The organism is Paracoccus litorisediminis (assembly GCF_009711205.1).
Taxonomy (GTDB): Bacteria; Pseudomonadota; Alphaproteobacteria; order Rhodobacterales; family Rhodobacteraceae; genus Paracoccus; species Paracoccus litorisediminis.
This window is the reverse complement of record NZ_WMIG01000020.1, coordinates 1-55,863: the sequence shown is the minus strand read 5'-3', so window position 1 is coordinate 55,863 and position 55,863 is coordinate 1. Positions and strand designations below refer to the sequence as shown.

Sequence of the window (55,863 nt, the reverse complement as noted above, 5' to 3'; positions counted from 1 at the left end):
CAGCAGGTCTTGCGTCACGTCGCCCATCACAACGATGCCTGGGCGATCAGTCAGTCCGTCGCCGAATTCATGCGGCTGGAAGCCCTTCTTGCCACGCATTTTCTTCCGGATGAGGACGTCCCGCTGGATGAAGTACGGCTGCGGCTGGATATCATCGTCAGCCGCCTGAGCTCTTTCAAGGAAGGCACGCTCAAGACATTCCTCGAGGCAACTCCGACCCGCCGCGAGATCATCGGCAACGTGACCTCGGTCATTGCCGATCTTGATGCCAATCTGGAAACTCTGGACCAGACCGAAGTCGTCGCGATCCTTGATCGCATGCGTGAGCTGAACGGCCCCTTGACGCAGCTTTCCTCGCAAAGCGTCCAGCAGGGCTGGGACGATATCGAGGTCAATATCAATGCGTTGGAAGAACTGCACCTGATCTACAGCGTGGTGGTGGCCTTCCTGATTGTGGCCTGGTGCATCCTGATCCTGCTGCAGCTTCGGCAGAACCGTCTGCTGATGCAGTCGCAAAAGCAGGCTGAATTGCTGAACATCGACCTGATCGCCGCAAGCCGCGAGCTGCAGGAAACGAACGTCAGCCTGCAATATGTCGCGCATCACGATTCCCTGACCCAGCTTCCCAACCGCATCCTGTTCTGGAGCGAGTTGGAAAAGGCGCTGCAAGAGGGGGCCGGTACGGTCAATCTGCTGCTGATCGACCTGAACGACTTCAAGACCGTCAACGACACGTTGGGTCATGATTTTGGCGACATGCTGCTGAATCAGGTCAGCAAGCGCATGCATGAATTCGACACGAAGGTGCGCATCTTCTGCCGTCTGGGCGGCGATGAATTCGCCTGTCTTCTTGTCGGCGCAAGCGGTGCCGAATCCGAAGCGATTGCCCGCGAGCTTTCCGCCCGGATCGCCGATCCCTTCCTGCTGGCCAATCGCGAGATCAAGATCGGCTGCTCCATCGGCATCTGCTCGACCTCTCAGCCGCAGTCCATCGACGCACAGGCGATGTTCAAGCAGGCTGATATCGCGCTCTACCGGGCCAAGACTGCCACGACCGAGAAGATCTGCCTGTTCGAAGAGTTCATGCAGGTCGAATTCGACGACCGGAAAGCGCTGGAAAACGACCTGCGCCTTGCCGTCGAGCGCGGCGAGTTCGAGCTGCTGTATCAGGCACAGGTCGATGTGATGTCGCTGGACCTGCGCGGCCTTGAGGCGCTGGCCCGCTGGAACCACCCGACCCGCGGTCAGATTACGCCCAACATCTTCATTCCGCTGGCCGAGGAGATGGGGCTGATTACCGAACTCGGGCAGCAGATCCTGACGATTGCCTGCACCGAGGCCGCCAGCTGGAAGCGTCCGCTGAAAATCGCGGTCAACCTCTCGCCGCTGCAATTGCAGGCCCCCGATTTCGTGCAATCCGTCGTCAGCGTGCTGGATAAAACCGGTCTTCCTCCGACGCGGCTAGAGCTGGAAGTGACGGAAACCGTGCTGCTGGATGACCGCGACGGGGTGGTCGAAATCCTCAACGAATTGCGCGCCCTTGGCCTGACCATTGCTATGGACGATTTCGGCACCGGCTATTCCTCGCTGGCGATCCTGCGCGACATCCCGTTTGACACGATCAAGCTGGACAAGTCCTTCGTCCGGGACATTGCCGAAAACCCCAAGGCCGCCTCTCTGGTCAAGCTGGTCGTCGATGTCGGCACCAGCCTCAGCAAGACGGTGATCATCGAAGGGGTCGAGACCAAGGCCCAGCACGAAAGCATCCGCGCCATCGGCGGGCTTCTCAGCCAGGGCTTCCTGTTCGCGCGTCCCGTGAAGGCCGCGAAACTGAACTTCCTGCACGAGGCCGACCACCATTTTGATCTGATTGACGACTTTGCCAATTAGGTGATGCTGTCATAACCATCCATCCGATTGAACCAGGCAGCATTTCATCACGGCGGGCGAGGCCTTCATGACCACCACGGCTCAGGAACTGACCATTCACGGCATCGATCTGCCCCTTACTGCCGAGGATGTCTCGCCGGTGATCTGGCAATCCCTCATCACCGGTAGCTATGAAGCCAAGGAGGCGCGACAGGCCCGCCGCCTGCTGCGCGCGGGCGACCGCGTGCTTGAACTTGGCTCGGGCATCGGCGTCATCACCGCCGTAATGGCCAAGACCGAGGGCGTCACGATCTGGTCCTACGACGCCAATCCGCACACCGTTGCACTGGCCAGGCGCGTTGCCGCGGCCAACGGCATCAAGAACGTCACGTTCAACCACGGCCTGATGACCGCCGGGCAACCCGAGACGCATTCCTTCTATATCCGCCGGGATTTCTGGATGTCGTCGATGCTCGAAAGCCAGGGTCCTTATGAGGACGTGATCTCGCTGCCCTCCCAGAATATCGACGATTTTCTGGTGCGGAACCGCATCAATGTTCTGGTCATGGATATCGAAGGCGCCGAGCGTGAGCTGCTGGGCAGTGCCGCGTTGGACGGGGTCGAGCGTATTTTCCTGGAGCTGCACGACCATCTTTATGGTCTTGCCGGCGTCCACGACATCTTCCGCACCATGACCGAGCGTGGCTTCATCTACGACCCGCGCAACTCTTCCGGTCCCTGCGTGCTTTTCACCCGCGACGACGGCGTGGTCCGCAGCTACTGCCCCGACGACCTGTAACAGGACCGATTGGCAGGGAAACCCCGTGTCGGGTCAGGGCCTCGGGTCAAGCCCAAGATCAAGTTGCTCGGCACCAGCACCGCCCAGCTGCCAAGTCCCAAGGGGAATGTGGCGGCCCTTGCCCCGCAGGCTTTCGGTCAGGTTGAAGCTGTCGACGTGCCAGCGAATGGGCCGGGGCAGGATCAAGTCCTCGGCAAAACCCTTGCCATAGGCCAGCGTGACATGCGGCACGAGACGCCATTGCGGCCAGTGCAAATCCTGCGGCAGTGCGGAATTCAGGGCACGGACGACGGCCTCGGCACCCGCACTGCGACCCGTCGCAGTGGTCAGGACCAGCGGATTGTTGTGCCCACGGCCATGATGCCATGTGACGAGGCGGTCCAGCTCCATCTCGAAAGAGGGCTGGCGAACCGTCGCACCGGCAGCAAGAAGCAGCTCGACCATCCCCTCGGGGACTTCTGCGACATCGGTGACCGGCAGAAGCGTCATGTGCAGCTTGTCGCGGCGCAGCTTGTCGCCCGTGCCGAAAAGCTGCCAGACCTCGGCCATCTGATCCGCGACGGCATCAGGCGGTCGGGCCGCGTAAAAGAAGAAATGCGATGGCGAGGCGTTGCGGGGATAGGCCATGACCCGCCCATCATTCCCGATCCGCTGGATTCAGGCAACGGCGCGCGCAACGGAAATCTACACCCGCAGCCGCTTGAGCCGCCCTGCTTTTTCCGTGACAATACCGAACTGGCCTTATCCGGCGATGCAAGGAGAAAGCCGCATGTTGCACGCCTATGAGCTTCGGAATGACCGCTTGCAGCCCGTTGCGGCCGATGCCGCGCAAATCGTGTGGTGGGATCTGCTGAACCCAACGCGGGAGGAGGAGCTTGGCCTTGAAGCCCTTCTGGGGCTTGAGCTTCCGACCCACGAGGACATGCAGGAAATCGAGGTCTCCTCTCGGCTTTACTCCGAGGATGGCGGGCATTTCATGACCGCGCTGATCCCCTCGCATACCGATGGCGACGATGCGGTGATCGAGCCGGTGACCTTCATCCTGTGCGACCACCGGCTGGTCACCATCCGCTACACCGAACCGCGGGTCTTCAGTCTGTTTCCGCAACGCGCCGAGAAGGTGGCACTTGGCCTGACCTGTGGCGAGGCGATCATGCTGGGGCTACTTGAGGCCGTGGTCGACCGCCTTGCCGATATCCTCGAACGCGCCGGGCGCGAACTTGACGGCATCTCGCGCCGGGTGTTCGGGCAGAATGACCCCGCGCGTCAGGATGCGAATTACAAGGCGACGCTTCAGGAAATCGGGCGCAAGGGCGACCTGACCTCGAATATCCGCGACAGTCTGGTCACGCTGGAGCGGGTGCTTGGCTATCTTCGCCCGAAACTTGGCGGGACCGACAAGGCCGTGCATGAACAGGCCAAGGCCCTGGTCGCCGATATCCGTTCGCTTACCGATCACGCGGATTACATGACGCAGAAGATCACCTTCCTGCTCGACGCCACGCTGGGCCTGATCAATATCGAGCAGAACGGCATCATCAAGATTTTCTCGGTCGCGGCGGTGATCTTTCTGCCGCCGACGCTGGTTGCCTCGATGTATGGGATGAACTTCGATGTCATGCCCGAACTGCACTGGAGCTACGGCTATCCGCTGGCCATCGGGATCATGATCCTTTCCGCTGTGGTGACCTATCTGGTCTTCAAGCGGCGCGGCTGGCTGTAGCTGCCGCCCGAATCCTTGGCGCAATCGGGCTGGCGGAGTAGAATTGCCCTGTTGACGGGTTGGAGGCAGCGATGACGTCTAGCTTCAACGTCCATCAGGCAGCCGGCTATGAACAGTTGATGGGCCGCTGGAGCCGGCGGCTCGCGCCCCTGTTCATCAATTTCGCGGGCATTGAAAAAGGCGAAAAGGTGCTGGATGTCGGCTGCGGCACCGGCAGCCTGACCTTTGAACTGGCCGAACATGCCGATCTTGGCCAGATCGCGGCCATCGACTTTTCCCCGGTCTTTGTCGCCGCCGCGCAGCAGCGAAACACCTATTCCCATGTCACGATCACGCAGGCCGACGCCTGCGCCCTGCCCTTCGATGACGCGAGTTTTGACCGCGCATTGGCGCTGCTGGTCCTGCATTTCGTCCCCGAGACGGGCAAGGCCGTGGCCGAAATGCGCCGCGTCGTGCGGCCCGGAGGGGTGGTTGCCGCCACGGTTTGGGATCATCTGGGTGGTATGGCGGCGATGCGGATGGTGATCGACACCGTCGCAATGATGGGTGAAAGCGGGCGCCAGTTGCGCGGGAAATACTGCTGGCAGCCCATGATGCAGCCCGGCGAATTGGGACGTGCCTTTGCCGAGGCCGGACTTGTCGACATTCATGAAACCCAGCTGACCATTCGCATGGATTACCGGAATTTCGACGATTACTGGGCCCCGATCGCCGCTGGCGAAGGCCCTCTGGGGCAGTACATGACCGGCCTTGACCCCGCCGAGCGGGCGCGGACGGACGCCGCGGTCCGCGATGCCTATGAGGCCGGGCAAGCAGATGGGCCGCGATCCTTTGCCAGCACGGCCGTCGCATGTCGCGGCACGGTGCCCGACACGCGGAAAAACAGCGCGGGCTAGATCTGCCAGCTTTCCCGGACCCGGCTTTCGAAAAAATCCGAGAAGGTGGCGACCCGCAACGGCAGGCGCTCATAGGGCGGGTAATACAGCGTCAGCCAAAGCTCGGGCGGTTGCCAGTCGGGCAGTACGGGAACCAGCGCCCCGGCCTTTAGCGCCGCGCGCAGCATGAACTGCGGCAGCATCACGATACCCTCGCCATTGACGGCCAGTTGGGCCAGCAACTCGCCATTGTTTGACTGGAAGCGCCCCTTGGTGCGGATCTGGTGCTGTCTTTTGCCACTCGTCAGCAGCCAGTTTTCGCCCGCCGCGCTGCTGGCATAGCTTAGGCAGTCATGGGCCAACAGGTCCTCGGGCGCTTGCGGAACTCCCTGCCGCGCCAGATAGTCCGGCGCGGCGACCAGCAGGCGCGGCACAAGGCATATCTTGCGCCAGATCGTCGACTTGTCCGACGGCGCCCCCGAGATGCGGATGGCGACATCGACATCCTCGGCCACGATGTCGATCAAGCGGTCGGTCAGGCTGACCTCGACATGGGTTCGGGGATGGATCGCCGCGAATTGCGACAGCACGCTGGGCAGCACCTGCGCCCCCAGCGACAGCGGCGCGCTGATCCGCAAGAGGCCGCTGAGTTCACCCTGCCGTTCGCGCATTTCCTCGGCGGCCTCAGTCAGCCCCTCGGTCAAAGGCGACACGCGGGCCGCGTAAAGCGCCCCTGCCGCCGTCAGCGACACCGCCCGCGTCGTCCGCACCAGCAATTGCGCGCCCAACCCGTCCTCCAGCGCCGCGACCGCCCGTGTGACTGCCGCAGGAGCAATCCCCAATGTCCGCGCGGCCCCGGAAAAGCTGCGCTGTCGGGCCACTTCAAGAAAGATCCGGATCGATTCAAGTTCGCCCATTATTTCTCAATCTGAAATAAATAATGCTATTTTACGTGTATTCTCTGCAATGGCAAATGGGGCCATCTTTGCTCTCGACAAGGGCGCGGATCGACCCGCCCGAACAGGAGAGACAATCATGCTGCATCAGATCAAGGGCCTGCACCACGTCACCTCGATGGCGGCTGATGCCCAGGAAAACAACAGCTTCTTTACCGGGACGCTGGGTCTGCGCCGGGTCAAGAAGACCGTGAACTTCGACTCCCCCGACGTTTATCACCTGTATTACGGCGATGAGGTCGGCACGCCCGGCTCGGTCATGACCTATTTCCCCTTCCCGCATATCGTCCGCGGCCGCCCCGGCTCGGGTGAGGTGGGTGACACCCTGTTCACCGTGCCGAAGGACAGCCTTGGCTTCTGGAAAGCCCATCTGGCGGCACAGGGCGTAAAGGGGTTGAAGGACGAGGAACTGTTTGGCGAGAAGCGTCTGCGCTTTGCCGGTCCCGATGGCGACGGTTTCGCGCTGGTCGAAAAGGACGGCGACCCCCGCGCCGCTTTTGCCGGTAGCGTTCCCACGGATGAGGGCATTCAGGGCTTCCACGGCGTCAGCATGCGTCTGCGCGACAAGGGTGCCACGGCCGAGCTGCTGAAGTTCATGAACTATGAGCCCGTGGACCAGCAGGGCAACGTCACCCGCTTTACGGTGCGTGATGGCAATGGCGCGGATTTCGTCGATCTTGAGACCCTGCCCGATGCCGCGCAGGCCCGTCAGGGTGCTGGTTCGGTCCATCACGTGGCCTTCGCGGTCGAGAACCGCGCCGCCCAGCTTGAGGTGCGCAAGGCGCTGATGGATACCGGCTATCACGTGACGCCGGTGATCGACCGCGACTATTTCTGGGCGATCTATTTCCGCACCCCCGGCGGCGTGCTGTTCGAGATCGCGACGAATGAGCCCGGCTTCGACCGTGACGAGGACACCGCCCATCTGGGCGAGGCCCTGCGCATCCCGCATCAGCACGAACATCTGCGCGCCGAGATCGAGCGCATTCTGCCCCCGATCAATGATTGACCCCAGCAGCGGCGGCCCCGTGCCGCCGCTTGAAAGGAGGACAAGATGAGCATTCACAGCTATCACCATTTTGCCAAGGCCCCGGCCAAGGGTCAGCCGCTGATCCTGGCCTTTCACGGCACCGGCGGGGATGAACACCAGTTCCCCGGCCTGATCGCGCGGATACTGCCCGATGCGGGCATCGTTTCGCCGCGCGGAGACGTGTCGGAACATGGCGCGAACCGCTTCTTTCGTCGCACCGGCGAGGGCGTCTATGACATGGCGGACCTTGCCCAGCGGACAACGAAGATGGCGGATTTCGTCGCCGCCCATCGCGAGGCCAATCCCGGCGTGCCCATCTGGGGTCTGGGCTATTCGAACGGCGCGAATATCCTTGCCTCGGTGCTGTTCAAGCAACCCGATCTGTTTGATCGCGCCGTGCTGATGCACCCGTTGATCCCGTTCCGTCCAGACCCACAGCCGGGTCTTTCGGGTCGCCGGGTGCTGATCACAGCGGGCAGGCGCGACCCGATTTCGCCGCTGCCCCTGACCAATGCCCTTGCCGACTACCTGAAGGAGCAGGGCGCTGCGATCGATCTGCATCTGCATGATGGCGGTCATGAGATCCGCCCGGATGAACTGGAAGCCCTGCGCGGCTTCTTTGCCTGAACCAAGCCACCCGGTCGCAAGCCGGGTGGTCCTCATCGCCGTGATTTTTCCGGTCCTTACAGGCTGCACAACAGCGATCTGCCCATATCCCCAAAGCAATTTCTGACGCATATTGGCGGCATGAGCGCGGATGCCACGACACGCATAAGCTGCAAGGGTGCGACGCTGGCCACGCGCTATGCGCTGGCCAGTGGGATTGTCCTGATCCTTGCCGCGCTGCTGATCAGCAGCTTCATTACCCGCCGGATCGAGGCGAATGTCGTCAGCAATTCCGCGAACTCGACCGCCCTGTTCATGGACAGCGTGCTGTCGCCTTTGGCGCAGGATCTGGCCACGCAGGACCGGCTTGGCCCCGGTGCGCAGCAGGCGCTGGACGAAATCTTCCTGAACACGCCGCTTGCCGACCGGGTCCTGTCCTACAAGATCTGGAAGCCCGGTGGGCTGATTGCCCAGGCCTCGGATCCCGCGCTGATCGGGCGGACCTTTCCGGTGTCGGACAGCCTGACCCGCGCCCTGCACGGCGAGGTCGCGGCCGAGTTTTCTTCGCATTCAGATGAAGAGGACCGCGCCGAGCGTGCCTTTGGCGTGCCGCTTCTGGAAATCTACAGCCCGATCCGCAAGGATTATACCGGCGAGGTCATTGCCGTGGCCGAGTTCTACGAATTCCACGAACAGCTTGAGGTCGACCTTGCCGCCGCGCGGCGTGATACGCGGCTGGCCGTCGCCGGGGTGATCGCCGGGCTTGGGCTGGTGCTTTACCTGATCGTCCTGCGCGCCAGCCACATGATCCAGCGCCAGCAGGATCGTCTGTCCAAGCAATTCGCGGAGCTGCAGACGATGGCACAGCGCAACCGTCGCCTGCGCGATCAGGTGCGCGACGCGGCCGGGCGGGCGGCGGATGCCACCGAACATTCGCTGCGCCGGATCGGGGCTGATCTGCACGACGGTCCGGCCCAGCAACTGGCCTTTGCCGCGCTACATCTGGATGGGCTGCGCGAGCGTCAGGCCAGCCCCACGGATGCTGCCGAAATCGCCGCCGTCGAGCAGGCGCTTGCCGGGGCGATGACGGAAATCCGGGCGATCTCTCGCGGTTTGGCCCTGCCCGAGATTGCGGGCAAAACCCCCGCGCAGATCACCCGAATGGCGGTCGATGAACACCGCCTGCGCACCGGAAACCCGGTCCTGTTCGAGGTCGACGGCGACACTTCCCCCGACCTGCCGCCCGCGGCGGATGTCTGTCTGTACCGCTTCGTGCAGGAGGGTCTGAACAATGCCGCCCGTCATGCCGGGGCTAAGGAGCTTGCCGTGCGGTTGACCATGTCGGAACGGCGGCTTGAATTGCGGGTGATAGATGCCGGGCCGGGCATCCCCTCTGATCCCGGCGCGGCGGGGCTTGGCCTTGCCGGTCTGCGCGACCGGGTCGAAAGCCTTGGCGGCAGTTTCCGCGCCGGGCAAGCCCCCGAGGGCGGCGGGTTGCTGGAACTGGTCTTTGATTCCGGAGAGTGGAAATGACCCCGATCCGCGTGTTGATCGCCGATGACCATCCGCTGTTTCGCGAAGGTGTCGCGGGCATCCTTGACCGCCATGACGGCACCAGCGTCATCGCGCAAGCCACCAGCGGCCGCGAGGCGGTCGAGTTGGCGGCAAGCCTTGCCCCCGATCTGGTCTTGTTGGACCTGTCGATGCCCGATGGCGGGATCTGGGCGCTGGAGCAGATCAAGCAGCAGGATCAGCCGCCCGTCGTCGCCATGCTGACCGTGGCCGAGGATGACGACAGCGTCTTTCGCGCGCTGAAGGCGGGGGCGGACGGCTATATCCTGAAGGGGGTCGGCGGGCGCGATCTGGTCGCGGCAGTCGAGGATCTGGCCGCCGGGCGCAGCTACGTCTCACCGGGGTTGGCGATGAAGGTGCTGCAGGCGCTGCGCGCCGCGCCGGTCAAACCCGGCCATGGCGATCCGGTCGATGCCCTGACCGCGCGCGAGGAAGAGATCCTGCGCCTGGTCGCTCAGGGCAAAAGCAACAAGGAGGTCGGGCGCGCGCTCGACCTCCAGGAAAAGACGGTCAAGCATTACATGACCATCATCTTGCAGAAGCTACAGGTCCGGAACCGGACCGAGGCCGCGCTGATCGCGCGCGACCGCTGGTCCCAGCCCTAGCGTGCGGCGGCGAACAGCCGTGCCCGATCCGAGGGGCGTGCCGGGCGCTGGATCACCGTGCGGCCCGAAGCGTCCTTGAGCTCATAGCGGCCGGCCTCGATTTCCTCTTTCCAACCGTCGCTATAAGTGACCTCGATGTTTCTGCCATTGGTTTCCAGCTTGGCCACGGTCCCGCCGCCCCGAATGCTGCCATTCGGCCCGATCCGACCACCACCCGAGGCGGTTCCAGCCTGTTGCAGGCGGGCATAGTCGCGGCGCGTGGCGGGGCGTTCCTCGATGGTGCGGCCAGAAGCGTCCTTGCGCTCGAACCGGCCATCCTCGATCTCGATCCGGCTGCCGTCGCTTAGGGTGACTTCGATGCCGCCATCGTCGTCATCGCCACGTCCCCGCGCCTGTCCACGACCCCGGTCGTCGCCGACATCATCCCTGCCGGAATGGTCGTCGTCGCCGTCGTCATCACCGCCCCGCCCGCGATCATCATCGCCACCGCGACCGCGGCCACCGCGATCATCGCTGCCGCCGTTATCATCGTCGTCGTCATCATCCCCGCCGGAATGATCATCGTCGCGGTCGTCGTCACCGCCGCGGCCATGGTCATCGTCGCCGCCGTTATCGTCGCCACCGCCGCGATTTCCATCGCGCGCCATCGCCAACGATTTCTCAAGCGCGATCAATCCGCTGGCTGGGTCGTAGCTGAGGCCATAGGGTGCGGTCGCGAAAAGCGAAGCGGCCAGCACCAGTCGCGCAGAGGTCAAGATCAGATCCTTGGGCATCGCATGTCCTTTCGGTTCAGCGCCCGACGGGCGGGCAAATTGGGCTGAACCCAGAAGTCAACATCCTGACGCCCAATTCTTCGGACCTTGGTCCGAGGATCTGGGCGAAAAGGTCCGGTGCTGGAAAATGCCGCCTAATCAGCCTTGCCGATGAAGTCCCTGACGGCGGCGATCGTCGCGGCGGGCTGTTCCTCCATCAGCCAATGTCCGGCATCAGGGATCACCACCCCGGTCACGTCACCAGCCGCATTGCGCATCACGGCGGCCTCATTCGCGCCAAAGGACTTCTCGCCACCGATCGCCAGAACCGGCATGGTCAGCTTCGTCGCCATGGCGGCGCGATTGTCCTCGGCATCCTGCCGGATCGAGCGGAACTGCGCAAAGGCCGAACGCATCGCCCCGGGCCGGGCGTAAAGCGCGGCGTAATGCGCCCGTGTCGCCTCATCCAGCTTGGCGGGATCGGCGGCAAACTCGTTCCAGAAGCGATCCAGATAGATCCGCTCTCGCCCCGCCACCAGACGTTCGGCATCCGGTCCGCCGAAATCGAAATGCCAGAGCAGCGGATTTCGGACGATTTCGTCCCATGGCGGAATCCCCGGAACCGGGGCGTCCATGACCACCAGCTTGTCGGTGGCCTCGGGGAAGCGGGCGGCAAAGGCATAGGCGACCATGGTGCCGATGTCATGCCCGACAATGACCGCGTGATCCGTGCCCAGCGAGGTCATCACCGCGCGAATATCGCCCGCTTGCGTGCGTTTGTCGTAGCCCCCTTCGGGATGCGAGGACAGGCCCATGCCGCGCAGATCAGGCACGATCACACGGTGATCGCGGGCCAGATCCGCAGCCAATGGCTGCCACATATCCCCGGTATCGCCGAAACCGTGGATCAGCACGACGGCGGGTCCCTCTCCGCCGACCCTCAGGTGAATGGTCGCGTCATCCACCTGAACATCCTGCATCTGGAAGTCGGGCGGGAAATCATGGACCTCGGCCGAAACGGACGAGGCCAGCAGAGTCAGGGAAATCAAGCTGATGATGGGCCGGAACATGTCATTCATCTCCTGAACGGATCGGAACCAGTCGCGGCGGCGATCATGGCATGAAAGGTGGCATCTGACCGGATTTAATCGCGGTCAGCGATCGCGGCCCGCCATTTCGGGATCGCTGTGCGGAAACGGCAGGCAGAATTACAGCGCGCAATCCGATTGCCACCGTGTACAGGAAACGGCGAAAAGAGGGCGAGGGAACACTCTAATCGGGAAAGGTCTAGGATGCGCATCCTGCTGGTCGAGGATGACGAAGGGCTGGGCACGGCCGTCAGGGATCAGATCGTCGCCGACCGGCATCTGGCCGACTGGGTTCGCGATCTGGCCGATGCGCGCGCCTGCACCGAGACCACCGATTACGACCTGATCCTGCTGGACCTGATGCTGCCCGACGGGCGCGGCCTTGACTTCCTGCGCGATCTGCGCAGGCGCGGCGCCGCAACGCCGGTCATCGTGCTGACGGCGATGGACCGCATCTCGGACCGGATCGAGGGGCTGAATGCCGGGGCGGACGACTATCTGGTCAAGCCCTTCGACCTGTGGGAGCTGTCCGCCCGCATCGGGGCCGTCGCCCGCCGCTATATCGGCAACCCCAATCCGGTGATCCATCTTGGCCCGTTTCGCGTCGATCTTGCCATGCGGCGGATCACCGGACCGGACGGCCCGGTCGATCTGAGCCGACACGAATGGATCGTGTTCGAGACCCTCATGCGCAATGCCGACCGGCTGGTCTCGCGCCCCGAGATCGAAAACCGGATCTATTCCTTCGATGAAGGCGTCGAAAGCAATACGGTCGAGGTCTATGTCAGCCGGCTGCGCCGCAAGCTGGGGCGCGACCGCATCCAGAACCAGCGCGGTCTTGGTTATCGTATCCTGAAATAGCGCCGCCGCCGCGTTCAGCTTCACGTCAGGTTCGCTATCTAGCCTTGCGCCAGAAACAAGACTTCGGGGTCGCATAAGCGACGTTCGGGGCATTGCGGCATGGACAAGAGCATGACGACATCCACCTTCTGGCTGGCCATCGGCCTTCTGGGGCAAGCGCTGTTCAGCGCAAGATTTCTGGTCCAGTGGATCGTCAGCGAAAGACAGGGGCGCAGCGTCATTCCGCTGGCCTTCTGGTGGCTGAGCCTTGCAGGCGGCTGCGTGCTGCTGGCCTATGCCGTGGCACGGCGCGATCCGGTCTTCATCATCGGTCAGGCCGCCGGGCTGGTGGTCTATCTGCGCAACCTGCGCATGATCCGCGCCGAGGCCGCCGCCAAGGTCGCAGCATGACCGATCAGCTTGCCGAAAGCCGCGAGGCGGGATTGCAGCTGCCGCCCCTTCTGCTGGCCATGTGCCTGTTTGCGGCGATTTCCGTGCTGGGCGTGATCCTGCGTCCGGCCTTGCCGATCGATGAGACCCGCTACCTGACCGTCGCGTGGGAGATGCGCCTGTCCGGCGACTGGCTGGTGCCGCATCTGAACGGGCTGACCTACAGCCACAAGCCGCCCCTGCTGTTCTGGCTGATCAACCTTGTCTGGCTGGTCACCGGCCCGTCCGAGATCGCCGCCCGGCTTGTCGCTCCGGCCTTTGGGCTGGCGTCGATCTGGGCGACGGCGCGGCTGGCGCAAAGGCTGGTGCCCGCATCGCCCGATATCGGCGGGCGCACAGCGCTGGTGCTGGCGGGGTCGCTGGGGTTTTCGATCTTTGCCGGGCTGACAATGTTCGACGCGCTGCTGACGCTGGCGGCCGTCCTTGGCGTCACCGCGCTGACCAACGTGCCAACGCAGGCGCGGGCCGCATGGCTGGGCTTTGGCGCTGCGCTGGCCCTTGGGGCGCTGGCGAAAGGGCCGGTAATCTTGCTGCATCTGCTGCCGGTGGCGCTGGCCACCCCGCTTTGGGCCGGGATCGGTACGAAACAGATGATCAAGGGGCTGGCGCTTGGTCTGCTGACCGGGTTGGCCATCGTCGCACTGTGGCTGGTCCCCGCGTTGATCGCCGGTGGCCCGGAATACCGCCATGCCGTTCTTTGGACGCAAAGCGCCGGGCGCATGGTCGATTCCTTTGCCCATCAGAAACCCTTCTGGTTCTTCCTTGCTTTGGCACCGCTGCTGATCTGGCCTTGGGGCTGGTCCCCCACTGCATGGCGCGCCGTCCGGCTGCCCGGCCCGCTGCCGGTCTGGATCGGCGCGACCTTCGTGATCTTCAGCCTGATCAGCGGCAAGCAGGCGCATTACCTGCTGCCGATGCTGCCTGCGGTTGCCGTCGCCTTTGCCCCGGCACTTGCGGATGCGCGCCTGTCAATGCGGCTGGCCGCCATCCTGCCCGCGTCGCTGCTGCTGGTCTTCGGAGCGATCATGCTGGGCTTTGGGCCGCAAGAATGGCACGCCGCCGCCGAACCACTTGCCCCCATGCTTCTGGGCAGTGGCCTTGTGCTTCTGGCGCTGCTGCTTGTCTGGCGCGGCGGTCCCAACGCCGCATGCGCAAGCGCGCTGATCGCGCTGTCTTTGTCGGTCCTGTTTCTGGGCAGGATGTCCGAAATCTATGATGCCGGCCCTCTGGCCCGTCGCCTTGCCCCGCATGAGGCGGCCGGGATCGGTCTGGTCAGCCGCAGCTATGCCGGGGAATTCGGCTATGCCGGGCGTCTGCTCCAGCCGGTCCAGCTGTTCGACCGCCCGCAAGATGGGCTTGACTGGCTGGCCCGGTGCCCCGCGCGCATCCTTGCCATGCCGATTGCGAAGGCCCCGCAGGCCATGCCTCCGTCCGAGGTCATGACCTTCCGCGACCAGACCTATGGGCTGTGGCTTTCCCCCGACCCAGGCAAACAACAAGAAACCGAGGCGTGCAGATGACCCTTCGTTCCCTTTCCGTCGTCATTCCCTGCCACAACGAAGAAGGCGCAATCGCGGCGCTGATCGCCGAAACCTTCGCCGCGCTGTCCGACCTGAAGCTTCAGATCATCGTCGTCGATGACGGCTCCGAGGACAACACGGCTGCGCGGGTGAGCGAACTGATCGAAACCGAGCCTCGCCTGCGCCTGATCCGCCATGCGCTGTGCAGCGGCCAGTCGGCGGCGATCCGCAGCGGCGTGCAGGCGGCGCGCCACGACTGGGTGGCGACGCTGGACGGAGACGGGCAGAACCCGCCCGACCAGATCAGGGCCCTGATTGCCCGGTTGGCCTCGGCCTCGGCTGCGCGGGTCGGCCTGGTTCAGGGACAACGGCTGAAGCGCAAGGACGTGGCCAGTCGGCAGCTTGCCTCGCGGCTGGCGAATGCACTGCGCAATGCCGTGCTGCATGACGGCGTGACCGATTCCGGCTGCGGATTGAAGCTGTTTCGACGCGAGGCGTGGCTGGCCATGCCTTTCTTTGATCATATCCACCGCTTCACCCCCGCCCTTATCCGCCGCGAGGGTTGGGAGGTTCTGGTCTGCCCCGTGACCCACCGGGCGCGGCAAGCCGGCAGGTCGAACTATTCGAACCTGCAACGTGCCCTGGTCGGCGCAATCGACCTGCTGGGCGTCGCATGGCTGATCCGCCGCAGCGGCAAGCCCAAGGCAGCACCGATCCAGATTGAAAGCGAGGCTGCTTTTACCCTGCCCTCGGGTGCTTTGCCCGATCCAGTGTCCCACCATCAGTGACGATACCCGCGCGCGACTTCAAGCGTCGGCCTCCACTGCGGGAGCGGCGGGACAAGCGCTGTAGGTCGGCCCTTGCGCAAGAAGACGAACGGCTTGCCAAGGCCACGGCGACGCTAGCCGTGACGGTTCAGGGTACGACACCACGTGTTACCATGGCTGTCATTTTGTCGGGTGATAGCGGCTGGTGCGATCCCGCCTAGATCGTCGTGCTATATTCGGCGCGACGGATTCCCTATGGTGCTGGGAAAAGGACATGGCATCCTTGCGGCGGGCGTTTGGCACTACGTTGCACGGCTGGGTACGGGAGACATTCTTTCGTGCTCAGGAATTCACAAGCGCCCGGATTGGAAAGCAAGGAACAGAGTGATCCGACCCTCTGCTTCCACCATACCTGTCGAGAACATGACAAGGTGAGTATACATGAGCAAGATCCATATCGGCATTGGCGGCTGGACCTTTGAGCCATGGCGGGGCAGCTTCTATCCTGAGGGTCTCGCGCAGAAGCGCGAGCTGGAATATGCGTCGAGCCAGCTGACCTCGATCGAGGTGAACGGCACCTATTACGGCAGCCAAAAGCCCGAGAGCTTTCAGAAATGGCATGACGAGACGCCGAATGGTTTCGTCTTTTCCTTGAAGGCCCCACGATACGCCACCAACCGCAAGGTGTTGGCCGATGCTGGCGAAACCATCGAGCGGTTCTTCAACAGCGGCGTGATGCTGCTGGGCGACAAGCTTGGCCCGATCAATTGGCAGTTCATGGCGACCAAGAAATTCGACCCTGCGGATTTCGGAGCCTTCCTGAACCTGCTGCCCGCAACGCATGAAGGGCGCACGCTGCGCCACGCGATCGAGGTGCGGCATGACAGTTTCCGTGACCCGGAATTTCTGGACATGGCGCGCGCGCATAACGTCGCGGTGGTCATATCCGCCGATGGAGAATTCCCGCAGATCGCCGATCCCACGGCGGATTTCATCTATGCGCGGATCATGGGGACGGTTGAGGATGAGCCTTTGGGCTACAGCCCTGCGGCGCTGGACCTCTGGGCAGAACGCGCGCGCATCTGGGCCGCGGGTGGTGTGCCCGATGGGCTGGACTATATCGGCGATCCGGCACCTTCCGGCGCGCGCGACGTCTATCTGTACGTGATCAGCGGGCATAAGGTGCGCAACCCGCATGCCGCGATGGCATTGATCGAACGGCTGCGCTGATACCTCCCGCTCGGGGATATGAAACCGATCCCCTCAAGCGCCCAGATCTCATTGACCGCACAACGCGCTTGTCACAAGATCAACGGGCCCAGGGAGAGATCAAGCGATGTGCCAGGTCTTTGCGGGACAGGATCCCGGACGATACGAAACCGTGACGCGCAGGCTGCGGCTGAACGGACAGTCCACCTCGATCCGGCTTGAGCGGGCATTCTGGCGGATACTCGACGATATTGCCGCGCGGCAGGGCCTGACGACACCCGGGTTCATCTCAAAACTGCATGCCGAGGTGCTTGAACTGCATGGCGAGGCGAAAAACTTCACCTCGCTTCTGCGCTGCGCCTGCACCATCCATCTGGGCGAGGATCACCATCTGGCCGCGACCGCCGCCGAATAGGAAAAATCGCGCGTGTAGTATGCGGTTACTACCTTACACCGGAACCCCGCCACTAGCCTTGTGACAGGACCAAGTTAAAAGGCGGAAAGCATGGCAAAATACGTCCATTCGATGATCCGGGTTCTGGACGAGGCGCGCTCGGTCGACTTCTACGCGCGCTGCTTCGGACTGAAGGTTGCCGAGCGCCTGCCCTTCGACAGCTTCACGCTTGTCTATCTGTCCAATGGCGAGAGCGAGACCGAGCTGGAGCTGACCGTCAACAAGGGCCGGACCGAGCCATATGATCTGGGCGACGGCTATGGCCACGTCGCCTTTTCCGTCGAAGATCTGGACGCCGTCCATGCGCGGCTTGAGACCGAGGGCTTTGCGCCCCGCAAGCTGGTCGATTTTGCCCCCGGAGGCGAGGTCATCGCGCGGTTCTTTTTCATTGCCGATCCGGATGGGTACCAGATCGAGGTTTTGCAGCGGGGCGGCCGCTACAAGTGACCGTCGAAGGCAGCCGGAGGAGGGTTGCCCGCGACGGATAGTGAGGGAGGAGGAGAAGGATCATGTCTGAACTCAGCAAGCAGGGGCTGACCCGGCGGGCGCTGTTGTCGCGTGCCGTGGCGGCCGGGGCGCTGGCGGTTGCCGGGACGGGCTTTATCGCTGCGCCGGACGCGGCATGGGCGGTCGAGGTCACCCATGTCAGCGAACATCAGATGGCGACGCTGTTGCAGATGGCGCGCGACATCTATCCCCACGACCGGGTCGGCGACCGTTTCTATGCGATCGCGGTCAAATCCTATGACAGCGCGGAGCAAAAGGCAGCGGTGGCCGAAGGGATCGCGGCGCTGGACAAGGCCGCGAAAGATGCTGGTTTCGAGGACTATCTGTCCGCCGGATGGGAGGACGAGCGCGTCGCGATCCTGCGCAAAATCGAGGAAACCAAGTTCTTCCAGACCCTGCGCGGCGGGTTGGTGACGGGCCTTTATAACCAGAAAGAGGTCTGGCCGATCTTTGGCTATGAGGGCGAGTCCTTTTCGAAGGGCGGCTATATCGACCGTGGTTTCGACGCCATCGACTGGCTGTGAGCAGAGGGGATAAATCATGGCACAAGCAGCCAAATTCGAACTAAGCGACAGCAGCGTCACCGTCATCGTCGGCTCGGGTTCGGGCGGCGGGGTTCTGGCGAACGAGTTGGCGCAGAAGGGCGTCAAGGTCGTGGTTCTGGAAGCCGGGGGCCGCTACCTGCCCGAGGATTACGTCAATGACGAATGGGAAAGCTTTGGCCAGTTGGCTTGGACAGACCCGCGCACCACCTCGGGCGACTGGCGGGTGGCCAAGGATTTCTCGGGGCTTCCGGCATGGATTGTGAAGGCCGTGGGCGGCACGTCGATCCATTGGGCGGGGGCATCGCTGCGCTTTCAGGACCATGAGTGGAAGGCCAAGACCAATTACGGCGTGGTCGAGGGCGCAAACCTGCTGGACTGGCCGATCGACGGCGCAGAAATGCAGCCTTGGTATGACAAGGCCGAGGCAAAGCTGGGTGTGACCGGCGTGGGTGGCCGTCCGCGCCTGCCGGGCAACAGCAATTACAAGGTCTTTGAAAAGGGGGCCAAGGCGCTCGGCTACAAGGAAGTCCATACCGGCAACATGGCCATCAACAGCGTCGACTATGACGAGCGCATGTCCTGCCAGCAGACCGGCTTCTGCTTTCAGGGCTGCAAATGGGGTGCGAAATGGTCCGCCGCCTATACCGACATCCCGCGCGGCGAGGCGACCGGCAATCTGGAGGTTCGCGACCATGCCCATGCCGCGCGCATCCTGCATGACGACGCGGGCAAGGTGACCGGCGTCGAATATTTCGACAAGGACGGCAATCTGCAGATGCAGAAGGCCCGCCTTGTCTGTGTCGCGGGCAATAGTTTCGAAAGCCCGCGCTTGCTGCTGAACTCACACAGCACGATGTTCCCCGACGGGCTGGCCAATCGTTCGGGGCAGGTCGGACGCAACTATATGCGCCACACCACGGGCTCGGTTTATGGCGTCTTTGAAAAGCCGGTGCGCATGTGGCGCGGCACGACCATGGCGGGCATTATCCGCGATGAGGCGCGCCACGATCCCGCGCGCGGCTTTGTCGGCGGCTATGAGCTGGAAACGCTGAGCCTTGGCCTGCCCTTCATGGCGGCCTTTCTTGATCCCGGTGCTTGGGGGCGCGAATTCACCACCGCGCTCGACAGTTACGAAAACATGGCCGGCATGTGGATCGTGGGCGAGGACATGCCGCAGGCCGACAACCGCGTCACGCTTTCCGATACCGAAGACAGCTTCGGCCTGAAGGTGGCGAACGTGAATTTCAGCGATCATCCCAACGACATTGCCATGCGCAATCACGCCTACAAGGTCGGACAGGCGATCTATCGCGAGGTGGGCGCCACGCGCACCATGCCGACGCCGCCCTATCCCTCGACGCATAATCTGGGCACGAACCGCATGTCGGAAAAACCCGAAGACGGAGTCGTCAACAAGAACGGGCAATCCCACGATGTGGCGAACCTGTTCATCAGCGATGGCAGCCAGTTCACGACCGGCGCGGCAGAAAACCCGACCCTGACCATCGTCGCCCTTGCGATCAGGCAGGCGGATCACATCGCGCGGGAAATGGCGGCTGGGAACGTCTGACCAAGGAACTGCCGACCGCCCTGCTGCGTGGCGCGGTCGGCAGTTTTCCCTAAGGCCGGTCGCCGTCTGCAAATATCCTTGTCACCCGATTTGTCGGCTGGCAGCCATTACCGCCGCATTTCAGAGGGACGAGCGTGCATCCGCTTCCAGCAGTCATTCAGGACCATATCTCGGCCTACAAGCCGAAAGACGTTGAAGGCATGCTTGCCTGTCTTGCCGAGGAGGTGACCTTCCGCAACATTCCAGCGGGCACCGAAACAACAGCAGCCTCGAACAAGACGGTCTTCGCCGAGATGGCGGAAATCGCCGACAGCACCCGGGTGGCGACCGATCCGCCGAACGGGTCGAAAGCCGGACAAGACCTGAAGTTTTCCGGCACGCCCTTGCTCTGCGCCATGGAGGGATCGCCGACGCCTTACTGCCGGACGTAATCGATCTCACGGGCCAGCCAGCAGCCAAGGCGCAGTCCCGCGATCTTGCCTTCCCCCTCGCGAAGCACCATGACCGTCCAATTCCCCGGAGCGGGCGCATCCATCGAGCGGCGCGTGGCGATCTGCCAGACGTCCTGCCCTGCCGGTTCCATCCGCTCCATCCGGCCTACACCCAGCATGCCACTGAAACGCACATAGGCCGCACCGTCTTGGGCCGCAATTTCCAGTGACGCGCCCAACTCGGCCGAGTGATAGCTCCCAGCGATCTCGGTGGCATCGGCCGATTGGATCTCGGCAAGGGGCGTCAGCAGGGCTGTCGAGTTGTCGCCGGGGCGATGCATAGTCACGGCGTCGCCATTCCGGGTCAGCGTCACCGTCGATGCGGCAAGCGTACCTTCGGGCAAGGGCTTCACCTTCTCGGCCCCGGTCGCGTGATGCAGCACCGCCGAATGCCGGCCGGATTCGATCCGGGTCAGCAATCCGTTCGGGCCAATCCACTGCCCGTCCCAACCATCCGGAAGCAGAACCGGTGCCGGTTCCGTCTCTCCCAGCGCGGCCCGGATCAGGCTGGAGGCGGCGTCAAAGGTGCTGCCTTCGTGGTTGAAGATCACGACCACGGACAATCGGGCGTCGTGGGCATGCAGCCGTTGGGCGCGGAAGCCTCGCAGCGCACCGCCATGACCAGTCAGGGCATGACCAGCGATCGAGACATGGGCCAGCCCATATCCATAGCGCGCGGGAGTGCCATCGGCGAAATGCGGTGGAACCGAGATGCGGCGGTATGGGCTGCCCGCATCCTCGCGGGTCGCGTCGATCCAGGCCTCATAGGCCAGCATATCATTGAGCGAAGCCGAGATTCCGGCATCCCCGATCCAATGGATCGCATTCTGCGCCGGGAAAAATCCTGTTGCGTCGCTGCCCTCATAGCCGGTGACGCCATCCTCGGGACGGCTGGTATCCGAGGTCAGGACGGCGGTTTTCATTCCCGCGGGTTGCCAGATAAGGCGGCGGTAAAGATCCTCAAGCGTCTCGCCCGTGTCGCTTTCGATCAGCTCGGAAAGGATGCGGTAATTGCAGTTGCAATAGGAATATTGCGTTCCGGGCAGGAAATGCCCGGTCTTCATGCGCGCGATCAGGGGAAGCGCGTCCTCGCGCCGGAACTGCTGCTCGGCCAAGGCCCCCTGCAGCACCGTCAGCGCCCAGTAGTCGCGCAGGCCGGATTGGTTGTCGCACAGATGTTGAACGGTCGGCAGCGGGCCGGTGAAGTCGGGCAGGAACTCGGCTACACGGGCATCCAGCCGCGACGGGTCCTTCTGCGTGGCCAGCAGGACAGCGCAGGTGAACTGTTTCGAGATCGAGCAGATCGGCAGCCGCGTTTCCCGCATCATCGATTGGGCGCTGTCCAGATCGGCGTAGCCCCAGGCTCGGGCGGCCAGAACCTTGCCATCCTTGACGACGCCCGCGACGCCCCCCGGACCGGGAAAGCGTTTGGGCAAGGCGGCCAACGCGGCTTCGAGGGCGGAAAGATCGATATTGCTCATCTACGTGATCCGATGGTGGGCATGGGTTGTGAGCCTCCGCGAAAGCGACCGATCGCTACTTTGGCAGGTCCTGTCCGGTCTGGTTTGCCAGTTGGACGCTAAGTTCGGATGCCACCCACAGGATCTTGGCCGCTTCGTCGCCAACCGCGACAAGTCGATGGCCCATCGAGCTGTCGAAATAGCAGCTGTCGCCCACTTTCAGGGTCAGTGGCGCATATAGCTCGGTGAGAAGCTGCACCGAGCCGGACAGGACATAGATGAATTCCTCGCCCCGGTGGCGGATCTGGTCGGTCGCGGGGCCGGGAGGAATGGTGGCAACAATGGGAAAAAAATGCTTGCTTGAAATATCCGCTGACAGCAGCTCGTAATCGTAGCGCTCGGTCCGGACCGGGATGCCTTCGCCCGCACGGGTGACGCTGCGCCGTCCCGCACCCATTTGCGAGGCGCGCTCGTCGATCAGCGTCTCGGGCCCCATTTCCAGCCCCGCGGCCAGCCTGACGATGCTGTCATAGGTCGGCGACATGCGGTCATTCTCGATCTTCGAAATCGTCGACGAGGCCAGCCCGCAACGCGCCGCAAGGTCACGGACCGTCAGATTCCGGTCCTGCCGCAAGCTCTTGATGCGCGGACCGAAGCCTTTGATACGCTGGCGAATTTCGTCATCGGTCGGCATGGTTTGCGCCCCTTGGATGTTCATTGTCTCGGTTTGTCTGGGAACCCCGGTCACGGGGATACGGGTCCAGGAGCGACGCATCGAACCTATCACCCGCCCGGCCCGAGAGGCAATCGCGGGAATGCCGGTCAAGGGGCGCGCCCGGCCTATTTAGTCTAGACATATCAAGTTTTCGTTTGACGCGTGGCGCGATTTCTGTTCACTATAGGAAACATGATGCCTATCCGATACAAGAAATATCCGGGTAGCGCGGGCCTGATCGGCCACCGAAATTCAACCAATCTTGCCGGCAGAAAATCGGTCAAGAATGACCGGGAGAAAAGACGTGACAGGACGACATTTGTCATTCGACGACATGGTCGCAACCCTTGGCGACGTGCTGCGCGCGAATGGCTGCTCCGAGCAGGTTGCGCAGACGCTTGCCACGAACTGCGCCTCGGCGGAACGCGACGGCAGCAAAAGCCACGGGCTTTTCCGCATGGAGGGCTATGTCTCGACCCTGCGTTCGGGCTGGGTCGATGGCCGCGCGATCCCCGTTGTCGAGGATGTCGCGCCGGGTTTCGTCCGCGTCGATGCCCGGAATGGCTTCACCCTGCCCGCCCATGACGCCGCCCGCGCGCTGGTCGAGGAAAAGGCCCGCCAGAACGGCATTGCCGCCCTTGCCATCCGCAATTCGCATCATCTGGGCGCGCTGTATCTGGATGTCGAATCCTATGCCGAAAAGGGCCTGATCGCCCTTTCGGTGGTCAATTCCATGGCGGTCGTGGTTCATCCCGGATCGACCAAGCCGGTCTACGGGACCAACCCGATCGCATTCGCGACGCCCCGCGCCGAAGGCGGGCCGTTCCTGTTCGACTTTGCCACCTCGGCCATGGCGCATGGGGACGTGCAAGTCGCGGCCAAGCAGGGCCGCCAGCTTCCCCCCGGCACGGGCGTGGATGCGAATGGCGCGCCTACTCAGGACCCCAATGCGATCCTGTCCGGCGGTGCGCTGCTGCCCTTTGGCGCGCATAAGGGCACGGCCCTTGCCATGATGGTCGAGATCCTCTGCGCCGCCCTTGTCGGCGGGCAATATTCCTACGAAGTCGATTGGAGCGAACATCCGGGCGCGCATACCCCGCGCACCGGCCAGACCCTCATCGTGATCGACCCGACGGCGGGCGCCGGCAACCTTGCCCCCTTCGCACAACGCGTCGAGGCCCTGATCCAAGAGATCCGTTCCGGCGGCCCGGTCCGTCTGCCGAGCGAGGAAAGATATCCGGCGCGGGAAGCCGCTGCCCGAAACGGCATCGCGGTCGATGCGGCCCAATGGGACGCCATCCTTGCGCTGAAGGCCCCGGCCCAAACCGTCACGGCCTAAGACATTCTGATCATCGGATCAGCCTATTCACACCCATCCTCAGGAGGAGATGGCATTGACGACACATGTCCCGACCGCGGCCCATCGGCGCAAGGCGCTGATCGCCAGCCTGATCGGCAGCTCGATCGAATGGTTTGACTATTTCCTGTACGGCACCGCGGCGGCGCTGGTGTTCAACAAGCTGTATTTCGCCAGCGAAGACCCGACGATGGCCTTGCTGCTGTCCTATCTGTCCTTCTCGCTGACCTTCTTCATCCGTCCGATTGGCGGCGTGATCTTCGCCCATATCGGCGACCGCATCGGCCGCAAGAAGACGCTTGTGATCACGCTGTCGCTGATGGGCACGGCGACGGTCGGCATAGGTCTGCTACCGACCTATGACATGATCGGCATCTGGGCGCCGATCCTGCTGGTCGGTCTGCGCATCATTCAGGGTCTGGGCATCGGCGGCGAATGGGGCGGCGCGCTGCTTCTGGCCTATGAATATGCCCCGGATAACCGCAAGGGCTTCTTCGGCTCGGTTCCGCAGATGGGCGCGCCGATCGGCATGCTTCTGGCAACCCTGTCGATCACCAGCATTCTGGTGCTGCTGCCCGAGGAAAGCTTCCTGTCCTGGGGCTGGCGTCTGCCCTTCCTGCTGAGCGCGACGCTGGTCTTCCTGGGCCTGTGGATTCGTTCCGGCATCGACGAGACCCCGGAATTCCGCGAAGCCAAGGCTACCGGCAAGGTCTCGCGCATGCCGCTGACCGAGACCCTGACCACGCAATGGCGCGAGGTGCTGATCGCTGCGGGCCTGAAGGTCGTCGAGACCGCGCCCTTCTATATCTTCACCACCTTCATCGTCAGCTATGCGGTGACCAACCTTGGCTTTGCCCGCGAAAGCATCCTGACCGCGGTCATGATGGGCGCGGCAGTGTCCTCGGTGATGATCCCGATCATGGGCTTCGTCGGCGATCTGATCGGCCGCCGTCTGCTTTATGTGCTGGGAACGCTTTCGATGGGCCTGTTCGCTTTCCCCTATTTTCACATGGTCAACAGCGGCAGCACGGCCTCGCTTTCGCTTGCGACGGTCATCATCTTTGGTCTGATGTGGTCGCCGATCACCGCCGTTCTGGGCACGCTTTGCTCGGAAATATTTGCGACGAAGGTGCGCTATACCGGGATCACGCTGGGCTACCAGATCGGCGCGGCCCTTGCCGGCGGCACCGCACCCCTGATCGCGACCTGGCTAATTGGCCGCTACGACACGTGGCAGCCGGTTGCCATTTACATCATGCTCCTTGCCGTGATCTCGCTGGCCAGCGCCTTTGCCATCCGAAAACGCACCGTCCATATCGGCGGGAAGTTTGCCGAAGCGGCCGAGTAAGGCATTCAAGTCGCGAGAGGAACGGCGCCCCGAACCATCGGGGCGCCGTTTGCATTTTGACGGCCACCACGACGCAAACGCCCAGTCTGCGCACTGGGTCGCAAGAGATGCGATCACCATGTAGATGGCCACGGCGACAAGGAACGCCTACGAGGCAGTAGAAATTCAAGCCGGCCGTTAGTTGCGACTGCGCAAAGATGTTGATCGCCTAGATCGAATTCGCCAGATCCGGGATCGCCCCGACGATCACCTGCGGCGGCGGGACGCACCGTCGCCACTGCGGAACGGCATAGGCCAGAGAATAGGCGGCGTCCGCCTGTCCGGTGTCGAAGGAATTCAACGCCCCTTCCCCACTTCAGCGCAACAGCGAAACCAGAAGCGTCACCCAGTTCGGCGTGAGATCGCCATTGAAGTCAATGCAGATAAGACAGGCCATGAACTCAAGCGCTTTCGGCAATCCGAGTAGAACAGAAAGAACAACACCACCATCGGCACCCCTTGAGCGCGACCTTGCAGGCGATCACCAGGTCTCGCAGGACGGGATCTTGTTGGAATCGGAATGGGCGAACGTGCTGCCCAGAAGGCGCGAGCAAGCAAAAACCGGCACGGCCATCGCCAGCGTAATCAGGACCGCAGCGCATCCGACCAGTCGTGCTGGGCGAGCTGAGCGCGAAGGCGCCTTTGAAAGATCGGAATGGCGGCGGGCATGAACGGCGGCGCGATATTTACAGCCATTGACTAGTGAGGTGCCAAGCGCGCCTAGTTCGAGGTCGGCACGGTCCAGCCTGCCTTCGGGATACATGATCGCGTTGAGCAGGATGGTGCGCGCCAGACAGTTTTCGGGTTCAAGCGCCAGCATCAGCAGATGTTCCGACACACGTTTGGCCGAGGGCATCACCGCCAAGACCTCGTACTGCTCGGGCGTGACCGTCACCAGATCCACATGACGCGCAACGGTCGCAAGCGGTTCGGAAAGGCCCTCGGCCCCTTGAGCAAGCTGCATCACCGGATCATCGGCCTCAATGCCCAAAAGCTGGCCCGCGATGATCGAGGACAGGAACTGCGCGATATGCATATCTAACGGTAGGTCCGAGGGGGAAAATTTAGCCAGTGTCGCCGGGATCAAATCGGTCCGGATGGCCGAGTGGTTGCAATCCGCAGGATAGGCCCCTTGTCGACCGCAATCGTCTTGGCGCACGCCGCGAGTTCCGCGAAGCACGTCATAAGGCCCCGCCCTCCTCCGAAAGCTGCACCCGCCCCGAAGCAAAGGCCAGTCCGAACTCGGGATGGTCCAGATTACCGATGGCTGAGACGCCACGAAAATCTCGGCCGCCTCGGTGACGCTGCCGTCGGCCGCGACGGCAAGGAAGATCTGGAGATGTTGGGTTTCCATCGGCCTAAATGCGCAGATTTTATTATCGCGTTTTGCCGTCGTTGGCCAAGCGGCAGGCTGGCAGGCCGCGCGTACCTTGCCGTTGAGATGACCAAACCGCAACGGCGTCGCATGGCGGCGGGAGATGCGCCTAGCCGGCCGGGAATAAAAAAGGATGGCCGACAAATGCTGTCGGCCATCCCCACTTTCCCTTTGCCACTTACCAGTCGAAGTCGTCACCGTTGAGCTGGTTCAGGCGGGTGTCCTCGATGATCAGATGATCGGTACCTGACCGGATGACAACGTCGCCGCCGACCTGGCTGGCCGCACCGCGGACATCCGACCAGCTGTCGAAGCGCGCATAGGAGGACAGGTCGATCGTGTCGTCGTCGCGGTCGAAATCGGTGACGCGGTCGCGCCCGCCATTCCAGACGAACACATCCGCCCCCTCACCGCCGGTCATGGTGTCGTTCCCGGAGCCCCCGTTCAGGGTGTCATTGCCCTCATGCGCGACGATGCGGTCGGCACCCGCTTCGCCAAAGATGCGGTCGTCGCCTTCGCCGCCATAGATGACGTCGTTTCCGGCACCGGCGCGGACAGTGTCATTGCCCTCGCCTGCGCTGATCGTATCGCGGCCCGACCCGCTGATCGACAGGTCGTTGCCCGAGCCGAGGGTGATCGAATTATTTCCGCCTCCGGCGCGGACGATATCGTTGCCTTCGCCGGCATTGATCACGTCATTGCCGCCAAGGGCGTCGATCACGTCATTGCCCGAGCCGCCGTTGACGCGGTTGTGGCCCGAGCCCGCATTGATGCGGTCATTGCCTTCGCCACCATCGATGGTGTCATTGCCACCATGCCCCAGGATCGTATCGTCGCCGGACATGCCAAGGATCTTGTCGGCAAGGCTGGTGCCGTTCAGGCGGTTGTCATCGTCATTGCCACGGATATTGGCCATGGTTGCTCTCCGTCAGTCTGGAATGGACCGGCATGAAGGGCGGCACTTTGACCGCGGGTCCGCATTCGGCTGCCGGTTCGGCCGGTGCGGAATTCAGGCGCCGTCAGGCGCGGTGGCGATCTGCCAGTCGCTGACCGACCAGCAGCATCCGCATGGTGTTTTCGGCGGCATTGCGCAGCAGTTTGGCGCCCCCGCCGATGGCCTTCTGCAACGAACAGGGCCGCCGCATGATCGAGGCATAGGCACCGATCCCATGCTCATAGGTCTGGCGCGCGCCCTTGCCGATGGTTCCGGCCAGGGCGACGGTCGGGATGCCAAGCGCCGCGGCGCGACGGGCGACCTCGCAGGGGACCTTGCCGAAGGGGCTTTGTCCGTCCAGCGCGCCCTCGGCGGTGATGACCAGATCGGCCCGGCCCAGCAGGTGATCGAAATCCAGATAATCCAGCATGATCTGAAAGCGCGGATGCAAATCGGCCCCGGCAAAGGCGATCAGCCCCGCTCCCAATCCGCCCGAGGCCCCCGCGCCGGGCATCGGCCCGACATCCTTGCCGGTCGCGGCAAGGATCGCCTCGGCATAGCGGATCATGCCGCGATCAAGGCACTCGACCTGATCGGGCGTCGCGCCCTTTTGCGGGCCAAAGACACGGGCGACGCCGCGCGGGCCCAGCAGCATGTTGTGCCAGTTCACCGCCGCGTCGATCTGCACCCCCGCCAGCCGCGGGTCCAGCCCCGTCATATCGATCCGGGCCAACCGCTCCAGCGCGCCGCCACCTTCGGGCAGGTCATCGCCCTGCTCGTCCAGCAGCCGCGCACCCAACGCCCGCGCCATACCCGCGCCGCCGTCATTGATGCCGCTATCGCCGCAGCCGATCAGGATGCGTTCGGCCCCGTGATCCAGCGCTTGCAGGATCAGCTCTCCGACGCCGCGGCTGGTGGTCAGGGTCGGGTCGCGGCGGTCGCGGGGCACCAGCGACAGGCCCGCGGCGGCGGCCATCTCGATCACTGCGGTGCGGGGGCCGTCGCCGCCCATGATCCCCCAGAAGCTGGGGACTGCGTTGCCCACCGGGCCGGTGACGGTTGCCGGGACGATCCGGCCACCGGTCGCGGCGATCAGCGCCTCGGTCGTGCCCTCGCCGCCATCCACCATCGGCGCGGTCAGGATCACCGCATGGGGGGCGGCGCGGCGCACGCCACGGGCGATGGCCTCGGCCACATCCTTGACCGACAGCGATTCCTTGAAGCCCGAGGGCGCAATCAGAACGGTCAGTGACATCTCATATCCTTTCCGGTTGTCTGATGGGGTTACGCGCGGGGATGCGCCGCTATTCCCGACCCGCGCGAAAAAAGTGAAAAAAGGCGGCCGAAGCCGCCATTTCTTTTGAAAACACTAGGAAAGTTATCTGATGGTCAGGCGAATTCCGGCGGGCCTGAGCATCCGGTTCAATGGATGCAGGGCATCTGGTGAGGTACTGCGCCGAGCGGACACTGCCCGACGCATATTTTCCGAGGTGACCTCCCGTTTCGGGCGCGGGACCGGGCGCGTCGCTGCGACCAAGGGGGCTGGTGCAGGGGTTAGGACCACGGCCGAGGCCACCAGCGTCGCGGCGGGCAGCGGTCGCGGTGCATCCCCGCGCAGCCCGGCAAGCTGCGCGGGCCAGACCAGCAGCGCAAATGCGATCAGCAGCGCCGTCACCGCAGGTGCCAGCGGCAGGGCCAGCCGCATCAGGTCGCGTTGGTCGAACCCGGCCCCTTCGGCATTGCCAAAGATCGCCACCGGCTTGGCCGAGGCCATCATGCTTTGGCAAAACCCCGTGCCCATGACTGCGATCAGGATCATCAACGCCGGATCATGCCCCAACGCCGCCAGCGGCAGCGCCACGGCCGGGATCAGCACTGCCGCGCGGGCCGAGCGCGAAGTGATCGCCAGATGCGCCAGCACCGCCGTCACCGAGATCAGCACCACCACCACCGGCAAGCTGCCCGACCATGCAGGGGGCAGCACAGCCAGCGCCTGACCCGCCAGCCAGTGATCGGTGCCTGTCGCCGTCATCGCCTCGGCGATCAGCACGGTCGCGGTCATGTAAAGCAGCATCTCGGTATCGACGGCGCGAAAGATCTCTTTCGGTTTCTTGTCGGTAAAGGGCGGGGTCAGCAGGATCAGCGCGCCGATCAGCGCGACCAGCGACATGCCGATCCCGTGCAGCCCGGCGCTTAGCCACAATCCGACGATCAGGGTCAGGATCAGCCCGATCCGGGCCTGACGGCGGCGTGCCTCGGGCGACGGAGCGGACAAGTCGATACGGGGCAGCGGTCTCCACCAGTCGGCGCGCGGAACGAACAGCCACAGGATCAGCAGCGCCCCGATCAGGCTGGCCAAGGCGGAAAACGGCAGGCCCAGCATCGCCCAGTCCAGATAGCCCAGCCGGATGCCGCTTGCGCCCCGGATCGCCTGCGCCGCCAGCAGATGCGCCCCGGCACCGATCAGCGAGGCCCCCGCCGACAGCAGGATCACCGTCGGAAACAGCAGCGCCAGCGCCCGTACCAGCCTGGGATCGGGCAGCGCCCCGGCGATGGCGGCAAAGACCGGCAGCAAAAGCGCCGCCCGTCCCGAGGTCGAGGGCAGCACAAATGCCGTCGCCGCAATCGCCAGCGTCAGCGCCAGAAACAGCGGCAGCACCCGCATCCCCCGCACCAGCAGCGGCGCGACCAGACGCTGGGTCAGGCCGGCCTCCTTGGCGACGGCGGCGATGACAAAGGATGACAGCAGCAGCCAGACCAGCTCACTGCCAAGCGCGGTGAAAAGCTGGGCCTCGGTCAGCACACCGCCCAGCACCAATGCCAGCACTGCCGCCAAAGCGACCAGCGATTCCGGGATGCGCGTGCCGACCCAGCCAAGGATCGCCAGCCCCGATACGGCCAGCGCCATCTGCCCCTGCGGCGACAGATCCTGCGGCAGCGTCGACAGCAGGGCGATTCCCGCCGCCAGCGCCGCCACGATCAGATGGCGCGGGTCGGGCATCGGAAGGGCCGATAGGCTGCGAGCGGTCATGGCGTTCTCCTGTGCATGTGCGTCACAGGGTTACGCTTGGGCGTCGGCTTTATTCCCGCAGGGTGGCGGCCTCTTCCTCGGGCGTCATGGGGGCGGCGGCACCGATGGCCGCGATGGCGTCGTCGATGCTGCCCTGACCCGAGGCCGGGCGGTAATCCTGCCCCGCAGCCTCGGCCACCGCGGCATAGCGCGCGGCCCAGCCACCGGCCTCGCGGCAGGCCAGAACCACACGTTGCGCGGTTTCATATTCGCGGCAAAGCGCCCCGTCCTTGGCCCGGAACGAGGCGATCATCGCCAGTTCTCCACCATCATCCAAAGCCTGAACCTGCCCCGAGGGCAGGCTGTCCAGCGCGGCCAGTTCGGCCGGACTGAACCCTTGCGGAGCGGGCGCACCCGCCCATTCCCACCAACCCAAGCCGATCGCCACGATGGCGGCCGAGGCGGCGGCCGCCATCCAGGGCCTGCGGTTCAGGTTCGCGGATCGCTGCGGCGCACGGACGGGCGCGGCCAGCGGCGTACCGCCGGGCGGCACGACCGGACGCGGGCCCGGGGCATGGCTGGCGGTCGGGGATGGCACGACCGGGGCCGCGGTGCCGGTGGCGGATGCACGGATCATCGCGGCCAGCGGGTCTTCGCCCGGCTGATCCCGACGCAGCCCGGACAGCAGGCGCCGGGTTTCCTCGAACCGATGCAGCCGGGATTGCAGTTCCGGATCGGCGGCAATGGCGCGGCGCAATTCCTCGGCCCGGGCCGGGTCAAGCTCGCCATCGGCCAATGCCATCAGGGTTTCGTCATCGATCTGCATGGGCCCGTCCTTTCCGCCATCCATGGCCGTATACGTCCCGCCGCTCATCTTATTCCCAGTCTTTCGGAAAGCGCCAGCCGGGCGCGGGACAGCCGGCTCATCACCGTGCCGGGCGGAATGTTCAGAATGCGCGCGGTTTCGGCATAGGTCATCTCTTCGACGCAGACGAGATGCAGGATCTCGCGCTGCTCGGGCGGCAGTTCGGCCATCGCCGCCTCGACGCTGCGCAGCATCAAGCGGGCCTCCAGCGCGGGGGCGGGGTCGATGGGTAGGGCCTCGGGCATGTCATGGACATCCAGTTGCACGCCCGCGCTGCGTTGGCGCCGGGTCTGGTCGATAAACCCGTTACGCATGATGCGGAACAACCACGGCTCCAGCCGCTGGGCCGGGTCATAGCTGGCCGCATTGGCGATGGCACGCTCGGCCGTCTGCTGGACCAGATCGTCGGCCTGATCGGCGCGACGCGTCAGGGACAGCGCATAGCGCCGCAGATTGGGCAAAAGCGCAATCATCGCCTCGGCAAAAGCCGCGTCCATTCCACCTCCCTGCGTCAGAAATTGACGAAACCGGGGAATAATAGAGAGTGCAGAACGTAGAATGTCCAGAAACCCCGGCTGGAGGACATGATGCCGCGCCACCCCTTGCTGTTTTTAAGCCTTGCGCTGGCCGTGATCATGGCCGACCTGAATCCGCAACCACGGGGTTGGGGGCCTGCCGCCGCATGGGCCGATGACGATGATGACGACCGGGGGGATGACGACGATGATGACGACGACGACGCGCCCGTGCGCCGCCGTCCGGCGCCGCCGCCTGTCATCCGCGCCGCCCCCCTGCCCCAGCGCGCGCCGAACGAGGTGATCGCGCGCGGCCTGTCGCCTGCCGATCTGCAGGTCCTGCAGGATGCCGGTTTCCGCGTGTTGCGTAGGGTGACGCTTGCCGATGGTGCGCCGCTGCACCGTCTGCGCAAACCCGATCGCATGTCGATGGAGGAGGCCCGCGCCATGGTGCGAGACATGGGGTCGGCCAATGCTGCGGATTTCAACCATTTCTACCGCCCCGGCAATGCCGCCCCGGCCTGTTCCGGCGCGGATTGCCCGGCCCGCCAGATGATTGCATGGCCAGCGGATACGTCTGGCTGCGGCGGCCCGGTGCGGATCGGTATGGTCGATACCGGGCTGAATGCCGATCACGCCGTGCTGAAGGATGCCCGCATGCGCGTCCACCGCATCGATCAGGGTAAGGGGCTGGCGCGCTCGGATGCGCTGCATGGCACCGCAGTCGCAGCGCTGCTGGTCGGACGGGCGGACAGCCGTTCCCCCGGCCTTGTGCCGCAGGCCGAACTGGTCGCCGTCGATGCCTTTCACAAGCAGCGCGAGGATGAGCGCGCCGATGCCTTTGCCTTGGTCGAGGCGCTGGATTATCTGACCGCGCAGCAGGTCGACATCGTCAACCTGTCGCTGGCCGGTCCCCCGAACGAGGCCTTGCGCCGCCAGATCCAACGCATGGCCCAACAGGATATCGTGCTGGTCGCCGCAGCGGGCAATGGCGGTCCAGCGGCGAAACCGGCCTTTCCCGCTGCCTATGAGCAGGTCATCGCCGTCACCGCTGTCGACCGGCGCGAACAGGTCTATCGTCGTGCCAACCGGGGCAAGCATATCGACCTGGCCGCGCCGGGGGTGAATGTCTGGACTGCGGCCTCGATCAGCGGGGCGCGGACCAAGACCGGCACCTCATTCGCCGCGCCCTTCGTCACCGCCGCTGCGGCCCTGCTGCTGCAATCCGAACCGCAGCTGACCGCCGCGCAGGTCCGCGTGCGACTGCAACAGGGCGCGCGCGATCTGGGCAAGGCCGGGCCAGATGACGTCTTTGGTCACGGGCTGGTCCGGCCCGCCCCGGCCTGCACGGCGGCGCGCGGGCTTTAGCGGCGGCTCACAGCGCCAGTTCGGGTGAGCGGCCGCTGTCCTCAAGCTGCCAGCAGGCGTGCCATGCGCCGTTGCGGCGGTCCAGCGTCAGGTAATTCCGCTGGGCCACATAGCGCCCGGCCTGACCCGGAATCCGCTCGATCCGGATATGCTTGCCCGCAATCGGATCGTCGCCCAGCGTCGACAGCGCCCCCAGAAACCGCGCCCAGCCCTTGGGTGGCGGGCGGTGAGCAATCCCCGACGCGACCAACTGGTGCAGCACCGCACCCGCATCAAGCGGCATCACCGCGCGGGTCGCCAGATGAATCTCGCCCGAGACAGCGATGACATTCTGCCCGGCGCGGCCCATCTCGACCATCAGGCGCAGCATCCGCCGCCATTCCTCACGATGGCCGCGGCTTTGCCATTGGTCGCGCAGGTCGTCCTCATAGCGCTGCATGCGCGGGACCACGATCATCAGCGCCTCAAGCAGCGACAACCGCGGCCCCAGCAACGGCACGCTGGACATCAGGATGCAGCGTTCGTCCGGGCGCAGGGGCGGCTGGGTTTCCATAAAGGCCCAGCCACCCGGCCCCATGATCTGGCGGCGCGTGCGTTCCGAGCGCAGGTCGGGCGCGACCAGCCGGAACCCCGGTGCATGGATCGCCCAGCCCAGATGACCGCCATGCGGGTCCGCGAAACGCGCGGGCAGATCGCCATCCACCGCCGCAGCCTGAAAGATCAGATAAGCCTCGCGCGCGGCGGCAAAAATCTCTCGGCCCACAGCGGAATTCGTGGCCCGGCGCGCCAATGAGCCCCAGCCGTCGCAGATGTCGTGATCGTCCCATTGCATGACCGACGGCACCCGCGCCGCCAGCCACGCGAAATCCGGCGAGGTATAAAGCGCGGCATAGCGTTCCAGAAAACGCTCTCGCAAATGATGGTGCAGGCTGCTCAGGTCACCGGGATCGTCGGGGATGCTGGAGGGCCAGTTCTGCGTCAGCGGATGGCCATCGGTCACCTCATCGGCATAGACCTGATCGCCCCCATGCAGCAGCAACGCGAAGGGGGCGGCGCGATGCTCGGCCCGCAGCCGCGCCCACATGACGTTTCGCTCAGACCCCTCACGGTCCAGATCGCCGGTCTCCTCGCCATTGCAGGACACAAAGGCAAGTCGGGTGTCGTCCTGCAGGTTCAGGTGAAGCGGATAGGTTTCGCCATTCCAGAGATATTCCTGCGCGCCCGGCGGCAGGCTGAACCGCGCGCGATAGATCGTCGCCGCGTCATATTCCGTCAGTACCTGCTGCTGTACTTGCCCGAACGAGGTCTCCAGCGCGGGCATCTCGGCCCCTTTGGGCAGGATGAACAGCGCCGCCAGATGAAACTGCTGATCGTCGACATGATCCAGATAGAGGATCGGCCCGATGGCCTTGGTCGTCTGGGTCATGTGGTCCTTTCAAACTTCATTCGCGCCGTGCCGCTTGGGCGGCACGGTTCCTGCGGTCTTGCGTCTTCAGGAGAAAGTCACACGGGGTTCGCATGCGTCCTGAACCACGGGCAAAGCCCAACGGCTAAGGGCATGTAGTTGCGGCGATTCCGTGTCGCAACCTCGGCGTCCTATTTGACGCCTCACGATCAGGTCAGGTCGGGCGCTTGGTATGTCCGTCAAAACGACCCGGTTATGCGGGCCATCTAGCAGCATGGGTTCGGGGAATGAATCCCCCACAGATCATCCGTGCAACGATCAGAAGGGAAAGGTCGGATGCATCGACCTTTCCCACAAGGTTCCCGCAAAGCTGCGCCGCTATGTCTTATGCCAGCAGGCCCCGCGCGATGATCGTGCGCTGGATTTCGGAGCTGCCTTCGTAGATGCGAAAGATCCGCAGGTCGCGCAGGTAGCGTTCCAGCGGGAAATCGCGGCAATAGCCATAGCCGCCATGAACCTGCAGCGCACGGTCGGCGATGCGCCAAGCTGCCTCGGATGCGAAAAGTTTAGCATGCGCGCTTTCGGTGGCATAGCGGGTTCCGGTGCCGCGCAGGCGGGCAGCGGCATATCCCAGGGCGCGCGCCGCCGCGAGGTCGTTGGCGCTGTCGGCCAACATCCATTGCAGCCCCTGGAAATCGGCGATCGGATGGCCACCGACCCGACGTTCCTGCGCATAGCGGATCGAGGCGTCCAGTGCGGCGGCGGCAATGCCGGTTGCCTGCGCAGCGACCTCGATGCGTCCATTGTCCAGAACCCGCATGGCGGTGCGAAAACCAGAGCCCTCGGCGCCGATGCGGTTTTCCTCGGGGACCAGACAGTCGAAGGTCACGCCAAAGACATGGCCACCGCGCAGGCCCATCGTGCGCTCGGCCGCCGCGACCGAGACACCCGGCGTCACCCCCGGCTCGACCAGAAAGGCCGAGACACCGCGCGCCCCGGCCTCGGGGTCGGTCTTGGCAAAGACCACCATGAATTCCGCCGCGCCCGCATTCGAGATGAAGGCCTTGGAGCCACGGATGCGGTAGCCCGCACCCTCGCGCCGGGCCGTGGTCCGCATGTCGGCAGGGTTCGACCCCGCCTCGGGCTCGGTCAGGGCAAAGGCGCCAAGCGCACCCGCCGCCGCGCGCGGCAGGATGCGCGCCCGCAGTTCGGCATCCGCGCCCAGATGCAGGCTGTCGGTGGCAAGGTAATGCGCGGTCAGCATCGAGGCGGTCGAGCCGCAGGCCCCGGCGATGATCTCGACCGCGCGGTAAAGCGCGGGGCCGGACAGGCCCAGCCCGCCTTCCTCTTCGGGCAGGTTCAGCCCCATCAGTCCCAGTTCGGACATCATCGGCAGATGGCAGATAGCAAAGGTCTGGGTCTCGTCAAGCTCTGCCGCGCGGGGGGCCAGCACATCGGCTGCGAACCGTTCAATCTGATCGAGGATCGCGCTTTCGTCTTCGGTCCAATCCATGTCTCAGCTCTCCAGTTCGGCGCGGATCTGCGCGCCATGTTCATCAAGTCCGGGTGCGGGACGGCGCATCCCACGGGGCGCGCCGGCGAAATGGACCGGCTGCTCGGGCAGGTCGATGCGGCCAAGCTGCGGGTGATCCACCGCCGAGACCAGCCCGCGCGCCATCACCTGATCCGAGGTCCAGGCCTCGCGCGCGGTTGACAGCGGCGCAGCCGGGATGCCCGCCGCCGAAAGCGCCGCGACCGCGCCCTCTGCATCAAGGTCCGCCGCCCAGGTGGTGATCGCCTCGGCCAATGCGGGCTCGTTCAGGCGGCGGTCGGCATCCGTGGCAAAGCGAGGGTCGTCGATCAGCTCGGGCCGGTCGATCGCCGCCGCAAAGCGCGCGAACAACCGGTCATTCAACACCGCCACCGCGAAATGCCCCTGCCCTGCCGGATAGGTTCCGAAAGGTGCCGAGAGGGCATGACGGTTTCCGCTGCGCACCGGGTCCTGTCCGCAGACCAGCACCCGCGCCGCCGCCGTCGGCATCATCGAGGCCAGCGCGTCAAACAGCGCCACATCGATCTCCCTGCCCTGCCCGGTCCGTTCCCGCTCATACAGCGCGGTCATGATGCCCCAGGCGGCGAACAGACCGCCCGCGACATCGGCGACCGCCTCGCCCACCATCATCGGCGCGGCATCCGGGTCCCCGGTCAGCGCCATCATCCCGCTCATCGCCTGCAGGATGATGTCATAGGCCGGACGTTCGTGGTTCGGGCCGCTCTGCCCGAAGCCCGAGATCGAGGCATAGACCAGACGCGGGTTGCGGGCGCGCAACTGATCCGGGCCAAGACCCAGACGGGCCATCACGCCGGGGCGAAAGTTTTCGACAACCACATCGGCGCGGTCGGCCAGCGCCAGCGCGACATCGCGGTCGGCCGGATCCTTGAGGTCCAGCAGGATCGAGCGCTTGCCCCGGTTGGCGGTCTGGAACAGCGCGCTTTCACCATCGCGGAATGGGCCGATATGGCGGTATTCGTCGCCACCCGGCCCCTCGACCTTGATGATCTCGGCCCCCAGATCGGCCAGCAGCGCGGTGGCATAGGGCCCAGCCAGAACCCGCGTGAAGTCCAGAACCCGCAGGCCGGAAAGAGGTTGCGATGTCATGACGGCTCCTGTGGTTCGGTCTGACCTGTTCCTAGCCGTCGATTGGCGATAGTCAGAAATAATAGTTCGATATAGAATAGATGAATGAAACCTATTCCTTTTGGCTTTCGCCAGATCGACTACCTGCTTGCCGTCGCCGAGACCGGATCGACCGCAGCCGCGGCACGGCTGACCAATGTGTCACAGCCTTCGATCTCGGTCGCGATCGCGCAGTTCGAGGCGCATTTCGGCGCCCCCCTGTTCCTGCGTCTGCCGGGACAAGGCATGCAGCCGACGCCCTTCGGTCGCGATCGCATTGCCAAATTGCGTGCGCTGCGGGCCGAAGCGGGCACCCTGTTCGACTGCGAGGGCGAGACGGCACAGCAGCTACGGCTGGGCGTCTTCTCAACCTTGGGGCCGCGCTATGTACCGATGCTGATGCGCCATTTCACCAAGGCAAATCCGGGTGCAAGCATTCGGCTGGTCGAAGGGGACATCGCGGCTCTGGCACAGTCGGTGCTGGCCGGAGAGCTGGATATTGCGCTGGTCTATGATGCCGGTCTGCCAGCAGGCCTTGAGGTCTGTGAACTGGCCCAAATTCCGCCGCGTGCGGTCCTGCCGCCGGACCACCGGCTTGCGGGCCAGACGTCCATCGACCTGCGTGATCTGGCAGAGGACCCGCTGATCCTGATCGGGCTGCCGCATAGCCGCGGCTATTTCCTGTCCCTGTTCCAGATCGCTGGTGCCCGCCCGGCGATTGCATACGAGACCGCCTCGATCGAAATGCTGCGCGCGCTGGTCGCGAATGGCCACGGGGTTGGCTTGCTGGCAACCGAGCTGCCCTATGATCAGACCTATGACGGACGCCGGGTAATCGACCGCCCACTTTCCGGCACCCTACCGCCAAGCCGGGTGGTCCTGATCCGCGCCGCGCGGTTCGACTCCACCCCGGCTATGACGAGCTTCATCGCCATGGCCGAGGATTTGATCTGAGGGGGCGCCTGTTCACGATATTCTTTGTTTTGCTTCGCTTAACTTAGCCGCGTTGAGTGGGCTTTATGCGGATTGCAGGGGGCCTAGGCATTTACCTCAAATCTTCTCGCCTACAAAACCACGCAGCACGCCAAACCTGTGCCGCGCGGCCTCCAGGATCGGCAGGCGCACGGCGTCGGGAAAACCGTCTGGCAGCGCGGATTCGATCTCATCGAAGACAGCAGGGCTGAGAGCGGTCAATCGGGCAAAGGCAGCGTCGATGACCGTTTGGCCCAGACCTGCGGCTTGGGCGGTCTGGACGAAGTGGCGGGGATGGATCTGGCTCAGCCGATAGTGCCGCGACGCACCGGTCACCGCCATGGCCATCTGCATCTGCTGCTGTCGGATATGGCCCGAGGCGCGGGCGGGCTCCGCGCTGAGGATATCGTAAAGCGGCGTCATCCGGTAACCGCCCGGTCCCAGGAAAATCGAGAAATTCTTGGCGTGGCCGTCGGTCGCACCAATCATCCAGAAGAAGATCTGCGCGGCAAGGAAGGTCTCGCGGTCCTGCAGACTGTCGACTGAGCCGGCCAGCAGCCTCAGGCAGTCCACGATCCCCGGTCCGCCATCCTGTTCGTATTTCCGCGTCGAGGCCACCCCCAGCGCCTGACAAAGATCCTCCTGCGGCAGGCGCAGGCGGCGGCCCTCGGACAGGCGGCGGTCGAAACGTTCGACCACCAGCGCCTCGGTGCCGTCGAAATCCACAATCCGCGCCTCGGGCACGTCGAAACCAAAGGCGCGCGCCAGGTTCAGGCACAAAAGCTCGTTTTCCAAGCTCGTGCTCATGTCGATGCCGTTCTGTAGCTGCCCCATGCGAGTCTTGAGGATATGCGTTGTCGCCGTCATCCCCAGCGGCAGCCGCCAGCCGTTGTCCCAAAGCAGTGCGGTCTTTTCCTGCGCCCCCGCGACCGAGATGCGGAACGGCTGATCGCGCTCCAACCCCAACGGATGGCGGTCCAGATCTCGCAGCATTCGTCCGATCTGGCCTTCGTCCAGCGACAGGCTGTCATTGGGAAAGGCCGGACCGGGATCTTCGCCCTCGGGCAGGAATTGCATGGCGCCCACGCAATCGCGGCCAATCGCCGCGAGCAGCGAATGGGGATCGGCCCCCCCTGCCCCCATCCGCTCGGCCAGCGATCGGCGCAAGGCCTCGCTATCGGGCAGAAGATTGTCGAAAACCGCCAGCACTGCCGGGCCGCGCTGCCGCTCATCGGTCAGCGGCAAGGACAGCGACAGTCGGAATCGGTGCTGCCATGACAGCCAATCGGGATGATAGGCAAAGCTGGTTGCGCCATCCGCGTCGCGCGTCAGGGTGCCCACCCGGCGACCGTTGACATGGACCGCAAGCGGCACGGATTTGGCTTTGCGCCCCATCAGAAAATGTCCTCGATTGCGGCGCCACGGTCGCGCGGGACAATTTGCCAATCCAGATTCAAGGCCGCCAGCAATGCCAGAACGGTCGTCACGGTCGGATTGGTCACGCCGTTTTCGATATTCGAAATGTGATGTGCCTGCAGCCCCGCCCTGCCCGCCAGCTCGGCCTGCGTCAGTCGCTGCGCACGACGGGCTTGGCGCAGGATCTGCGCCAGATCATTGGCCGAACGGGGAGCCGTCATGATACATTATCCTGTAATTTTCAGGTTTATACACTGTGATGTATAACGGCAAAATTTACACGGAAATGCAAGAACGGCGTGCCGGATTTTGCAGGAATCCGTGACAAGTATCGGAGCCGCCGGGAAAACTCTTGCAACGATGGTAGAATCAATCAATAGTCACGAAAAAGCGCGGCTAAACGGCAAAAACCGTGAACACGCCGAAAGCGGAGCGGGCAAAATGAGCAGAGACAGCGTGCAGGACGACCTGAACAGCGTCATCCGTCAGCACTCGGAATGGCTGGCGTCGCAACTCCATGCGCAGCGCGAAAGCCTGTTTCCGCCAGACGCACAAAAGGCGATGCGCAAGTTCACCTCGGGTGAGGCGGCGGCGCTGCTGGGAATCAATGACAGCTATCTTCGCAAGCTGAACCTGGATGGCAAGGGTCCCTCGCCCGAACTGACCGCCGGGAACCGCAGACTTTATTCGGCGCAAGATATCCAGGAACTTCGCCAACTTCTTGAAAAAACAGCCAGAAAGCCGGGAGATTATCTGCCCGGACGGCGCGCGGGCGATCACCTGCAGATCATCGGCGTGATGAACTTCAAAGGGGGGTCGGGCAAGACGACCTCTTCGGCGCATCTGGCACAACGCCTGGCACTAAAGGGTTACCGGGTGTTGGCGATTGATCTGGACCCGCAGGCCTCGATGACGGCACTGCACGGGGTCCAGCCGGAATTCGACCTGCAGGATGGTGGCACGCTTTACGACGCCATCCGCTATCAGGACCCTACCCCGATCCGTCAGGTTATCCGCAAGACGTATATCCCCAATCTCGACCTGATTCCCGGCAACCTCGAGCTGATGGAATTCGAGCACGAAACCCCTCGTGCGTTGGCGCAAGGCAATGCGGGTCTGTTCTTTTTCCGTGTTCGCGAAGCCTTGGCACAGGTCGATGACGATTACGACGTGGTGGTGATCGACTGCCCGCCGCAACTGGGCTTTCTGACGATGTCGGCACTGTCAGCCGCAACTGGTGTTCTGGTCACCATCCATCCCGAAATGCTCGACGTGATGTCGATGAGCCAGTTCCTGCGCATGACTGCCGATCTGATGGACGTGATCGCGGAAAGCGGCGCCGACATGTCGCATGACTGGATGCGCTATCTGCTGACCCGATACGAGCCGACCGACGCGCCGCAAAACCGCATCGTGGCCTTTTTGCGCACCATGTATGGCGACACCGTGCTGAACGCGCCGATGCTGAAATCTACAGCGATTTCAGATGCCGGCCTGACCAAGCAGACGCTGTATGAGGTGGACCGCTCTGCCTTTACCCGCTCAACCTACGACCGCGCAATCGAAAGCCTGAATGCCGTCAATGACGAGATCGCACAACTGATTCAGAAGACCTGGGGCAGGACATGACCGACAGCAAAAGGAAGCGTATGTCGCTGCTGGACAATCTGGCACAGGCGGGCGCAGGGCCAGGTGCTGGGTCGATGATGACGACAAACAGTGCGCTGCGCTCGGCCCGCGACGCGGTCGATAGCCACCGCATCTGGGAATTGGACCCCGAGCAGATCAGCGACGACCGCACCGCAGATCGTTTGAATCCGAAGGATGTCGAGGACCTGCGCGCTTCGATCGAAGCCGTTGGGCAGACCGTGCCGATTCTGGTGCGTCGCGATCCTGCGGGCGCCGACCGTTACTTGCTGGTCTACGGCCGACGCAGACTTGAAGCCGTGCGGGCCTCAGAACGGGTCGGCAAGGTCCGCGCGATGATCGCGGCGATGGACGACAAGACCGCCTTGCGCGCGCAAGCCTCTGAAAACACAGCGCGACGCGACCTGTCCTTTCTGGAACGCGCCCTGTTTGCCCATGAATTGACCGAAAACGGCTTCGGCACTCAGGCCGAAGTGGCCGAAGTGCTGAATGTCACCAAATCCGCGATTTCAATGGCACTTTCGGTTGCCCGGGCGGTTGGCCCGGAGCTGGCGCGAGCCATTGGCCCGGCCCATGGCATCGGCCGCCCCCGCTGGGAGGCGCTGGTCAAAGACCTGCAATCAACCGATCTCAACCGAGATGAACTGGCGGCGATCGCTGGGCGCGCGCAACAGGAGGCTGAGCCTGATGTTGCCGACCCCTCGGTCGCAGCGTTCGAGGCGGTAAGCAAACGGTTACGAAAAGCTGCGACCCTGCCCGCCCCCACCATTCGCAGTGCCACGCACCCGCTGACGCTGGGCGGCAAGCCTGCGGGCAGAGTCACGCGCACCAAGGACGGCATTCGGCTGGATGTCAGGACCGACAACGATGCATTCGCGGAATGGCTGCAAGAGCAGGCTTCCGCTGCGATGGAAGAGCTTCACACCCGCTGGCAAAAGCGCGGCTGAAGAAGGCAGGAGCAACAGGCAAGGGAGGCACGAACAAGCCAAGGAAAAGGTCCCGCAAAGCATAACCTTCACGAGACCCCTTTGATCGTAGCAAATCCAAGGTAGTCCGCGACGGTGACGACTGCAAGCCCCGAAGTGATTCGGAGCCGGGTTCTTCTTTGTCTTCGTGATAAAAATCATGGGTTATGTTCCCATCACGTCGTTTAGGCGAATGATTGATGCTGTCCAATTGCAGCGGCATCAGATGCAAACGCAGCCCCTGCCCGCTCAGGCGGTTAATAAATGGGACGCTTTGCGTGAATTGGCCACCGCTCGTACGCGGTACGGTTTGACCGACCGCGACATGACCGTGCTTCAAGCACTGTTGAGCTTTTATCCCGGCAGCAATCTGGACCAACCCGAGAAGCTGGTCATCCATCCATCAAACGATTCGATCTGTGAAAGATTGAATGGCATGCCCTGTTCGACCATGCGGCGGCATCTGGGTAATCTAGTTACCGCAGGCGTCATCGGCCGACGCGACAGCCCGAATGGCAAGCGCTACGTCCGACGCTCTGCCATGGGTGCGACGGCCTACGGCTTCGACCTGTCACCGCTAATCCACCGCTTCGCGGAATTCACCACCTCGGCAGCTGCGGTTCGCTCAGCTGAACAACAAGTGCAGGAACTGCGTGAGGCCGCCAGCCTGATGCGACGCGATCTGTACGGACTGCTTGAACTTGCCCAACAGTCCATTGGAACGCTGGACCGTTTCCGAGATTTGCTTTCCCTGACTGGGCGCGCGCTGCGTCGCAAATTGACCCTGCCCGAACTTGATCAGATCAGTCGCGATCTGGAAATTGCGCTCGACCAACTGCGTAGCTCGACCTGTCCACCCTCCACTACCCCAACAGAATCCGATGAAATGAGCACCAATGCTGCCAAAACTGAGCAGCACTATCAGAGGTCAGATAAAGAATATCTTGAATCTGAAAAGAGCGTAGAAAACGTAACGGCGTCCCGAACGGAAAACGGCATCCCGTTAGGCTTGGTTCTAACCACCTGCCCTGAGATAGTCGCCTATTGTGAGCATCCCATCCTACACTGGAGCGATTTCGTAGCCCTTGCCGAGAAAGTCAGACCCATGATGGGGGTCTGTAACGCGACATGGGCCAAAGCTAAACGCCATATGGGCCGGGATACCGCAGCCGTTGTCTTGGCTGCCATGTTGCAACGGTTCACTTCCATTCGCTCGCCTGGAGCATACCTGCAAACCTTGTCGGCAAAAGCTGCGTTGGGCGCATTCTCGGCCGGGCCAATGATAAGTGCCTTAATGAATAATCCGACTTGAAGTTCACAGCTGTGAACATGGTTTCGCTGATCCGCGCGATATCGGATTTGGACTGAGTCGGGCATGCCGCTAACAATAAAATAGAAAGGGAAGGGACCGTCGCGCTAGCAAACAACGTTATCGTAGACTGTAGGCTGTGTGTTGAGGAAGTTGATGCAATCCAGAGCGGGTAACCGCAATCAGGCCTTCTATCACTCTTGATGCCGATTGAACATCGGGCTGGGTCTCTTGCATCAAGAAGCACAACAGCCACCCGATGCATCCCGATCAACCAAGCATGATGAATGTCCGGACGTCCTTCGTCCCAAACCACCCACACCAACGCTATGCAGACAATTTCCACCCCAAAACTGAAAGTGCCTACGAGAACGCCATAACCCGGTTCAATCTCGGAACCCTTCATCAAAATCCGCCGCATTCCGGTAATAGATGAGCTGCGGCGCAGGGGTCGTCAGAAACGACCAGACCTCCGAAGCATTAAGGCCGATGACGAGAACCTCGTTCGAGGTGAAATTTTCGGTGAACTCCGGTGCAAAACCCTCGAGCCAGATCATACTGCTTATACTGATCTCCTGGCTTGCAATGATACGGCACATACCGCAGCCTCCCTGATATAATGCCAATCACCCTTAGTGACATCTGACATTCCCATGGCTGATATCAAGGCTTTCGATCTGAACCTCCTGCGAACCCTTGATGCGCTGCTGGAGACCCGCTCCGTGACCCGCTCCGCAGATCGGTTGGGGGTAACCCAGCCCGCGGTCAGCGGCATGCTGGCCCGCCTGCGTGAGGCCTTAGATGATCCGCTGTTCATCCGCACCCAACGGGGCATTTTGCCAACACCGCGGGCCGAGGCTTTGGCCGGGCCTCTAAAAGCCGCGCTGGCACAGGTCGAGGCGCTGCTAGAACCCGAGGTTTTCGATCCGGCCCGAGCCGCGCTGACGTTGAGGATCGCCGCGACCGATTACGCCCAACGTGTTGTGGTCTTGCCATTTCTGGATGCCCTGCGTCGAGAAGCGCCCAGTGTTCGGCTGTCCGTGCGCCCAGTTGCCGCTGACTTTCCTCAGCAACTCGCCGAGGGTGATCTGGACCTGGCACTCGTCACGTCGGACATCTCGCCCGAGAACCTGCGCGCACGCGGACTTTTCTATGAAAACTACGTAACGATCCTGCGCGAGGGCCACCCGGCAGCATCACGGTCGCTGGATCTGGACAGCTTCTGCGCATTGGATCACGCGATCATGTCGCATGACGGAACGGAGCTTCGTGGGGCCACGGACGATGCACTTGAAAGGGTAGGGCGGAAGCGGAACGTCGTTATCAGCCTGCCAGGATTTGCGGTGCTGATCGATCTGATCCGTCGCTCGGACATGATTGCGATGATCCCGCGGCGGCTTCTAGCGGGAGAGGGGGGTATCGTCCTGTGTGAGCCGCCCGTGCCGCTGGACGGCTTTCGCAAAATTCTGGTCTGGCATGAGCGGTTGCAACATGACCCTGCGCAAGCCTGGTTGCGTCAGCGCCTCGCTGACAGTGTCATTGACTAGCTTGTGGTTCGACCTCATCCGCAAATCAGGGGATAGGCGCGGTTATACGCTGTCTTCCACCTGAAGCGGTTCGCGCCAGCCATAGCCTTGCGCCAGCGTCAGGCAGGCCTCAATCGGCTCCATCGCGCCATAGGTATCAACCGACCGCAATGAGGCCGCCGCCGAGGAATGGGCATAGGTCAGGCATTCACCAAGATCGCGCCCGCGATGCAGCCCGCAAAAAAAACCCGCCGCAAAGGCGTCGCCCGCGCCATTGGTCCCGGCGACGGCCGACTTCGGCACAAGGGCCGAGGGTTGCGATGCGACCGTACCGTCGCGCGTAACCGCGACCGCGCCTTGCGGGAAGTGAACCACGACCAGCGACATTGCACCCAATTCCAGCGCGCGCCGCGCGGCGCGCAGCACCGCCGGCACCAAGGTAGCGCCATCCGGCAAGGTCTCGATCCCGGTCAGCGCGCCGATCTCGTAGTCGTTGACCACAAGGTAATCCAGATGCCGCAGGCAAGGCAGGACCAGCGCCTGCAACGCGTCGCGCTCAATGGTCATGACCTCGAGGTTCGTGCGCAGACCGGCGTCGCGTGCCTTGCGTAACACGCTGACCCAGCCATTCGCATCGCCCCGCCAAGGCGTATCCATCAGCGCATGGGTGCCGGGTAGACCCAGATGCAGCATGAAGGCGCGCGAGTCCCGGAAATCGAAATGATCGGGGGTCAGGTGGTCGCTGGATTCGGCCTGAAACAGGTGCGTGCGGCGGCCGTTGTCCCGCGCGGTAAAGGCCATGGTGCGATGGGTCTGCACCGCAGGATCGACGTGAAACCGCGCGTCGATCCCGTGTTCCTGTGCGATGGCCCGCAGCAGCGCGCCATCGCTGTCATCCCCACACAATGCAATGGTCGAGACCGGGATCTCGGGCGCCAGCCGGCGCATGTCGACCGCAAAATTGCAGCCCGATCCACCGCCTTGTCGGCTGCCCGAGAGGATACGGGTCGCCGTCTCCTCTCGGGGCCAGTGGGGCAGGGTCATGTTGTAGTCGACACACCAGGTGCCGCCGGTGACGAACCCGTTCCGTTCCATTAATGCATTCCGTGATTGGGCCGTGATTGGGGGTCAGGCGGCAGCTTTTAGAACCGCCTCGGTGATCTGGGCATCCTCGTCCAGCGCGCGCGTGGGCGTGATGCCTTGCCGTTCGAGAGCACCGTGATATTCGCGCACAGCCTGTTCGGAATTCAGATCGCCATCCGCCACGGCCCGCATCATCCGCACAATTTCCAGCGGGTCATCAGCCAGATTGATCTTGCGCCCGAACAGCGCGACACGGGCACCGTAACGCTCGATCTGGGCGATCAGCTCAAGGCAGTCGCGCGTGGTGCCCGCGCCGCCACCAAGGATGCCGACGACGACCGAGGGGTCATAGCTGGCCAGTTCCTCCAGCGCTGCCGGGCCATTATAGGGGATCTTCAGGAATTCGGGCCGCTCACGGGTGCTCAGACCGGCCAGACAGCGGATCATCGCGTCATTGACGAAGGCCGGGATATCCTCGGGGGCAAGGCCGACCGGGGCATTGGGGTTGAAGACTTCAAGGAAGTATTTGAAATTGTTATGTAATGCATCCTCACGAAAGGCCGCGAACTCATCCAAAGCGAAGTAATCCGCGTCCAGATCATTGTTGAAGGTGATCGAATACAGGCCCAGATCCGTTCCCAACGCCTTTGCCACCGCCGGATTGGCGGTGCGGAAGGGGCGGGCCGGTTCCTTCGCATAGGTCGCACCACGGAACACCCAGCAATCGGTCGCGTCATTGGCACGGATCACCGGCTTGACCCGGCTGTTGCTGTAAACGCCGCGTTCGTTCAGCGCCTCAAGGTTCGACACCGAGGTCAGCATGATATCGACGATATCCTGTTCGACGATCTGCTGAATCTTGTCGAGGAACTCGGCACGGGTCCGATAGCGCGTCCATGTCCCGTCCTTCGCCCGGTTCGGCCCCGAGGAGTTGATCGACGGCCCCATATCGCCGTCCTTGGCATCGGCGATGATGAAATCGCCCTTGGCATATTTTCCCGCCCGGATGCGTCCGAGCTTCTCGTCCATTCTGTACATCAGGTTCTCCATTGGTCTCATTCGGTGGGAGGGGCCATCGCGCCGGTCATGATGGCGACGGCGTCGGACATGCTGATCTGGTCGGGGCGAACTTGCGCGATGCGGCGGCCCAGCCGGTGGATATGCACCCGGTCGGCGATCTCGAAGACATGCGGCATGTTGTGGCTGATCAGCACGACCGAGATGCCGCGACGGCGCACGTCCAAAATCAGGTCCAGCACCTTGCGACTTTCCTTGACCCCCAAAGCGGCGGTCGGCTCATCAAGGATGATGACGCGCGAGCCAAAGGCGCAGGCCCGTGCCACGGCCACGCCCTGCCGCTGGCCGCCGGACAGGGTCTCGACGACCTGATCGATGTTCTGGATGGTGGCAAGGCCCAGCTCGCTTAGATGCTTGCGCGCCTCGGCCCGCATCCGGGTGCGGTCCAGCGCCCGCAGCCAGCGGCCGCGAAAGCCGGGCTTGCGGTATTCGCGGCCCAGAAACAGGTTGTCTACGATGGTCAGGGCAGGGGCCATGGCAAGGGTCTGGAACACCGTCTCGATGCCCTTGGCGCGGGCCTCCATGGGGTTGGCGAAACGGACCTGTTCGCCGCCCAGCCAGATCTCGCCGCTGTCCGGCCGGACCGCACCGGCCAAGGCCGCGATCATCGAGGATTTGCCTGCGCCATTGTCGCCGATCACGCCCAGAATCTCGCCGGGATACAGGTCGAAATCGGCCCCATCCATGGCGACGACGCGACCGTAAGCCTTGCGCAGATCGCGGGCGGCAAGGATCGGCTGGCGCGTATTCGGATCGCTCAATTCGAGATCCTCCGCAGCCATTGGTCGAAACCGACGGCCATGATGATCAGGCACCCGATCGAGAACTCCTGCCACAGCACGTCAAGACCCGCCAAGGCCAGTCCGTTGCGGAAAAAGCCCACGATCAGTGCCCCGATCAGCGTGCCGATGATCGAGCCGCGCCCGCCAAACAGCGAGGTGCCGCCAATCACCACGGCGGTGATGCTGTCTAGATTGGCCGAGCCGCCGCCCAGCGGGCTGACCGCGCCGATCCGCCCGATCAGCACCCAGCCCGCCAGCCCGCAGATCACCCCGGCCAGCAGATAGACCGAGAACAGCACGCGTTGGGTGCTGATGCCGGACAGGCGCGCGGCCTCGGGGTCGTTGCCCACGGCATAGATGTGGCGACCGTATGCGGTGCGGTTCAGCATATACCATAGTAAAGCCGCCAGCCCCAGCATCAGCACTGAGCCCAGCGTCAGCCGCCATGCCCCGAATTGCAGCGCGGTCCCGGTCCATTGCAGGATCGCCGCCTCGGCCGCGATTTCCTGCTGGCGGATGGTCTGGCCACGCGACCAGAACTGCACGAAGGCGTTGAAGATGCTCCAAGTGCCCAGCGTCACGATGAAGGGTGGCAACCGCAGCCAAGTAATCAGCAGCCCGTTCAGCGCCCCGCAGGCCCCGCCAACCGCGATCCCTGCCAGCAGCGCGATTTCCGGGGGCAGGCCCAAGGTCAGCGCCATCTGGCCCATAGCGACGGAACTCAGCACCATGATCGCGCCGACGGACAGATCGATCCCCGCCGTCAGGATGATCAGCGTCTGCGCCAGTGCCAGCATGCCGATGACCGTGACCTGTTGCAGCACCAGCGACAGATTGAACGGGTGAAAGAAGCGCTTGCCGACGATCAGCGAAAAGATCGCCAGCCCGATGATCAGCACCAGAAACGGGATGATCGTCGGATTGCCGTGCAGGAAATTGATCACGCGACGGCCAAAGCCCGCATGTTCCGAGAAATGTGGCGTGTCGTCAGACGACATCCGTCACCCCCGTGCGTTCATGGATGAGAGGGGCGGCCCACCTGTCCAGCGGGCCGCGAACCGGGTTTCAGCCCCAGCAAAGCTTCAGGGCTTCGGCGCTGGTGATCGATTCCAGCCCTTCGACGGGCTTGTCGGTCACCAGCTTGACGCCGGTATTGGTAAAGGTCAGCCCCTCGGACGGGGCGGGCACGGTGCCCTTCTTGGCATGTTCGACGATCGCCTCGACGCCCAATGAGGCCATCAGCAGCGGGAATTGCATCGAGGTCGCGCCGATCACGCCGTCGGCCACGTTCTTGACCCCCGGACAGCCACCATCGACCGAGGTGACCAGAACCGAGCCATCGCCCTTGCCCGCAGCCTTCAGCGCCTCCCACGCGCCGGCGGCGGTGGGCTCGTTGATGGTATAGACCACGTTCACGTCGAAGTTCTTTTGCAGCAGGTTCTCCATGCCGCTGCGGCCGCCGACCTCAGAGCCTTCGCCCATTTCATGGCCGACGATGCGCGGGTCGTCTTCGTCGCCGCGTCGCGCCGCGTCCTTGATGTCGATGCCGAAGCCTTTCATGAAGCCCTGATCGCGGGCCACATCGACGGTCGGCTGGCTTTCATGCGCGTCGATAAAGGCGACATGGGCCTTGGCAGCGGCCTCATCGCCCATGGTGCGACGCGCCCATTCGCCGATCAGTTCGCCCGCATGGAAGTTGTCGGTGGCAAAGGTCGCCTGCGCGGCCTCCATCGGTTCCAGCGGCGTGTCCAGCGCGATGACCAGAATGCCCGCATCCTTGGCCTTCTGGATCGTCGGCACGATGGCCTTGGTGTCGGAAGCGACGATCAGGATGCCCTTGGCCCCCGCCGCGATCAGGTTTTCGACAGCTTGAACCTGCGTGTCATTGTCGCCGTCGAATTTCCCGGCAAAGGCCTGAAACTTCACCCCCAGTTCCTGCGCCTTGGCCGAGGCGCCCTCGCGCATCTTGACGAAGAAGGGGTTGGTGTCGGTCTTGGTGATCAGGCCGACAAGGATGTCGTCCTGAGCTTGGGCAGTAGAGACGCCGAGACAAAGCGCCGCCATGGCCGCGCCGCAGGCGAGCCAGCTTCTTTTGCTCATCATTTCCTCCCTTTATGCGCGCTCCTCCACGCATGGGACCAGTGAACGGGTGTGGACAGGTTCTGTCAATTAAAACATTGAAAGCCGATCTTTTGCCCAATATTATGCAGAAGCAGGATCGCAATGCCGCAATGCGGAAAGCCAAGGAAATCATGCGGAAAGACGCCGCTTCGACAATTTATCATCTTGTCCGCAGCGGGCAGGCCCAGACCCAGCGCGACATCGAACAGGAAACCGGCCTGTCGCGCGGCACCGCCACGCAAAGAATCACCGAACTTCTGGAGGCTGGCTTGCTGACCGAGGGACCCAGCCGTCCCTCGGCCGGGGGCAGGCCTGCGCGAGGTTTTGCGATAAATCCCGATTATCGCAATCTGGTCGGCGTCGATATGGGCGAAAGGCTGGGTCGGGCCTGCCTGTTCGACCTGTCGGGGCAGATCCTTGACCAATGCAGCTTCGATCTGGACCTGCGCGCCGATCCGCAGGTGACGTTGGCGCAGATTGCCGGGGCTGCCGCCGATCTGGATCGTTCCAGCGCGCGCACCGCCCCGGTCGCGGCGCTGGGACTGTCGGTGCCCGCGCCGCTGGATGTGGCGACGGGCAGGGTCGCCATGCCCTCGGTCATGTATGGCTGGGACAATCTGGATATCCGCGAGGCGCTCGGCCGGATGACCGGCCTGCCGGTCGCGGTGGACAATGACGTGAACCTGCTGTGTCTGGCCGAACATCGGCTGAACTGGCCCCAATGCCGGAACTTCGCCTTCATCAAGATCGGCACCGGTATCGGCTGCGGCATCATGGTGGGGGGGGCGCTGCTGCGCGGAGCCTCGGGGACGGCGGGCGATCTGGGCCATATCCAGCACGGGCTGCAACCCGCTCCTTTGTGCCGTTGCGGCAAGCAAGGCTGCACCGAGGCCCATGCCGCAGGCTGGGCGCTGGCCCGCGATCTGCGCGGGCAGGGGTTCGACTGTCAGGACGCCCGCGACGTGATGGAACTGTGGCTGCGCGGCGAACCCGAGGCACTTCAGGCGCTGAACCGGGGCAGCCGCGTTCTGGGCAAGGTCAGCGCCGATCTGGTCGCCATGCTCAACCCCGAGGTGCTGGTGATCGGCGGTCAACTGGCCCGTGCCGGCGAGGCGATGCTGGCCGGGGTGCGAGAGCTGATCTACCAGCGCTGCCTGCCCTTGGCCACGCAGCAGCTGACCATCGCTTTGGCCAGCAATACCGAGGATCTGGGCGTGCGCGGCGCGGCCTTCCTTGCCATGGAGCAAATCCCGATCCAGCCCGCTTGACCGATGACCGCCAAACCACAGGTGCTGCACCCATGATCCGCGACGATGCGACATTGCTGCCCCGGCTGATGGCGCTGGCGACCGAGGGTCGCAGGCTGGTGGCGATTGCCGGGCCGCCGGGCAGCGGCAAATCCACCCTGTGCGCGCGCCTTGCCCATGCTCTGAATGCCGCGCAGCCCGGCATCTGCGCCGTCGTGCCGATGGACGGGTTCCATTACGACGATGCGGTCCTGCGCGAGCGGGGCATGCTGGCCCGCAAGGGCGCGCCCCAGACCTTTGATGTGGGTGGGCTGCGCGCGCTTCTGACCCGCCTGCGCGCCAATCTTGAGGATGAGATCGCCGTTCCGGTCTTTGATCGCGATCTGGAAATCTCGCGCGCCGGAGGCAGGCTGATTGCGGCCTCAACGCCGCTGCTGCTGGTCGAAGGAAACTACCTGCTGCTGGACCAGCAGCCTTGGTCCGGGTTGCGCCCGATCTTTGACCTGACCATCCGTCTGGACGTCCCGCGCGCCGAACTGGAACGGCGCCTGCTATCCCGCTGGCTGGATCAGGGCATGACGCCCCCCGAGGCCCAGGCCAAGGCCTTTGGCAACGACCTGCCCAATGCCGATCTGGTGCTGGCGCATAGTCAGGTAGCGGATATCACCCTGACGCAGGGGTAAGCCAGGCGCCGCATGGCTCTGACCCGGTATTTGTGGATGCGGGATCTGGTACTGGCGTGGGCCGCAAGTTTGCGCCTGCCGCATCCCGGTGAGCATCGATCCCGTGAATTGACGGGATAACCGCAGGTGATTTGAGGATGATGCACGCGCTGCGGTAGGTTCTCGGCGGATTCCCCGCAACAGTCGAGAGCTCCGCCATGGCCACGATCATCATCACGGACGACAATGCGGGCAATGTCATTGTGAATGATGGTGACACCTATGTCATCGATCCATCGCTGTCCGAGGACGTGACCTTCGTAAATCCGGGCGGCGCGGACGTGAACTTCAACGTCCAGTTCGATGAAAGCAATCCCAATGGCATCAGCGTCGGCATCGGCGGTGATGCGGGCATGAATCCCAGCTTCTCGATCGGTTCCGGCGTGGATGCAGGCGGGGTGACCATCAATGCGGGCAACGCCGCATCATCGACGGTGAATGCCGGGGATGACAGTTCGCTGGGCTCCTATAACGGCTCGGCGGAGGGTCCAGACAACGTCTCGGCAGGCGACAATTTCAACACCGCGATCGACGTCAATCTTGGCGATGGTGAGAACAGCTTCACCACCGGCGACAACTTCAATGCCAATGGAAGCGATATCGACATCATCGGCGGCGACGATGGCAACACGGTTTCGCTGGGCGACAACAGCATCTTGGATGACGTCACCACAGGCGCGGGCGATGACAGCGTCGATCTGGGCAGCGGTTCCAGCTTTGGCGACATTCTGGCCGGGGACGGCGGCGATGCCGTGACGGTCGGGGACGCCGCGACCGGTGGCAATGTCGATCTGGGCGAGGGCGATGATGCGCTGAATCTGGGCGATCTTGGCTCTGGTGCGCTTGGCGATATCAGCGGCGGCGGCGGTGACGATACCCTGACCACCCAGACCGACCCGGATGATCTGGGCAATAGCGTCACCGATATCGAAAACGTCAACGTGGTCTGCTTTGCCCGCGGCACCGGTATCATGACCGAGCATGGCGAATGTCTGGTAGAGGACCTGAGCGTCGGGGATATGGTCCTGACCGCCGATGACTGGTTGTGTCCGATCCGCTGGATCGGCAGCCGCAAGTTGGACGCGGCCACCCTGCAGCAGAACCCCCGGCTTCTGCCCATCCGTATCGCGGCAGGGGCGCTGGGGAATGGTCGGCCAGAGCGCGATCTGCTCGTCTCGCCCCAGCATCGCATCCTTGCGCGTTCGCGGATCGCGCAGCGGATGTTCAGCGCGACCGAAGTGCTGGTCGCCGCCAAGCACCTGCTTGGGATGGAGGGAGTTTCTGTCGACGACACCGCGACCGAGGTCGAGTATTTCCACTTCCTTTTCGACAAGCATCAGGTCGTCTTTGCCAACGGCACCGAATCCGAAAGCCTGCATACCGGCCCACAAGCGCTGCTGAGCATGGACGAAGCCGCCCGCGATGAAATCCTCGGGCTGTTCCCCGAATTGGCCACGCCGGGCATCCGCGAAAGCGCCCGGAAAATCCCCGAATCCGGCCGCCGCGCCAGGCAACTGGTATCGCGCCACACGCAGCAACAACAGCCGCTGCTCGCGACCAGCACCCGACGGGACTGACCCTCGCACGACCTGCCAAGGCCCCTCGGATGAGGGGCCTTTTGCATGACGGTTGGGTCGTCGGGGCGCCAGACCATGTCGCGAGGATCCACGGGATCGCTGCTAGCGGACCTACGCCCAGCCGTTCTCGTCCCGATAGACCCGTGAAAATTCTTCAACAACAAGCTTGACAGGATCGGGCGTGGTTCGGCTATTAAGTTGTAGGAACAACCGTACAAGTTAACATGACCCAGACAGCAGAACAGATCACGGACGCCTCGCGCCTGCCTTCGGCAGAGGGGCTGCGCCGGCGTGCCCTCCGCCATCCCGGCCATTGGATCGGCGGCGCGGTCATCGTGGCTTTGCTGGCGCTGCTGGTGCGCTCGTTTGCCACCGGCAATATCCAGTGGGCGGTGGTGGGCGAGTTCCTGACCGCCCCGACCATCATCCGCGGTTTTGTCTGGACCTTGTTGATCACCGCAGCCGCGCTGGTGCTGGGGATCGTGCTGGGCTTTGTCTTCGGCATGATGCGGCTGTCGGCCAACCCGGTGATGCGGGGCACGGCGGCGCTATATGTCTGGATCTTTCGCGGCACGCCGGTGCTGCTGCAATTGCTGATCTGGTTCAACATCGCGCTGGTCTTTCCAACGCTGTACATTCCCGGCCTGATCGACGCCAAGATGGTGGCGGTGGTCACGCCCTTTGTCGCGGCGGTGATCGGCCTTGGCGTGAACGAGGGCAGCTACCTGACCGAGGTGGTGCGCGGCGGCATCCAGTCGGTCGATCGTGGCCAGGTCGAGGCGGCGCATACGCTGGGCATGACGCCGGTCCAGACCATGCGCCGGATCATCCTGCCGCAGACCATCCGCATGATCCTGCCGGTTCTGGGCAATTCAGCCGCCGGGATGCTGAAGTTCTCGTCGCTGGCGGCGACCATCTCGATGACCGAGATGCTGAACGCGGCGCAGCGGATCTATTTCATCAACGGGGCGGTGATCGAACTGCTGTTCGTCTGCGCCATCTGGTATCTGGCCGGCACCACGGTGCTGTCGGTGATCCAGTATTACCTTGAACGGCATTTCGGCCGCTCGACCGTCGTCGGGGCCAGACCCAGCCGCGGCCTGCGCAGCTTCTTCAAGACCAGGGAGGCGTGAATGACCACCGCTGTCCGCACCGTCGGCATCCGCAAATCCTATGGCACGCATGAGGTGCTGAAGGGCATCGACATCGATGTCGCGCATGGCGAGGTGCTGTGCATCCTTGGCCCCTCGGGCAGCGGCAAGTCGACCCTGCTGCGCTGCATCAACCATCTGGAAGTGCCCGATGGCGGCTATGCCTGGGTGGATGGCCAGATCATCGGCTATGCGCTGCGCGGCGATGTGCTGCAGGAATTGCCGGTGCATCAGCTGCGCCAGCAGCAGAGCCAGCTTGGCATGGTGTTCCAGCACTTCAACCTGTTCTCGCACAAGACCGTGCTGGAGAATGTCATCGAAGGCCCGGTCGTGGTGCGCCGCCAGTCGCGGGACACGGCCATCGCCAAGGCCCGTGCGCTTCTGGAGATGGTCGGCATGTCCGCCCGCGAACAGGCCTATCCGGCGCAGCTGTCGGGCGGGCAGAAGCAGCGGGTGGCGATCGCGCGGGCGCTGGCGATGGAGCCGCGCGTCATGCTGTTCGACGAACCGACCTCGGCGCTGGACCCCGAACTGGTGGGCGAGGTGCTGGAGGTGATGCGTCGCCTTGCATCTTCCGGGACGACGATGATCGTTGTCACCCATGAGATCGGCTTTGCCCGCGAGGTCGCCGACCGCGTCGTGGTGATGATCGATGGCGAGGTCCGCGAATGCGGCCCGGCCCAATCCGTGCTGTCCGACCCTGCGGACCCGCGCGTGCGCGCCTTCCTGTCCAGGTTCCTGACAGAGACCCCAACGATAACAACTTCCAACAGCGAGTGATCCCATGATGCTTTCGAAGACGGCGATTGGCCGGGCCATGCCGGCCCTGGCGCTGACCCTGGCGCTGGCCGCACCGGCCCTGGCCGAGACCGACCCCAAGGCCGCCGCGCTGCTGCCGCAGGACATTGCCTCGGCCGGCGTGCTCAAGGTGGTGACCAGCCTGGCCTATCCGCCGATGGAATTCACCGATCC

The 55,863-nt window shown here is 63.6% G+C and carries 56 protein-coding genes (1 of these 56 only partly in view); 32 read left to right on the top strand and 24 right to left on the bottom strand.

Annotation, left to right across the window (positions count from 1 at the left end; all coding sequences use genetic code 11):
* Positions 1-1,890, top strand: the 3' portion of a protein-coding gene (locus GL300_RS21585) for a putative bifunctional diguanylate cyclase/phosphodiesterase (protein WP_170297766.1). It extends 78 nt beyond the left edge of the window; the window shows 1,890 of its 1,968 coding nt (coding positions 79-1,968); the start codon falls outside the window, past its left edge; the stop codon is at positions 1,888-1,890.
* A 67-nt stretch (positions 1,891-1,957) separates the two neighbouring features.
* On the top strand, positions 1,958-2,668 hold the full coding sequence (locus GL300_RS21580; protein WP_155041754.1) for an FkbM family methyltransferase: 711 nt from the start codon (positions 1,958-1,960) through the stop codon (positions 2,666-2,668).
* A gap of 33 nt (positions 2,669-2,701) precedes the next feature.
* On the opposite strand, the gene GL300_RS21575 is transcribed toward GL300_RS21580, so the two are convergent.
* Positions 2,702-3,295: a 2'-5' RNA ligase family protein gene (locus GL300_RS21575; protein ID WP_155041753.1), complete on the bottom strand. Its 594-nt coding sequence runs from the start codon at positions 3,293-3,295 to the stop codon at positions 2,702-2,704.
* Between the two features lie 142 nt (positions 3,296-3,437).
* Here GL300_RS21575 and corA point away from each other — a divergent pair, with 142 nt between their 5' ends.
* Together corA and GL300_RS21565 are read left to right on the top strand one after the other, a co-directional pair.
* Positions 3,438-4,391 carry a magnesium/cobalt transporter CorA gene (corA, locus tag GL300_RS21570; protein ID WP_155041752.1) on the top strand — a complete coding sequence of 318 codons (954 nt, stop codon included), beginning with the start codon at positions 3,438-3,440 and terminating at the stop codon, positions 4,389-4,391.
* 71 nt (positions 4,392-4,462) lie between these two features.
* The gene (locus GL300_RS21565) at positions 4,463-5,287 is read left to right on the top strand and encodes a class I SAM-dependent methyltransferase (protein ID WP_155041751.1); all 825 of its coding nucleotides are present in this window, start codon (positions 4,463-4,465) and stop codon (positions 5,285-5,287) included.
* Here the strand turns inward: GL300_RS21565 and GL300_RS21560 are convergent.
* Positions 5,284-6,183 carry a LysR family transcriptional regulator gene (locus GL300_RS21560; protein WP_155041750.1) on the bottom strand — a complete coding sequence of 300 codons (900 nt, stop codon included), beginning with the start codon at positions 6,181-6,183 and terminating at the stop codon, positions 5,284-5,286. The genes GL300_RS21565 and GL300_RS21560 overlap by 4 nt on opposite strands.
* Before the next feature lie 118 nt (positions 6,184-6,301).
* Here GL300_RS21560 and GL300_RS21555 point away from each other — a divergent pair, with 118 nt between their 5' ends.
* The 4 genes from GL300_RS21555 to GL300_RS21540 all read left to right on the top strand — a co-directional run bounded on the left by GL300_RS21555 (position 6,302) and on the right by GL300_RS21540 (position 10,035).
* The gene (locus tag GL300_RS21555) at positions 6,302-7,231 is read left to right on the top strand and encodes a ring-cleaving dioxygenase (RefSeq protein WP_155041749.1); all 930 of its coding nucleotides are present in this window, start codon (positions 6,302-6,304) and stop codon (positions 7,229-7,231) included.
* 45 nt (positions 7,232-7,276) lie between these two features.
* Positions 7,277-7,879, top strand: coding sequence for an alpha/beta hydrolase (locus GL300_RS21550; protein ID WP_155041748.1), 603 nt, complete (start codon positions 7,277-7,279; stop codon positions 7,877-7,879).
* Between the two features lie 120 nt (positions 7,880-7,999).
* Positions 8,000-9,391: a sensor histidine kinase gene (locus tag GL300_RS21545; protein ID WP_155041747.1), complete on the top strand. Its 1,392-nt coding sequence runs from the start codon at positions 8,000-8,002 to the stop codon at positions 9,389-9,391.
* Positions 9,388-10,035 (top strand): response regulator, encoded by a 648-nt coding sequence (locus GL300_RS21540; protein ID WP_155041746.1) that lies wholly within the window; start codon positions 9,388-9,390, stop codon positions 10,033-10,035. Before GL300_RS21545 ends, GL300_RS21540 begins: the two co-directional genes overlap by 4 nt.
* Here the strand turns inward: GL300_RS21540 and GL300_RS26455 are convergent.
* Positions 10,032-10,808 (bottom strand): hypothetical protein, encoded by a 777-nt coding sequence (locus tag GL300_RS26455; protein WP_211595307.1) that lies wholly within the window; start codon positions 10,806-10,808, stop codon positions 10,032-10,034. The genes GL300_RS21540 and GL300_RS26455 overlap by 4 nt on opposite strands.
* 134 nt (positions 10,809-10,942) lie before the next feature.
* On the bottom strand, positions 10,943-11,857 hold the full coding sequence (locus tag GL300_RS21525; protein WP_155041745.1) for an alpha/beta fold hydrolase: 915 nt from the start codon (positions 11,855-11,857) through the stop codon (positions 10,943-10,945).
* Positions 11,858-12,079: 222 nt separating this feature from the next.
* Between GL300_RS21525 and GL300_RS21520 the strand changes: the two genes are divergently transcribed.
* The 10 genes from GL300_RS21520 (at position 12,080) to GL300_RS21475 (ending at position 20,168) form a co-directional block, all read left to right on the top strand.
* Positions 12,080-12,736: a response regulator gene (locus GL300_RS21520; protein ID WP_155041744.1), complete on the top strand. Its 657-nt coding sequence runs from the start codon at positions 12,080-12,082 to the stop codon at positions 12,734-12,736.
* A gap of 111 nt (positions 12,737-12,847) precedes the next feature.
* On the top strand, positions 12,848-13,126 hold the full coding sequence (locus GL300_RS21515; RefSeq protein WP_155041743.1) for a lipid-A-disaccharide synthase N-terminal domain-containing protein: 279 nt from the start codon (positions 12,848-12,850) through the stop codon (positions 13,124-13,126).
* Positions 13,123-14,685 (top strand): ArnT family glycosyltransferase, encoded by a 1,563-nt coding sequence (locus GL300_RS21510; RefSeq protein WP_155041742.1) that lies wholly within the window; start codon positions 13,123-13,125, stop codon positions 14,683-14,685. The genes GL300_RS21515 and GL300_RS21510 overlap by 4 nt, the downstream gene beginning before the upstream one ends.
* Positions 14,682-15,473 carry a glycosyltransferase family 2 protein gene (locus GL300_RS21505; RefSeq protein WP_155041741.1) on the top strand — a complete coding sequence of 264 codons (792 nt, stop codon included), beginning with the start codon at positions 14,682-14,684 and terminating at the stop codon, positions 15,471-15,473. Before GL300_RS21510 ends, GL300_RS21505 begins: the two co-directional genes overlap by 4 nt.
* 420 nt (positions 15,474-15,893) lie before the next feature.
* The gene (locus GL300_RS21500) at positions 15,894-16,682 is read left to right on the top strand and encodes a DUF72 domain-containing protein (RefSeq protein ID WP_155041740.1); all 789 of its coding nucleotides are present in this window, start codon (positions 15,894-15,896) and stop codon (positions 16,680-16,682) included.
* 106 nt (positions 16,683-16,788) lie between these two features.
* The gene (locus tag GL300_RS21495) at positions 16,789-17,076 is read left to right on the top strand and encodes a ribbon-helix-helix domain-containing protein (protein WP_155041739.1); all 288 of its coding nucleotides are present in this window, start codon (positions 16,789-16,791) and stop codon (positions 17,074-17,076) included.
* A gap of 90 nt (positions 17,077-17,166) precedes the next feature.
* Complete coding sequence (locus GL300_RS21490) at positions 17,167-17,562, top strand: VOC family protein (protein WP_155041738.1); 396 nt, start codon at positions 17,167-17,169, stop codon at positions 17,560-17,562.
* A 62-nt stretch (positions 17,563-17,624) separates the two neighbouring features.
* Positions 17,625-18,146, top strand: a complete 522-nt coding sequence (locus GL300_RS21485) for a Twin-arginine translocation pathway signal (RefSeq protein ID WP_155041737.1) — start codon at positions 17,625-17,627, stop codon at positions 18,144-18,146.
* Between the two features lie 16 nt (positions 18,147-18,162).
* Positions 18,163-19,737: a GMC family oxidoreductase gene (locus GL300_RS21480; protein ID WP_155041736.1), complete on the top strand. Its 1,575-nt coding sequence runs from the start codon at positions 18,163-18,165 to the stop codon at positions 19,735-19,737.
* 134 nt (positions 19,738-19,871) lie between these two features.
* Positions 19,872-20,168, top strand: a complete 297-nt coding sequence (locus GL300_RS21475) for a nuclear transport factor 2-like protein (protein ID WP_155041735.1) — start codon at positions 19,872-19,874, stop codon at positions 20,166-20,168.
* Here the strand turns inward: GL300_RS21475 and GL300_RS21470 are convergent.
* Both GL300_RS21470 and GL300_RS21465 read right to left on the bottom strand, forming a co-directional pair.
* A complete protein-coding gene (locus tag GL300_RS21470) occupies positions 20,153-21,709 on the bottom strand; it encodes a D-aminopeptidase (RefSeq protein ID WP_155041734.1) in 1,557 nt (518 codons plus the stop codon). The genes GL300_RS21475 and GL300_RS21470 overlap by 16 nt on opposite strands.
* Before the next feature lie 55 nt (positions 21,710-21,764).
* Positions 21,765-22,382: a helix-turn-helix domain-containing protein gene (locus GL300_RS21465; protein ID WP_170297765.1), complete on the bottom strand. Its 618-nt coding sequence runs from the start codon at positions 22,380-22,382 to the stop codon at positions 21,765-21,767.
* 340 nt (positions 22,383-22,722) lie between these two features.
* Here GL300_RS21465 and GL300_RS21460 point away from each other — a divergent pair, with 340 nt between their 5' ends.
* The gene (locus tag GL300_RS21460; RefSeq protein ID WP_246195309.1) at positions 22,723-23,742 is read left to right on the top strand and encodes an Ldh family oxidoreductase; all 1,020 of its coding nucleotides are present in this window, start codon (positions 22,723-22,725) and stop codon (positions 23,740-23,742) included.
* 49 nt (positions 23,743-23,791) lie between these two features.
* Positions 23,792-25,108: an MFS transporter gene (locus GL300_RS21455; protein ID WP_155041731.1), complete on the top strand. Its 1,317-nt coding sequence runs from the start codon at positions 23,792-23,794 to the stop codon at positions 25,106-25,108.
* A 208-nt stretch (positions 25,109-25,316) separates the two neighbouring features.
* Here the strand turns inward: GL300_RS21455 and GL300_RS27180 are convergent, their stop codons facing one another.
* The 7 genes from GL300_RS27180 to GL300_RS21420 all read right to left on the bottom strand — a co-directional run bounded on the left by GL300_RS27180 (position 25,317) and on the right by GL300_RS21420 (position 31,828).
* Entirely contained in the window at positions 25,317-25,448 is a 132-nt protein-coding gene (locus GL300_RS27180; protein ID WP_281353189.1) for a hypothetical protein, read from the bottom strand.
* A 180-nt stretch (positions 25,449-25,628) separates the two neighbouring features.
* Complete coding sequence (locus GL300_RS26450) at positions 25,629-26,666, bottom strand: carboxymuconolactone decarboxylase family protein (protein ID WP_211595302.1); 1,038 nt, start codon at positions 26,664-26,666, stop codon at positions 25,629-25,631.
* A 34-nt stretch (positions 26,667-26,700) separates the two neighbouring features.
* A complete protein-coding gene (locus tag GL300_RS21440) occupies positions 26,701-27,438 on the bottom strand; it encodes a calcium-binding protein (protein ID WP_155041730.1) in 738 nt (245 codons plus the stop codon).
* A 103-nt stretch (positions 27,439-27,541) separates the two neighbouring features.
* On the bottom strand, positions 27,542-28,711 hold the full coding sequence (locus GL300_RS21435) for a glycerate kinase family protein (RefSeq protein ID WP_155041729.1): 1,170 nt from the start codon (positions 28,709-28,711) through the stop codon (positions 27,542-27,544).
* Between the two features lie 123 nt (positions 28,712-28,834).
* The gene (locus GL300_RS21430; RefSeq protein WP_155041728.1) at positions 28,835-30,487 is read right to left on the bottom strand and encodes an SLC13 family permease; all 1,653 of its coding nucleotides are present in this window, start codon (positions 30,485-30,487) and stop codon (positions 28,835-28,837) included.
* Positions 30,488-30,536: 49 nt separating this feature from the next.
* Positions 30,537-31,292, bottom strand: a complete 756-nt coding sequence (locus GL300_RS21425) for an anti-sigma factor family protein (RefSeq protein ID WP_246195307.1) — start codon at positions 31,290-31,292, stop codon at positions 30,537-30,539.
* A 44-nt stretch (positions 31,293-31,336) separates the two neighbouring features.
* Positions 31,337-31,828: an RNA polymerase sigma factor gene (locus GL300_RS21420; RefSeq protein WP_155041726.1), complete on the bottom strand. Its 492-nt coding sequence runs from the start codon at positions 31,826-31,828 to the stop codon at positions 31,337-31,339.
* 90 nt (positions 31,829-31,918) lie between these two features.
* Here GL300_RS21420 and GL300_RS21415 point away from each other — a divergent pair, with 90 nt between their 5' ends.
* The gene (locus tag GL300_RS21415; protein ID WP_155041725.1) at positions 31,919-33,214 is read left to right on the top strand and encodes a S8 family serine peptidase; all 1,296 of its coding nucleotides are present in this window, start codon (positions 31,919-31,921) and stop codon (positions 33,212-33,214) included.
* A 7-nt stretch (positions 33,215-33,221) separates the two neighbouring features.
* Here GL300_RS21415 and GL300_RS21410 read toward each other — a convergent pair whose 3' ends face one another.
* From GL300_RS21410 to GL300_RS21400, 3 genes are all read right to left on the bottom strand, one after another.
* Positions 33,222-34,640 (bottom strand): alkaline phosphatase D family protein, encoded by a 1,419-nt coding sequence (locus GL300_RS21410; RefSeq protein WP_155041724.1) that lies wholly within the window; start codon positions 34,638-34,640, stop codon positions 33,222-33,224.
* Positions 34,641-35,004: 364 nt separating this feature from the next.
* Positions 35,005-36,132 carry an acyl-CoA dehydrogenase family protein gene (locus tag GL300_RS21405; protein WP_155041723.1) on the bottom strand — a complete coding sequence of 376 codons (1,128 nt, stop codon included), beginning with the start codon at positions 36,130-36,132 and terminating at the stop codon, positions 35,005-35,007.
* Between the two features lie 3 nt (positions 36,133-36,135).
* Positions 36,136-37,278, bottom strand: a complete 1,143-nt coding sequence (locus GL300_RS21400; RefSeq protein WP_155041722.1) for a CaiB/BaiF CoA transferase family protein — start codon at positions 37,276-37,278, stop codon at positions 36,136-36,138.
* A gap of 84 nt (positions 37,279-37,362) precedes the next feature.
* Here GL300_RS21400 and GL300_RS21395 point away from each other — a divergent pair, with 84 nt between their 5' ends.
* Positions 37,363-38,250: a LysR family transcriptional regulator gene (locus GL300_RS21395; RefSeq protein ID WP_155041721.1), complete on the top strand. Its 888-nt coding sequence runs from the start codon at positions 37,363-37,365 to the stop codon at positions 38,248-38,250.
* Between the two features lie 96 nt (positions 38,251-38,346).
* Here the strand turns inward: GL300_RS21395 and GL300_RS21390 are convergent, their stop codons facing one another.
* Both GL300_RS21390 and GL300_RS21385 read right to left on the bottom strand, forming a co-directional pair.
* A complete protein-coding gene (locus GL300_RS21390; protein ID WP_155041720.1) occupies positions 38,347-39,663 on the bottom strand; it encodes a HipA domain-containing protein in 1,317 nt (438 codons plus the stop codon).
* Positions 39,663-39,905 carry a helix-turn-helix domain-containing protein gene (locus GL300_RS21385; protein ID WP_155041719.1) on the bottom strand — a complete coding sequence of 81 codons (243 nt, stop codon included), beginning with the start codon at positions 39,903-39,905 and terminating at the stop codon, positions 39,663-39,665. Before GL300_RS21385 ends, GL300_RS21390 begins: the two co-directional genes overlap by 1 nt.
* Positions 39,906-40,125: 220 nt before the next feature.
* Between GL300_RS21385 and repA the strand changes: the two genes are divergently transcribed.
* From repA to repC, 3 genes are all read left to right on the top strand, one after another.
* Positions 40,126-41,313 (top strand): plasmid partitioning protein RepA, encoded by a 1,188-nt coding sequence (gene repA / locus GL300_RS21380; protein ID WP_155041718.1) that lies wholly within the window; start codon positions 40,126-40,128, stop codon positions 41,311-41,313.
* Positions 41,310-42,278, top strand: a complete 969-nt coding sequence (repB, locus tag GL300_RS21375) for a plasmid partitioning protein RepB (protein WP_155041717.1) — start codon at positions 41,310-41,312, stop codon at positions 42,276-42,278. The genes repA and repB overlap by 4 nt, the downstream gene beginning before the upstream one ends.
* A 178-nt stretch (positions 42,279-42,456) precedes the next feature.
* A complete protein-coding gene (gene repC, locus GL300_RS21370) occupies positions 42,457-43,608 on the top strand; it encodes a plasmid replication protein RepC (protein WP_155041716.1) in 1,152 nt (383 codons plus the stop codon).
* Between the two features lie 383 nt (positions 43,609-43,991).
* Here repC and GL300_RS21365 read toward each other — a convergent pair whose 3' ends face one another.
* A complete protein-coding gene (locus tag GL300_RS21365) occupies positions 43,992-44,204 on the bottom strand; it encodes a hypothetical protein (RefSeq protein ID WP_155041715.1) in 213 nt (70 codons plus the stop codon).
* Positions 44,205-44,258: 54 nt separating this feature from the next.
* Here GL300_RS21365 and GL300_RS21360 point away from each other — a divergent pair, with 54 nt between their 5' ends.
* Positions 44,259-45,152, top strand: a complete 894-nt coding sequence (locus GL300_RS21360; protein ID WP_155041714.1) for a LysR family transcriptional regulator — start codon at positions 44,259-44,261, stop codon at positions 45,150-45,152.
* A 42-nt stretch (positions 45,153-45,194) separates the two neighbouring features.
* On the opposite strand, the gene GL300_RS21355 is transcribed toward GL300_RS21360, so the two are convergent.
* The 5 genes from GL300_RS21355 to GL300_RS21335 form a co-directional block, all read right to left on the bottom strand.
* Positions 45,195-46,226 (bottom strand): carbohydrate kinase family protein, encoded by a 1,032-nt coding sequence (locus GL300_RS21355; RefSeq protein WP_155041713.1) that lies wholly within the window; start codon positions 46,224-46,226, stop codon positions 45,195-45,197.
* A 33-nt stretch (positions 46,227-46,259) separates the two neighbouring features.
* Positions 46,260-47,252 (bottom strand): beta/alpha barrel domain-containing protein, encoded by a 993-nt coding sequence (locus GL300_RS21350; RefSeq protein WP_155041712.1) that lies wholly within the window; start codon positions 47,250-47,252, stop codon positions 46,260-46,262.
* 17 nt (positions 47,253-47,269) lie between these two features.
* On the bottom strand, positions 47,270-47,977 hold the full coding sequence (locus tag GL300_RS21345) for an ATP-binding cassette domain-containing protein (protein ID WP_246195312.1): 708 nt from the start codon (positions 47,975-47,977) through the stop codon (positions 47,270-47,272).
* Between the two features lie 71 nt (positions 47,978-48,048).
* Positions 48,049-49,071: an ABC transporter permease gene (locus GL300_RS21340; protein ID WP_155041710.1), complete on the bottom strand. Its 1,023-nt coding sequence runs from the start codon at positions 49,069-49,071 to the stop codon at positions 48,049-48,051.
* 67 nt (positions 49,072-49,138) lie between these two features.
* The gene (locus GL300_RS21335) at positions 49,139-50,173 is read right to left on the bottom strand and encodes a sugar ABC transporter substrate-binding protein (protein WP_155041709.1); all 1,035 of its coding nucleotides are present in this window, start codon (positions 50,171-50,173) and stop codon (positions 49,139-49,141) included.
* Between the two features lie 152 nt (positions 50,174-50,325).
* On the opposite strand from GL300_RS21335, the gene GL300_RS21330 reads away from it, so the two are divergent.
* The 6 genes from GL300_RS21330 to GL300_RS21305 form a co-directional block, all read left to right on the top strand.
* On the top strand, positions 50,326-51,462 hold the full coding sequence (locus GL300_RS21330) for an ROK family transcriptional regulator (RefSeq protein ID WP_170297764.1): 1,137 nt from the start codon (positions 50,326-50,328) through the stop codon (positions 51,460-51,462).
* Positions 51,463-51,494: 32 nt separating this feature from the next.
* Positions 51,495-52,124, top strand: coding sequence for a nucleoside triphosphate hydrolase (locus tag GL300_RS21325; protein WP_155041707.1), 630 nt, complete (start codon positions 51,495-51,497; stop codon positions 52,122-52,124).
* 197 nt (positions 52,125-52,321) lie between these two features.
* Entirely contained in the window at positions 52,322-53,740 is a 1,419-nt protein-coding gene (locus tag GL300_RS21320) for a Hint domain-containing protein (RefSeq protein ID WP_246195305.1), read from the top strand.
* 224 nt (positions 53,741-53,964) lie between these two features.
* A complete protein-coding gene (locus GL300_RS21315; protein WP_155041706.1) occupies positions 53,965-54,873 on the top strand; it encodes an amino acid ABC transporter permease in 909 nt (302 codons plus the stop codon).
* Positions 54,874-55,671 (top strand): amino acid ABC transporter ATP-binding protein, encoded by a 798-nt coding sequence (locus tag GL300_RS21310; RefSeq protein WP_155041705.1) that lies wholly within the window; start codon positions 54,874-54,876, stop codon positions 55,669-55,671.
* 4 nt (positions 55,672-55,675) lie between these two features.
* Positions 55,676-55,863 (top strand): hypothetical protein (locus tag GL300_RS21305; RefSeq protein WP_211595299.1); only part of this gene is annotated, 188 nt, incomplete at its 3' end.

Excerpts from the sequence above, each read along its gene's own strand:
- GL300_RS21335 (WP_155041709.1), bottom strand. The coding sequence starts at position 50,173 with ATGAGCAAAAGAAGCTGGCTCGCCTGCGGCGCGGCCATGGCGGCGCTT.
- GL300_RS21425 (WP_246195307.1), bottom strand. The coding sequence starts at position 31,292 with ATGCAGATCGATGACGAAACCCTGATGGCATTGGCCGATGGCGAGCTT.
- GL300_RS21350 (WP_155041712.1), bottom strand. The coding sequence starts at position 47,252 with ATGTACAGAATGGACGAGAAGCTCGGACGCATCCGGGCGGGAAAATAT.
- repB (WP_155041717.1), top strand. The coding sequence starts at position 41,310 with ATGACCGACAGCAAAAGGAAGCGTATGTCGCTGCTGGACAATCTGGCA.
- GL300_RS21550 (WP_155041748.1), top strand. The coding sequence starts at position 7,277 with ATGAGCATTCACAGCTATCACCATTTTGCCAAGGCCCCGGCCAAGGGT.
- GL300_RS21455 (WP_155041731.1), top strand. The coding sequence starts at position 23,792 with ATGGCATTGACGACACATGTCCCGACCGCGGCCCATCGGCGCAAGGCG.
- GL300_RS21555 (WP_155041749.1), top strand. The coding sequence starts at position 6,302 with ATGCTGCATCAGATCAAGGGCCTGCACCACGTCACCTCGATGGCGGCT.
- GL300_RS21415 (WP_155041725.1), top strand. The coding sequence starts at position 31,919 with ATGCCGCGCCACCCCTTGCTGTTTTTAAGCCTTGCGCTGGCCGTGATC.
- GL300_RS21500 (WP_155041740.1), top strand. The coding sequence starts at position 15,894 with ATGAGCAAGATCCATATCGGCATTGGCGGCTGGACCTTTGAGCCATGG.
- GL300_RS21525 (WP_155041745.1), bottom strand. The coding sequence starts at position 11,857 with ATGTTCCGGCCCATCATCAGCTTGATTTCCCTGACTCTGCTGGCCTCG.
- GL300_RS21560 (WP_155041750.1), bottom strand. The coding sequence starts at position 6,183 with ATGGGCGAACTTGAATCGATCCGGATCTTTCTTGAAGTGGCCCGACAG.
- GL300_RS21435 (WP_155041729.1), bottom strand. The coding sequence starts at position 28,711 with ATGTCACTGACCGTTCTGATTGCGCCCTCGGGCTTCAAGGAATCGCTG.
- GL300_RS21470 (WP_155041734.1), bottom strand. The coding sequence starts at position 21,709 with ATGAGCAATATCGATCTTTCCGCCCTCGAAGCCGCGTTGGCCGCCTTG.
- GL300_RS21465 (WP_170297765.1), bottom strand. The coding sequence starts at position 22,382 with ATGCCGACCGATGACGAAATTCGCCAGCGTATCAAAGGCTTCGGTCCG.
- GL300_RS21330 (WP_170297764.1), top strand. The coding sequence starts at position 50,326 with ATGCGGAAAGACGCCGCTTCGACAATTTATCATCTTGTCCGCAGCGGG.
- GL300_RS21510 (WP_155041742.1), top strand. The coding sequence starts at position 13,123 with ATGACCGATCAGCTTGCCGAAAGCCGCGAGGCGGGATTGCAGCTGCCG.
- GL300_RS26455 (WP_211595307.1), bottom strand. The coding sequence starts at position 10,808 with ATGCCCAAGGATCTGATCTTGACCTCTGCGCGACTGGTGCTGGCCGCT.
- GL300_RS21395 (WP_155041721.1), top strand. The coding sequence starts at position 37,363 with ATGAAACCTATTCCTTTTGGCTTTCGCCAGATCGACTACCTGCTTGCC.
- GL300_RS21480 (WP_155041736.1), top strand. The coding sequence starts at position 18,163 with ATGGCACAAGCAGCCAAATTCGAACTAAGCGACAGCAGCGTCACCGTC.
- GL300_RS21580 (WP_155041754.1), top strand. The coding sequence starts at position 1,958 with ATGACCACCACGGCTCAGGAACTGACCATTCACGGCATCGATCTGCCC.
- GL300_RS21430 (WP_155041728.1), bottom strand. The coding sequence starts at position 30,487 with ATGACCGCTCGCAGCCTATCGGCCCTTCCGATGCCCGACCCGCGCCAT.
- GL300_RS21405 (WP_155041723.1), bottom strand. The coding sequence starts at position 36,132 with ATGGATTGGACCGAAGACGAAAGCGCGATCCTCGATCAGATTGAACGG.
- GL300_RS21490 (WP_155041738.1), top strand. The coding sequence starts at position 17,167 with ATGGCAAAATACGTCCATTCGATGATCCGGGTTCTGGACGAGGCGCGC.
- GL300_RS21390 (WP_155041720.1), bottom strand. The coding sequence starts at position 39,663 with ATGGGGCGCAAAGCCAAATCCGTGCCGCTTGCGGTCCATGTCAACGGT.
- GL300_RS21365 (WP_155041715.1), bottom strand. The coding sequence starts at position 44,204 with ATGTGCCGTATCATTGCAAGCCAGGAGATCAGTATAAGCAGTATGATC.
- repA (WP_155041718.1), top strand. The coding sequence starts at position 40,126 with ATGAGCAGAGACAGCGTGCAGGACGACCTGAACAGCGTCATCCGTCAG.
- GL300_RS21340 (WP_155041710.1), bottom strand. The coding sequence starts at position 49,071 with ATGTCGTCTGACGACACGCCACATTTCTCGGAACATGCGGGCTTTGGC.
- GL300_RS21540 (WP_155041746.1), top strand. The coding sequence starts at position 9,388 with ATGACCCCGATCCGCGTGTTGATCGCCGATGACCATCCGCTGTTTCGC.
- GL300_RS21400 (WP_155041722.1), bottom strand. The coding sequence starts at position 37,278 with ATGACATCGCAACCTCTTTCCGGCCTGCGGGTTCTGGACTTCACGCGG.
- repC (WP_155041716.1), top strand. The coding sequence starts at position 42,457 with ATGGGTTATGTTCCCATCACGTCGTTTAGGCGAATGATTGATGCTGTC.
- GL300_RS21505 (WP_155041741.1), top strand. The coding sequence starts at position 14,682 with ATGACCCTTCGTTCCCTTTCCGTCGTCATTCCCTGCCACAACGAAGAA.
- GL300_RS21325 (WP_155041707.1), top strand. The coding sequence starts at position 51,495 with ATGATCCGCGACGATGCGACATTGCTGCCCCGGCTGATGGCGCTGGCG.
- corA (WP_155041752.1), top strand. The coding sequence starts at position 3,438 with ATGTTGCACGCCTATGAGCTTCGGAATGACCGCTTGCAGCCCGTTGCG.
- GL300_RS21515 (WP_155041743.1), top strand. The coding sequence starts at position 12,848 with ATGACGACATCCACCTTCTGGCTGGCCATCGGCCTTCTGGGGCAAGCG.
- GL300_RS21495 (WP_155041739.1), top strand. The coding sequence starts at position 16,789 with ATGTGCCAGGTCTTTGCGGGACAGGATCCCGGACGATACGAAACCGTG.
- GL300_RS21545 (WP_155041747.1), top strand. The coding sequence starts at position 8,000 with ATGAGCGCGGATGCCACGACACGCATAAGCTGCAAGGGTGCGACGCTG.
- GL300_RS21520 (WP_155041744.1), top strand. The coding sequence starts at position 12,080 with ATGCGCATCCTGCTGGTCGAGGATGACGAAGGGCTGGGCACGGCCGTC.
- GL300_RS21420 (WP_155041726.1), bottom strand. The coding sequence starts at position 31,828 with ATGGACGCGGCTTTTGCCGAGGCGATGATTGCGCTTTTGCCCAATCTG.
- GL300_RS21485 (WP_155041737.1), top strand. The coding sequence starts at position 17,625 with ATGTCTGAACTCAGCAAGCAGGGGCTGACCCGGCGGGCGCTGTTGTCG.
- GL300_RS21360 (WP_155041714.1), top strand. The coding sequence starts at position 44,259 with ATGGCTGATATCAAGGCTTTCGATCTGAACCTCCTGCGAACCCTTGAT.
- GL300_RS21345 (WP_246195312.1), bottom strand. The coding sequence starts at position 47,977 with ATGGATGGGGCCGATTTCGACCTGTATCCCGGCGAGATTCTGGGCGTG.
- GL300_RS21575 (WP_155041753.1), bottom strand. The coding sequence starts at position 3,295 with ATGGCCTATCCCCGCAACGCCTCGCCATCGCATTTCTTCTTTTACGCG.
- GL300_RS21385 (WP_155041719.1), bottom strand. The coding sequence starts at position 39,905 with ATGACGGCTCCCCGTTCGGCCAATGATCTGGCGCAGATCCTGCGCCAA.
- GL300_RS21565 (WP_155041751.1), top strand. The coding sequence starts at position 4,463 with ATGACGTCTAGCTTCAACGTCCATCAGGCAGCCGGCTATGAACAGTTG.
- GL300_RS21315 (WP_155041706.1), top strand. The coding sequence starts at position 53,965 with ATGACCCAGACAGCAGAACAGATCACGGACGCCTCGCGCCTGCCTTCG.
- GL300_RS21355 (WP_155041713.1), bottom strand. The coding sequence starts at position 46,226 with ATGGAACGGAACGGGTTCGTCACCGGCGGCACCTGGTGTGTCGACTAC.
- GL300_RS21410 (WP_155041724.1), bottom strand. The coding sequence starts at position 34,640 with ATGACCCAGACGACCAAGGCCATCGGGCCGATCCTCTATCTGGATCAT.
- GL300_RS21310 (WP_155041705.1), top strand. The coding sequence starts at position 54,874 with ATGACCACCGCTGTCCGCACCGTCGGCATCCGCAAATCCTATGGCACG.
- GL300_RS21320 (WP_246195305.1), top strand. The coding sequence starts at position 52,322 with ATGGCCACGATCATCATCACGGACGACAATGCGGGCAATGTCATTGTG.
- GL300_RS21440 (WP_155041730.1), bottom strand. The coding sequence starts at position 27,438 with ATGGCCAATATCCGTGGCAATGACGATGACAACCGCCTGAACGGCACC.